A 57671-nucleotide genomic window follows, 5' to 3' on the forward strand; every position below is an offset into this window, starting at 1 on the left:
AAGAAGCAGCAGAGATAACAGTGTCAGCCGGAGTCAGCGTCTTGTGGTTGGTGTTGTAAACGATGGTCGGAAGGTCGTTGCCTGCGGGAGCAGAGATGACCACCTTCTTGGCACCAGCTGCAAGGTGGGCCGAAGCCTTCTCCTTAGAAGTATAGAAACCGGTGCATTCGAGAACAACGTCTACATTGAGTTCGCCCCAAGGAAGTTCAGCTGCGTTTGGCTTAGCGTAGATGGTAATCTCCTTACCGTCAACGATAATAGAGTTCTCCGTTGCCTCAACAGTGTGCTTGCCTTCGCCGAACTTGCCTGCGAAACCACCCTGGGCAGTGTCATACTTCAAGAGGTGAGCCAGCATTTTGGGACTTGTCAAGTCGTTGATGGCAACAACTTCATAACCATCAGCCTCAAACATCTGACGGAATGCGAGACGACCAATACGGCCAAAGCCGTTAATAGCTACATTTGTCATTTTAATTTGTTATTTAATAAAGTTTATATAAGAATATAAATAATCTCCGTAAAGTCTACATTGATAAAACTACAAGCCGAAAACAGATTAAAATCCACGTATTTATCGAAAACCTGTACTTTTTCTTTTTTACAAGCGCAAAGTTACGAATTTATTTCTATATTTGCACTCGCAAAGTGTATTAAATTAAGTAAAAAGCAGAGGAAACAAATACTTTTAGAAGCGAAAACAAACCGTTTGTCAACAGAGTGTAATCTCCAGGTTGCAAACGCCGTTTTTCATTTAACACCAAACATATTTATGAGCAAGTTTATCAATGAGTTCAAAGAATTTGCAGTAAAAGGAAATGCGGTCGACATGGCTGTCGGCGTAATCATCGGAGGTGCTTTCGGCAAGATAGTAAGTTCCATCGTAGACGACATCATCATGCCTCCCATCGGGTGGCTCATCGGCGGCGTCAAGTTCACGGACCTGAAGTTCACGCTCCCAACGATGGAAATTCCCGGTGTCGAGAAGATGGAAGCCGCGACAATCAACTACGGCAATTTCCTCCAGACGGCTTTCGACTTCGTCATCATCGCCTTCTGCGTGTTCCTTCTCGTGAAGGGAATCAACAAACTGACCAAAAAGAAAGCCGAAGAGACGGCTGCCCCCGCGCCGGAACCGGCCCCGACGACAGAAGAAAAGCTGCTGACGGAAATCCGAGACTTGCTGAAAAAGCAGTAGCCACACCTCTTTCATTCCCATACAAACGCAAGCCCGAACCTTTTTTCATGCAGGTTCGGGCTTTTATCGATGGTCTTCGCATTGACCACCGCTGTGCTTTTGCATCGTCACCGCTGTGCTTTCACCCCGTCACCGCTGTGCTTTCACTCGGCCATCGCTGTGCTTTCACCCCGCCACCGCTGTGCTTTCACCCCGTCACCGCTGTGCTTTCACTCGGCCATCGCTGTGCTTTCACTCGGCCACCGCTGTGCTTTTGCATCGCCATCGCTGTGCTTTCATGAGATGGAAAGGCAACAAATTGATCGGGAAAGCCATGCTTTGGCCTATCATCATCGCAAAAATAAAGGCCAAAACCTTTGCCATCACTCGATGACAAGGCAAAGGGCAGGAAACCGCGCTGAATCTCTTGTCCGCAACCAATGTGCCATCAGCTTGAAACGGCACCCCCTTTTCAGCCTTTGCAAGGCCGTCTCCAGGCCAACCGAAAGTCCAAAGGAGCGTGTCGGAAGCCCCATGAGACTGGTAAAAACCGACAAAAAAACTTGCAAAAGTCATAAATCATGCTTACATTTGCGAGCAGATGACCATTCGGGCGGGACTTTACGAGAGGCGCAACTCCATCCGTTCGGTGCCGTTGAAGAGGAAGTTGCGCCCTCACCGTCCGACAGCCATTTCCACAAAGACAATGGAGGAACGGACTACCATCAAGTAACGACAATATAAATCACAACCATCAAACGACTATGATAAAGAAATATGTAGAAGAGAATAAAGAGAGAATGCTCGACGAGCTGTTCAGTCTGATACGCATACCGAGCGTAAGTGCGCAACCTGCCCACAAGGAGGACATGGCGCGTTGTGCCGAACGCTGGAAGGAACTGCTCTTGCAGGCAGGTGTTGACAGAGCGGAGGTGATGCCATCAAGGGGCAATCCGATGGTCTACGCCGAAAGAACGGTCGACCCCGACGCCAAGACCGTCCTGGTGTACGGCCACTATGACGTGATGCCGGCAGAACCGTTCGAGCTTTGGAAGACCGAACCTTTCGAACCGGTGATCAAGGACGGGCACATCTGGGCACGCGGCGCCGACGACGACAAGGGACAGTCGTTCATGCAGGCCAAGGCGTTTGAGTATCTCAACAGGCAGAACTTGCTGAAACACAACATGAAATTCATCTTGGAAGGCGAGGAAGAGATTGGCTCCGGCAGTCTTACGCCATTCATCGAGGAGCACAAGGAGCTGCTGAAGTGTGACGTCATCCTCGTTTCAGACACGGGAATCATCGCGCCGGACGTACCATCCATCACAACCGGCCTGCGCGGCCTGGCTTACTGGCAGATAGAGGTTACCGGTCCGAACCGCGACCTCCACTCAGGGAGCTTCGGTGGCGCCGTCGCCAACCCGATCAACGTGCTCTGCAAGCTCATCGCGGACGTAACGGGGTCCGACGGAAAGATTCGCATTCCGGGCTTCTACGACGACGTGGCCGAGACATCGGCCGAGGAACGCAAGCTCGTCGCGTCCATCCCTTTCGACGAGGAGGAGTACAAGAAGTCTATCGGCGTGAAGGCGCTCTTCGGCGAGGAAGGCTACAGCACGATCGAGCGCACCGGCTATCGCCCTTCATTCGACGTATGCGGCATTTGGGGCGGCTACACAGGTGACGGCGCCAAGACCGTCATCCCATCCAAGGCCTACGCAAAGCTGTCGTCACGTCTCGTACCCAACCAGGACTACCAGAAAATCGGCCGGCTGGTCGCAGACTATTTCAACCGCGTTGCGCCCGCCACGGTCAGCGTGAAAGTGGAGATGCACCACGGCGGCTACGGCTACGTTTGCCCCATCGACTTCCCCGCCTACAAGGCAGCCGAGCGCGGCTTCGAGACCGTTTTCGGAAAGCGTCCGCTGCCGGTGCGCATCGGCGGCAGCATTCCCATCATCTCCACCTTCGAGAAACTCCTTGGTGCGAAGAGCGTCCTCATGGGATTCGGCTTGGAGTCCAACGCCATCCACTCGCCGAACGAGAACATGCCCGTAGACCTCTGGCTGAAGGGCATTGAGACCATCATCAACTTCCATCTGGAGTACGACAAGGAAGCATAAGTCGCAAAAGAACAATTGCAATTCAGACCAGTCGGACAGGTTCATCCTCCCCCGACTGGTCTGTCTTCGTTTGCACCAGGCATCTATTTTCTCTCCTTCCCTGCTTGCCCCCAACGCTCCATGACGATATCCGCATCGTCATCGGCGCAGGGAGTCAGGGGCGGCTACAAGCCTTCAAGGACAAGCACACACCTTCCTGTCATTCTTCTATCACCTTCAGCACCCGCTTCAGCAGGTAGGTGGCGTTCTGGTTGCGGGCCACTCCCGGCGTGATGCGGTAGGAATAGGTGACATTCTCGCCCAATTCTATTTCAAAACAATAATTGCGGAACCTGTCGGGACGCTCTTCCGAAAGCCTGGAAAGCTCCAGGTCGTGCGTCGCAATGACACCCGACACAGGCAACTTGCATATCCGTTCCAGGAAAAGACGCGATCCGTTGAGCTTGTCCAACGAGTTGGTCCCCTTCAATATCTCGTCCAGAATAATCAATGTGTGCTGCTCTTCCGAGGGCAGCCCCTCACAATAGGAAGGATGTTTGCAGAAATGAACCAACTGTTCCAGCCGCAACAGTTCCGCATTGAAATAGGAAATGCCTTCCGCCAGGTCGTCCGTTGTGCGCATGCTGCTGAAGAGATTGAAGCGCGAAACCTTCATCCTGCGCGCAAAAACGGGAATGCCATTGCGCGCCAGGACATAATTGATACCAAGCGTGCGCAGGAACGTGCTCTTGCCCGCCATGTTTGCACCGGTCACAATCGTATAACTCCCGTCGGGAATGGCAAAGTCATTCGTCACAGCCTCTGCTCCAAGAAATGGGTGGAAGAGGCCTTCGGCTTCATAAACCATCGTCTCGCTTTCCACCACTTCGGCCTGCACGGCCGCCGGATGGTTGTAGACAAAGCGCCCCAAGGACACCAAGGCGTCGACATGGCTCAGCGCATTCACCCAGCGTTCGGCATGCAAGACAAAATCATCACGCCACTTCAGATAATCGCGAATCAAGAAGAAATCATTCAAAAGAAAGGTGTCCAACAGGAAGAGGCCCAGGATGTTGCCCCGCCGGTCGAGTCGACGGATGAAATCTTCCAACAGTCGTGCCGACTTCATGGCCTTTCGCAACTCCTCCACTTCCGACTCCATCGACTCCGGCCATGCTTGCTGGCGCTCACAAAGGCGCAGCAATCGCACAAAGCCTTCGCTTTCACGATGCAACAAATCGGTTTGACGGCCGATGGAACGTGCGTTTGCGTTGCAAAGCAGGAAGACGAGAAAGAACTGGAGCGTCGCGTAGAACAGGGGGAAGGTGGCTTCCAGCACGCCAAAAACGGCCAAAACGACAGATGAAAGGACAAGTCCTATCATGCAACAGGCCAGCAACTTTGCCCACATCCGCCCCATCCAAGCGGGCAACGGCAGCCCTTCCATCATGTTCCGCAACGCCAGTATTCCCAGCGTGTCGGTCTTCCGCTCCTGCCCCAACGCCTGAAACTCGTCCATGAAAGCCAACTGTCGGCTGAAGAACGCCACTTCCCGCGGCTGAAAACATATCTTTTCAAAAGACAGATAGCTTGCCAGCAAACGCCTTCCACCGCTTGTCACACTGCGATTCATGCGTGCATAGAGCGACCGCGGGCCGAAGACATCAAGGTCGAACGTGAACGGATGGTGATAGTCCACGAAATCCCGCCCGTCGTCGAAGTGGCTGTAATCGCCTTGCAACGCCTCCAACTCATGCTGATAGACGTGCTGCAGGTTCTCGCTGTCGGCTATCCGCCTGGCATTCCGCCCATCGAGCAACCGAGCGATTACGTAACAAGCCAATGACAAGCCCGACAGGAGCAAGGCCGTCCACCCCAGCGGCGTGCCGACATAGGCTGCCAGCCCACCGATAAAGAGGCAGAAAAACAAGATTTCCGTCAGGATGAAAACGCGGTTTCGCCGTTTGAGACGGGCCACTATACCCGCCAACGCTTCATGACGGGATGTATAATATTGGTGATTGTCCATTTATTTCACGTGATCTTTCGTCACCATATCATAATAGAGCGCCTCCAACTCTGCCAGTGAAAGCCGCTCTATGCTGTGTTCCAGCTTGCGTATGAGTTCCTCCCGACGATAGTCGCCGGTCTGCTGACCAAAATTCATAGGCTTACTCCCACTCTATTGTCGAAGGTGGCTTGGAAGAGATGTCGTAGCAAACACGGTTTACACCTTTCACCTTATTTATTATTTCATTGCTCACCTTGGCCATGAAATCGTAAGGAAGGTGCGCCCAGTCGGCAGTCATCGCGTCCTGACTTGTCACCGCGCGCAATGCCACCGGGTGTTCGTAGGTGCGCTCGTCGCCCATCACCCCTACCGAACGAATCGTGGAGAGCAACACGGTGCCAGCCTGCCACACGTGGTCGTAGAGACTGGTGCCGTCGGGCATGGTGTAATTGTGCATGTTCTCGATATAGATGTCATCGGCGTCTTGCAGAATGCGCACCTTCTCACGGGTGATGTCGCCCAAGATTCTGACTGCCAGGCCCGGGCCGGGGAACGGGTGGCGCTTAATCAGCCGCTCGGGCATGCCGAGTTGGTTGCCCACCCGGCGCACCTCGTCTTTGAAAAGCCACTGCAACGGCTCGCACAACTGCAGCTTCATCTCCTTGGGAAGCCCGCCGACGTTGTGATGACTCTTGATGGTCATGCCGGTAATGCTGAGACTTTCGATGCGGTCCGGATAGATGGTACCCTGCGCCAGCCACTTGGCGTCGGTGATCTTCTTGGCCTCTGCATTGAACACTTCCACAAAGTCACGGCCGATAATCTTGCGTTTCTTCTCGGGATCGGTCACGCCTTCCAAGTCCTTGAAGAACTTCTCGCTGGCGTCAACACCTATCACGTTGAGCCCCAAGCCCTCATATGCCGCCATCACTTTCTTGAATTCATTCTTGCGAAGCATGCCGTGATCGACGAAAATGCAGGTGAGGTTCTTGCCGATGGCACGGTTCAGCAAGGTTGCGCAGACCGAAGAGTCGACGCCACCGGACAGCCCCAAGATGACACGGTCGTCGCCCAGCTGAGCCTTGAGGTCTACCACCGTGCTGTCAACGAACGACGCCGCGCTCCACTCCCGCCTACTCTTGCAGATGTCCACCACGAAATTCTTCAGCAACAGGGTGCCTTGTGTGGAATGAAACACCTCCGGATGGAACTGCACGGCCCACAAGGGATACTTGGTACTGGCATAGGCTGCGAAGCGAACGTCGGCCGTGCTGGCTATCACATGGCAGTCGCTGGGAATGGCCGTTATCGTATCGCCATGGCTCATCCATACTTGCGAGTCGTCTTCGAAGCCTTTAAACAGAGGATTCTCCTTGTCAAACTGCCGTAAATTGGCACGGCCATACTCCCGTGTGCCTGTTTGCTCCACCTTGCCGCCGTTCGCGTATGAAATGAACTGGGCGCCATAGCAGATTCCGAGCACGGGATATTTGCCCACAAACTGCGACAAGTCCACCTTGAAAGCCTCCGGATCATGGACGGAATAAGGCGAACCGCTCAGAATCACGCCGATGACGGCAGGGTCGTCCTTGGGAAACTTGTTGTAAGGAAGGATTTCGCAGAAGGTGTCCAGTTCGCGGACACGACGCCCGATGAGCTGCGTCGTCTGGGAACCGAAGTCAAGAATTATAATCTTCTGTTGCATGTTGTTAAGAATTTATATGATTGCAAAATTATGAAATTCAATTGGTTGGAAAGGCTTCGTCTGAAAGAAACAAGCTGGAAGTTCCCCCGTCACAGTGTTGTCAGGAAACTTTCAGCTTCTTTCAGTGTATCGAGTTTTCCCACATCCATCAGTCGCAGATCTTCTTTCAGATAGCCGCGTATGGGTTGTTTGTGGCAGTTTTGCAGGTAGAAATCTATGATGGGGAACTTTTCGGGACAGTCGGCCATCAGCGGAAACAGTGTCGGGGAGAAACTGTGAATGCCCGAGAAGGCGTAGAATCTCAGGATGGGCTGTTCCGAAAGCGCGGCTGCCGGCTGCCGATTCATCCGCATGCACTCTTCTGCCGTTCGGGGCATTCGCGCCGCCCGCACCCAGCCATGTGGACTCTTCACCTCTCCTGTTCCCAAATGAAGCCAGCCTACCAGCAGCATATCCCGGTCGAATATGAGATAACGCTGCGTCTCCCGCCAACTCACGAGCAAGGTTGCTCCGACTTGTCGTGGGGATTCGCCGAAGCCTCGGCTTGCCACCAATGGGTCCAGCGTATAGAACTTGTGCAAATCCACATTGCTCAGAATGTCGACATTGTGTATCAGGATGGGGGCGTCCGACCGAAACAAGGGACAGGCTTTCTTGATTCCGCCACCCGTTTCCAGCAATCCTGTGGTTTCGTCACTGACCTTGATGTCAAGTCCGAAATTGTCATGGGCTTGCAGAAAGTCTATGATCTGGCCGGCAAAGTGATGCACGTTCACGACCAAATGACTGAATCCTGCCTCTTTCAGCTTCAGGATGACCCGCTGAATGAGCGGCTGTCCCCCCACCTCTACCAGTGCCTTGGGCATTGTATCGGTCAGCGGCTTCAGCCTTGTGCCCTTTCCGGCTGCAAAAATCATCGCCTGCATCATTGTCGTAAATATCTTTTTATGGTCGCTTGTATCCTTGTTGAAAGTGTCAAAGGCTTATTTTGCCTCCAAAGTCTTGCTTATCTTCTGCTCACGATGGCAGATTTTCACCTCCACACCAAACTTTTCGTGTATATGTTCGGCCAAATGCTGGGCACTGTAGACGCTGCGGTGCTGACCGCCGGTACATCCGAAAGAGAACATCAGGCTGGTAAAGCCACGCTGGATGTAGCGGGCGACATGGTGGTCGGCCAGCTGATAGACGCTGTCCAGAAACTTCAATATCTCTCCATCGTCCTCCAGAAATCGAATGACAGGCTCGTCCAGTCCTGTAAGTTGCTTATATGGCTCGTAACGGCCAGGGTTGTGGGTACTTCGACAGTCGAAGACATAGCCTCCGCCATTGCCCGATTCATCTTCCGGAATGCCCTTGCGATAAGAGAAACTGAACACTTTCACGACCAAGGGGCCCTTTCCGTCATACTTGGAGAAGGTTGCCGGACCGTCTTGGGGGTGGGCCGCGTAGACGTTGGAGCTGGTGGTCTTGAAGCCGTCGGCACGTGGATTCACGTGTGGCGCCTGCACGGCAAACTGCGGCAGGTCGCACAGACGCTTCAACATCTCCATCATATAAGGATAGGGGAAAACTTCGGGATTCATCCGCAGCAGCTCCCGCAGATTCTGCATGGCCGGCGGAATGGAATCAAGGAAGTGGTTCTTGCGCTCAAAATAGCCCCGAAAGCCGTATGCGCCAAGCACCTGCAACGTTCGGAAAAGCACAAAGAGGCTCAGTCGTTCGACAAAGTGGCGTTCCGACGGAACCTCTGTATAATTCTTCAAAGAGTTGTAATATTCGAAAATCAGCTCCCTACGAAGCTTGAACGGATACTTGGCGGAAGCTTGCCACAGGAATGAGGCCAAGTCATAATAGTACGGTCCTTTGCGGCCACCCTGAAAGTCTATGAAATAAGGATTGTCGTTCTCGTCCAGCATGATGTTGCGCGCCTGGAAGTCACGATAGAGGAAGCTTTCATTGCTTTCCGAAGTCAAATCCTTGGCAAACATTCTGAAGTTGGCTTCCAACTTCAACTCGTGGAAATCCAGCCCCGTGGCCTTGAGAAAGCAATATTTGAAATAGTTTAAATCGAACAAGACACTATCGTTATCGAACTCGGGTTGCGGATAACAGTTAGACCAGTCCAAGCCGCGTGCGCCACGAATCTGTATTTCGGGCAAGGCGACAATCGTGCGCCTCAGCAGTTCTTTCTCCTTCTGGTTGTAGCGGCCGCCGGCATCGCGCCCCCCCTTGATGGCGTCGAACAAGGAACGACGTCCCAAATCGGTCTGCAGATAGCACAATTCGTCATCGGAAACCGCCAACACCTGTGGAACCGGCAACTTTCGGGCTGCAAAATGACGGTCCAGATAGATGAAAGCATGATCCTCATCCCTGCTCGTCCCTTTCACACCAATAAGCGAAGAACCGTCGGCAGCCGTGAAACGGAAATACTCGCGATTGCTACCCGCACCCGGAAGTTTCTCCACTTGAGCCGGCTCCTGCCCCGTCCAGCTCTTATATAAATCCAAAAGTTTCTGCATACCAAGATTCTTTACCTCTGTTCCTTTCCATCAACCGATTCTATCCAACAGCCAGATATGGAAAGAAACAGGAACATGCCGTTCCATAGTGCAAAAGTAATATAATCACACGGAAAATCAAAACGAATATATAAAAAAATCGGATGTCATCCCGACAACCGATTTTCATAAACAAACTACTTAAAAACTAATCTACTAAAACAAATCAAAAAAATATCTTTTATCTGGATTCACTATGTAAAATCCAACTATTTTCCAATTCTTCTGTGCAAATATAATAACTTTCAGAATACCCTCAAAGTATTGAAAGCATTTTTTTATTTATTTTACCGAAGTTTCGCACGTCCCATCGCTTTAGGAATGAAAGAACTTACAAATGAAGAAGAGTAGTGACAAACCGTAAATTACAGGCATAACCCTATGATACTATTCTATATAATTAAATATGTGAAAGACGAGTTAAAAACTGCATGAGGCGTTTTTTATAGTTAAATAATAAATATTTTTCATAAACAGAATGCCGTTTTTTTGTATCATATTTCCTTTTTACATACATTTATCCGCAAAATACAACATTTAGGGTTCTAAGTATAGGTATCTCATATATCAAACCATGATAACTGCTAATTTAGACATTTCATATACCCAACCATGAAAAAGAGAATGTATCTCTTTTCTTTCTATGCAAATTACATTAACTTAAAATTATATTATAAGAGTATGATTAAGAAATCTTTCGAATTGGTATTAGCACTTTTGTTGCTATCTTCCATGTGTGCTTTTGCACAAAAAACAGTGACCATTAAAGGCCATGTAAAGTTCATCAACGATGATTTTAAAGTCAGCGTTTACCAATATTATGGTACGGGGAAGAAGGTTTTGGCAGAGACAAAGGTCGATCCTACTACACAAAACTACAAGCTGACAGTACCTGTAGAGGAGCCGGGCGAAGCTTTTGTAAACTGTGGTGAATGGCAAGATGTCAATATCTGGCTGGAAGATGAAAATCTCGACATTGACTTCAGAGGTGAAGACACGGCCAAAATCAAGGTGAAAAATCCACCATTTGTCTATATCAGGGGTGGAAAGAATAATGAACTGATGAATCTTATCAACTTCATGGCATATCGCAATTATCAGGCGATGATTGCCTATTCACAAAAGACATACGCCGCAAAGTTTGCCGACGAAGAGAACAGAAAGGAACTGACGATGTCATTATACGATTTCATGGGTGACGATTTCAGAGCCTATTGCCGCTTTTTCGCAGAATCCTATGCAGACCGAAACAGCGTGATGGCAGCCATCTCAAGGTTGGACTACGATGAAAATAAGGAACTGATAGAAAACACGTTAACCCGATTGGCAGCCGTTTCTCCTGTTGCCAAGCAATTGTCAGACAACTATCGCAAGGAAATCGCTGAACAAAAAATGCGAACAGAGCGTGTAAAGGTCGGTGCTACAGCTCCTGAATTTGAGGTTAAAGACATTAAAAACCAAACCATAAAACCGGCTAACTTCAAGGGCAAAGTGCTCGTTATTGACTTCTGGGCCAGCTGGTGCGGTCCGTGCCGACAGGAAATACCCAACTTGAAGAAGTATTATGAAGAATTCAAGGGCAAGGGAGTTGAGTTTTTAAGTGTCTCCATCGATGCAAAGAAAGAAGCATGGTTGAAAGCCATGAAAGAAGAAAATATGGCATGGAAACAAGGTTGGACAACAGATGCAGGCAAAGAAGTGATGGATTTATACCAGTTCTCAGGCATTCCTTTCATCTTGATTATCGACAAGGGAGGCAAAATTTATAGAAAAAACGTCCGTGGGGAAGAAATTCACCAAGGCATTGTCGACGTTTTGGCCGGGAAACCTGCCCAGGAGGAAGAAACCACCAGTATCAGTATGGGGGCCATGAGCATGTAATCTTTATCTTTTACCTAATATTATTCACCATTCAACACAAGTTATTATGAGCGTTAAGAATTTATTTATCGTGGCACTTGCTTGTGCAGGAATAGTCTTTTCCTCCTGCTCCAAAGAGGAGGAAGAACCCGTTGTCGGTATTGTCTCGGGTAGCATCACCCCACTTGGCAGTTCTATTACCTATAAATTGGAACCGAGAGGTGCCGGTGTTTTGGAAAACACGAATGACAGCGTGGCATGGGATGTAACGGATGTTGCCCTATCTGAAGCAACAGTCAAGCTCGATCCTACGCTTGACGCAACTGTTTTTTACAACAATCAGCCTGTAGGAGCACAAGGCGTTGTTGTCAATGCGACAGCCGGCGTCAGCTTTACTGCAAAAGGTTCGAGCGGTAAAACCATGACTTATACATTGAATATCGTTCGGGCAAAGGGTGCCGAGATGGGCTTTAAGAAAAAAGCGTCGGTATTCAACGGACTACCTTCCAAGATATCATGGATGGATGTAACAGTGTTCAAAGGTAAGTTTTATGCACTTGTCATTTCTACAAAAGCTGCAACGGGCAAATCACCTGATGACATGGAAGAGTTGTACCAACTGTTCAATTCTGTCGACGGATTGGCTTGGAGTGAAGTTCCCTACACCGTGTCAGGGGCCAAAGATGTAATCGGTGGTGAAGGCGCACGCTTGGTAACATTTAAGGACAAGCTCTACGTTTTGGGCGGTATGCGCACTTTGGGTAAGGACAAGTTCGGCAATCCGGCTGAATTGGAAGACGGATGGACTGGTCCTTCGCCCGTCATCAAACAGTGGCGCTCGTATGTTTCGACAGATGGCACGAGTTTTGAAGCGCTTCTTTCCAAGACAAAAATCAAGAAAAACGGTAAGGAAGTAGCTGAAGAAGCGATGTACGCGTATAACAATCCCTATCCTACAGTAACGCCCTTTGGCGACAAACTATACGTCCATGGCGGATATACCATAGGATTCGGAATGATGCAAGGCTCCAGCAATACGCTTTCTACATCCGATGGAATAAACTGGGAAGTACTGACAACAACCGTAGCCGACGATGCGAAGTTGACAATACCCACCATTGGCACCAATATGTTCGCGTTTAAAGACAAGCTATATATGATAGGTGGCTTTTCCAGCTATATCAGTCCGAAAAACATGAAGAATGGAGTTTTCTCGTCAACAGATGGCACCACCTGGAAAGTCGTGGCCGAAGATGTCGATGGTTTCAAGAATCTGTATCAGTCGAAGGCTGTTGTCAACAACAACATCATCTATTTGTTCGGAGGCGAAACTTTAGGCGAAGATGGTGAAACACGTATTCCCAGCAACTTCGTTTACCGCTCTACCGACGCCATCCATTGGACTCCACTTGTCGTTCCAAAGTCGTTTACCGGAACCCGTTGTGCTTCTTCGGCCCTCATGGGGCAAGCCGTCTGGTTCTTCGGAGGCTATAACACAGTGTCGCAAGGCTACTATGTCAACCCGACAGTGAATGATACTTATGGCTCCGACACGTGGAACGCTATTTTTAAGTAACCGTTTTCTCACATAAGGTCTTCCTCTTTCCATCATTATTTTGGAAAGGGGACCCCTTTGATTTATCTAAACATGAAAAGAGGAACCTTTATAATTTTATTTGTTTTGACACAGTCTGTAATGCTTTTTGCACAAAAAAAGACTGTCAGTGGTAATGTTGTAGACAAGAACGGGAATCCCATTGAATTGGCAACCATCAGACTGAAAAACAACACTGCTTATACCTCTACCAACGCTTCTGGCGCCTATTCGATAACCGTATCGAAAGGCGATACGCTGTATTACAGTATGCTGGGATACCAGGCTCAGCGTAAAATAGTAGGCAAGTCAGACCGAATAGATGTGGTAATGTACGAAAGCCAAGACGTCACCTTGGCCGATCTTGTGGTAACAGGCTATAGTAAACAAGAGCGGCGAGACCTTACAGGAGCGGTGTCTTCCGTCAAACTCGCTGACGATATCGCTTTTCAATCTATTGACCAAATGCTACAAGGAAAAGCTCCCGGTGTCTTCATGTCCACATCTTCGGGTGCATTGGGATCGGCCAACGTTCTGACGATTCGTGGAATAAGTTCTATCATGGGTGACAATAATCCATTGTATGTTATCGATGGGGTACCAATCTATGGCACAGACCGATCGTCCAACTCGGCCGATGTCTCAGGTGGAGCCATCTCTGCCACATCTATGACGGGCATGCAGACTGGCGGCGGGTCATTACAATATAACACGGAATTGAAATATTCCTTTGAGAAAAATCCGTTGGCGACCCTCAATCCCGACGACATCGAATCCATCGAAATCCTGAAAGACGCGTTTGCCACGGCCATCTATGGGTCGAGAGGGGCCTCGGGCGTCATCCTCATCACGACAAAAAAAGGCAGCAAAGAGCGGCCGCGCATCAATATCAACTATACATTGGGAATAGACCAACCGCTGGGAAAACTGAAATTATTGAACGGCAAACAATATTCACAGATTTATTCCAATTATTTTAGTGGATTGAATTTCCCATTGGGACACGATACAGACTGGCTCAATGCCGTCACACGGACAGCTGTCAGCCACAATGTATCGGCTTCTTTTTCAGGAGGCTCACAGAAAACAACTTATTTCTTGAGTTTAGCTGCATCCAATAATCAGTCGTATGTCATCAACAACGATATGCAACGCTATTCAGCACGGCTTAATCTAAACACGAAACTCACGCCTAAACTCGATCTTGCCGTCAATGTTTCCATCTCACGCTTAAACAACAATGCTCTACAGGCTCCTGAGATTTATGCCGCAGCCATCAAGAAAGCGCCTAACCTTCCCATCTATGATGAAGATGGAAAATATCACTATGGCTTCGCTCCGAACAGTAAAGGTGATCCTGAAACCTACAACCCTGTTGCGCAAGCCTACATCAATGATGAAGGAAGCGAGGATACGAGAGTGATCGGCAACACCTATCTGGAATGGCATCCACTGAGCTGGCTCACCTGGCGCACAGAATTGGGAACAGACATGTATAACGTTTTCTCCTCTATTCGGAAAGGCGATTTACCAGAACATGTGAAAGGAGTGGCAGGCAATCAAGCGCAAGAGACGACCAAGTTAAACCTCAAATATGTCATTACCAATACGCTGAACATCAACAAGATTATAGGCAATCATTTCATACAAGGCGTTTTTGGACAAAGCTATGAATATGTTCGTGACCGTATCAACTCTGTAGCAGGAACCAATTTCTTCAGCCCTGATCTGATTGGTGTAGGCGCAGCACAAAGCAAACGTGTCATAAGCGCATACTCCGTGAAGTCTGCCTTGTTATCTGCTTTTGCCCGCCTTAATTATCAATGGAAAATGAAATACATGCTGGGATTGACCTATCGCGTGGACGGCTCTTCGCGTTTCAATCGCAACCACCGCTATTTAGGAACACCATCGGCCAGCATTGGTTGGCGCTTGTCCAACGAACAATTCTTCAGAGAAGCATTTCCTTTTATCAATCAAGCCAAGTTAAGAAGTTCTTTCGGCTTATCCAGCAAAGACGGAAACAATAGTTACTACGGAGCACAGGCCACTTATAAGTTGAACACACTGACTACTTATGGAGGCCTCAACTATCTACAGATGTCACAACCTGGTAACGAAAACCTGAACTGGGAGCACACATTCACGTGGAATGCGGGCTTAGATGTTGAGGCTTTGAAAAGCAGGCTCAAGCTGACATTGGACTACTATTACAAGAAAACGACCAATATGCTCTTTTCGTCCAACCTCCCTCTTTATACCGGTTATACCAAAGAGAATCAGAATATCGCAGATATGATGAACACGGGATTCGACTTGCAAATCATCAGTGACAACATTATCTCCAAGAATTTCCAATGGCAGACCATCTTCAACATATCCTCGGCGACGAACAAAATACTGAAATTGAATTTTGAAGGCAACCAACTCGACGAGTTGAACAGTTCATTCAAGTATTACCAAGAGGGAAAAGCAGCTGCACAATGGTATCTTCATCGTTGGGGCGGAGTAGATCCCGAATCGGGAAACCCGCTATGGGTTTATGCAGACGGCACCGTATCCACCGTACCTCCCGCATCGCAGAACGCCACTTCGCAACTCAACAAATTTGTCTATGGCACGGCAATGCCTACTGTCTACGGCTCGATCACCAACTCATTCAGTTACCGCAACTTCGAACTTGATATATTTTTCAACTATGCTTTAGGCAGTCACATGATGAACAGCACACGCGCCACCTTGCTCACCTATACGCAGGAGGCTAACAATCTGTCATCTGAAATCATGAAACTGTGGCAGCTTCCCGGCCAAAAGACGGATATTCCCAAGCTGAAAAACACGTCAATCATCGGAGCATACGATTACACTACATCGATTACGTCAAGCCGTTTTCTGGAAAACAATTCATACTTACGCCTCAAAACGCTTACCTTGGCCTACCGTTTCCCACAAACATGGCTCAAACGTTCCAAGCTATGTCGGCAACTACGGCTATACATTACGGCTACAAACCTTTTTACTTTGACCAAGTATAGCGGTTTAGACCCGGAAGTAAGTGCCTTCGGTTCGTCCGCCACTTTATCAGGCTACGACAACAGCACCATGCCCTCATCGCGCAGTATGCAATTCGGTTTAAGCGCAACTTTCTGACAAGTGTGACTTAAACCCTTACAAGAAAAGAGTTTTCAATCACTAACGACAAAACGATATGAATATCAAATATATACAAAACGGTATGATTCTGGGGCTGACAATTTTCATAACAGCTTGCGGATTGGATCTGGAACCCGAGAATACATACGTAGACGAAAAGGTATACCGCAATGAGAAAACGGCTTTGGCTGCCTTGACCGGCAGTTATGTCAGGCTGAATGTCTTTCTGAGCGGTGCCCCCCAAGACCAAAACAATTATTCAAACTCGGGCTATACCTTCGAATTAGGCGACTTGACAACCGACAATCTGAAGGTAAGAGCCACCTCCCCCACCTTTGTTGCTGTAGAAGAAAGTAAGTATACATCCAATGAACACGATAATTTCTTATACCAAATCTGGCATTGGGGGTATAATGCAATTGATTATTCCAACAATATTATTCGGGGAATCGAGCAATACGGGCAATATGCAGAACCCATCAAACGGCAACATATAGCAGAGGCTAAATTCATCAGGGCTTACGTTTATTTCCAACTGTTGGCCATGTTCGGTGACCAGGCTCTATTGGGCAACGATGCGGGCGATGGAGTCGTGCTCACTCTTGAACCTTACAGTGGTTACAATCCCAAAGATTCAAAAGGCAGAAGTACGAACAGCGAATGTTGGCAGCAAATCATCAAAGACCTCACGGAAGCGCTTCCCGACTTGCCTGACGCCGTTCCCGCAACCTCATCACGCATCAGGGCGACAAAGAGCGTAGCCCAAAGCCTGCTCAGCAGGGTATATCTATACAAGGCTTCTTACAAAGACAATCAGGAAGAACTGAAGCTAGCGGCCGATTATGCCCATGCCGTTCTCCAAAACACAGCCTACCTGTTCTCTTCTTTATCAAGCGAATATTCTAACAATCTCTTCCCTTCCAATGAATTTTCGCAGGCCGGCAGCTATCCCGATCCGACGACATACAGCACGGAACTGATCTTTTTTGAACCAAGCAGAATATACGCCAAGAACTATCCCAACGGCATGGCATACTATCGCAAGGTCAGTTTTTATATCCCAAAGGCAGCCATTAATTATTATGAAGCTAACGATGTACGCCGCACCAACCTAATCAAACACGGCTCGACGGCCGATAATCCCAACGATTACACGACGGCCAAATACTATGGAGGCAAGTACGACGACGTTATTTATCTTCGTTTGGCCGAAATCAAACTTACCTACGCCGAGGCTCTGGTACGGTCTTCCAATAGCATTTCCCAAGCGGCAATCGACCAACTCAATGAAGTTCACCAGCGCGCATTCCCAAACGACAAGAAGCCTGCACTATATACAGCTGCCGATTTCCCGACAGCAGAAGCATTGCTCCGTGCCATATTGAAAGAACGTCGCATGGAATTGGCCTATGAAGGTCAATATCGATGGGATCTTATGCGCACCAACAATTTGCTTGGAGACACCACGCTCGGCTCTATTGCCCCCAATCGTTGGAATCTTCCTATTCCCGAATACGAGATACGTATCACAGAAGGATTAATTAAACAGAACAGCGGATACCTTCAATAAGTGCCTATATAGATATAAACAAAGAAGTGATTTTCTATGATTCCCCCAAAAATTGTGCAGGCTTCGTCATACAAACCTGCACAATCCAGGGGGATTAAGCCATTAATCAGAACAATTACGATAAGTGACACTCTTTACTTTCAGGCTGGTTTTCCAAGGATAACTTCCTGTCTTGTATTGCTTTTCCGCAAATGACACCTCATTAGGATCGTCTTTCATCTCATACTTGTATACGAAGCCCTTCTCTGTTGGAGAATAAGTAGCGACAATCACGTCGTCAGGATTGTCATCCGAATCAAAGTCCATGGCGAGATATGTGATTTTCCCCTTGAAACTGTTCAGCTTCTTTGCTTTGTTGGTGTTGTAATTGTATGCCCACAAATCCTTGTTCACTGCGTAGAGTATTATCGGCTGGCTGGAATAAAACGTATAGTGCGAAGCCTTGGCGAAGTCCTTGGCCACCGACAGGTCTACCTGCCGAGCGGAAGAACGTTGCATGCCTGTAGCTGTGTATCTCACGATACGGAATACATAAACGAAGAAATTGCCGTCGGCATCATTCATCAAAGCATAGGAATAACCAGTATTGGCATTCTCTCCATAGACCAAGTCTCTCGCCGGCGTATATTTGGTCTGGTCTGCACTAAAGGGCAAATCGGAAGAGAAACTGTAATCGGCAAGATTGGTAACGCCATAGGAAGCTCCGTTGACACGCACGAACTTATGATTTGTCTTGTCGTAAAAAGCCAACGTGCTCACATAACCTCCTGTTGCCGGATAAAATACGTAGGGCGACAACTGCACCAAGTCGTTTGAGCCGGCCGAATAGCAGTTGAAAGGATTGCCATAGGATTCCCCCATGGGCATCTGCGAACACCAGAAGGCATCCTTGTCGGTCAGCAGGCATCTGAAACTTCCGGACATGCAATCGTTCGCCTTTCCATAAGGTTTTGGAAACAAGCCTCTCACCACATACGGTTTCGTCGTCCCCTCGATGGATGGGAAAATCATATTTTCAAGACTCTTGCCGGTATTGAAAGTAATCCTCGTTTCATTGGCAGAACTGTTCAACGCGTAAGAGTTGTCTTTGGTAACCGCCCAGAGTGCTTCAAAATCCATAGAGTAACTATGTCCCATGAATACAAGTTTCTCCGCGCTTCTGATACCTTGCGTATTGTCGAGCAAACCAGCTATGACGGTTGTATCCCGTCCTTCCATCATACTGATGAAGTCTATTCCACAAGTTCCATCGTCCTTGTCGCCAAAAACATAGAAGCCCCGCACATACGGACTCAACACATTCAAAGCACTACGTTTCTCGAACACCATCTTGCTGTCTTTGTCCTTCACCCGAAAGAAGAGACGATACTCTCCTGGAACGACATTGACAGGAAAAGAAAGGTCTTTCTCTCTGCTGATGGTCTGATGCCGGTGATAACTCTCATTCAGCGCATTGTTGCACAAGAACCATTCGTATGTAAACTGATCGGATTTGTCGCCTGACAACGTCCCCGTCACTTTCACCGGAATTTCCAACGTTTCAAGGTTCGTCACCTTGTAGTATTGGCCTTCAATTCCTTCTATCCGCGCCTCGTTGATGGCATTCATGGTGTTGTTGCCCTCATCTTCCACACACGACGAGAGTGTAAGAACGCCAAGCAGATATATCATATAATATTTCTTCATAGCTTCACTTATTTATTATAATACTCCTCTGGTTTGGTAAATTGGCTCCACCCACGTGTTCCACCAAGAATATTGACGTATGAAACCCACATCATACTCCCATCTTCGTCAAGTACTGGCGTTTCTTTCATGGCTGCGTCGAGCAGCTGCTTCGCCACTTTTTGGCTGACGGCTTGCGCACGGGCAAAGCTCATTGTATTGCCATCCTTGAAAGCCGTGATGTCTGTGCCGGTAACTTCCATGATATAACGATACTTCTTGGCAGAGAACTGCCCGAAAAGGCCTCCTGTAGCAGAACCATACCATCCGGCAGGCTTCGTGAGCACATCATTGACAAACACGTTATGAACAGCAGCATTGTGGTTGCCGTCAAACTTCTTGTTGACAATGGGAGCGTAATGGCCGGGAGAATCTCCGAAATCATCAAACATCAAGTCAAAATACTGGTTCGGCTGGATGGTCAGCTGTATTTTGACCGTATCGCCATTCATGCGATCGGTCTTCTTGACCTTTATTTTAACATCCGCACTTGTTTCCCCTGCCTTGATGACGTATTCCGACAGCAAACCTTCATATTCAACATTTGCTTCGGCCGTGGTGCTGTCGGGGTTGACGACAACAGCGAATGGTCTGTCGTAATCCTTGATGTCACCAGTAGCTCCCACTTTCAGCGTCAATGTCGTGTCATTGGTCGTCATGTTGCCAAAAGCCACTTCCGTGAAATTGTAATGCGCCCAACTCTTTTCCGCAATCCACGCCTGCCCTCTCCGCACATCAAAGTAAAGACAGTCTTTGCCTTCATAACTCATCAGTTCTTTCTCACAGCCTATCAGCGATGCGAGAACGACGGCAAGCAGCAAAATCGAAAATATTTTCTTTTTCATACGTTGATCCCTCCTTTTCATTTGTTTACTCTCTTATTGACCTCAACTTCCGGCAAGGGCCAGACATAGTTTGAGAGCTCCATCTTATAGGAACCTTCCATAGCGGTCACCGTTCCCGTCCAATAATTCGGCTTGCCGAACTCCGTACCGGACATCATCTGCTCTGCCGCGTGCCGCTTGTAATAATAGAACATCTGTCCCTCTCCTATCTCCTCGCGCATGAACTCGCGATAAACATAGTTCTCTATCTCCTTGTCCCCACCTGTGGCGGACAACTCCAAGTTCACGCAGTTTCTTGCCTTGCGAATTTCATTGATATAACCTATGGCCTCTTCCGGTGTCTTGGCACATTCTGCCGCAATCAAATAAATCTCACTCAGCCGGATTAGCGGCTGCATGTAGCGATAGTTGGTATCTTCGCTGAGGTCTGCAAACTTCTTGAAGCATAGCGCATTCTGTTTGTTCAACATTCCTCCTTCATCATTGGAAGACAATTCCTCCACAATCCACATGCTGCTGCGACGCAAGTCGCCCATATCGTCATAGAAATAAGAAAGTTTTGATTCCAAATCACCCTCTGCCAACGACGCTCCCTTGAAATAGAGCGTATTTTTCATGTCGGCTTGAGGACTGAAAAGTGCATCATAACCTTTTACCCTCGACCTGTTGTAGAGCGCGAACATCACCTCTGTCGAGAAAATACAATCAGGATTCCTGCTGTCGGTCACGGCTTTTTTGGCTATCCAGGGAAAGGTGTTGTTCTTCTTGTTCTCCTCGATAATCGACAAGGCAGTGGCATAGGCATTATCCTTGTCGCCCATCCAAAGATAGAGTCTGGCCTTCAATGCCAGAACTGCGTAATAGTTCAGACGGTATTGGCGATAGCGCAGCAAAGTCGTCTCATTGGGGTCTTCTCCATCACCATTCACCACCCCATCCTTGCGGATACGGTCTTCCTTGAGCAATTCAGAAGCTTCATCGAGGTCGCGCATGACTTTTTCAGCCACCTGCTTTGCCGTCAAGATGGGCTGGACATCCTTCGACGACGTCTCTTGGTAAGGGATGGCTTTGTCATTCTCCGTCTCCTTCGAATAGATGGGGCCATAGAGGCGGAGCAAGTCGAAATGGAAGAAAGCCCGCAAGGCCAATGCCTCACCCTTGACGTATGGCTTATAGATGGCGGAAAGCTTGCTGTCACTTACGTCGCAATGCTCTATCAACGTGTTAAGGTTGGCTATGTAGAAGTAGAGCGAAGTCCAGATGGCATTCGACCGGCTCTTGAAGCTCTCCTCGGAATACTTGTAGTTGGCAGCGATGTAATAGGCATGGTTGCTGTTTTTTGCCACATTATAATATTGTGCCATCACGTCTATCATCCCCATGCTGAGCGTTGTGGCATAGGTCTCGTTCATTTTTGAGTAAATCCCATTGAGAGCCGCAAAATATCCATCGTTGTTCTCGTAGAGTTTACCTTCCAAAATGGAGTCTTCCAAGTCGACCTTCAGCCATTCCGAACAAGATGTCATGGTCGCCATGGTAGCTACGGACAGGAATCCGAGCTTTATTATCTTTGATATATTCATCATTGTCTGTATTTTAATGTTAGAAACGAAGTCCGATAGAAGCAGATACACTTCTTGAGAAAGGATAGTCAAGGCCACGCTCTTCCTTGATCGTTGAAATGCGGAACAGGTTGTTGGTGTACATCCTACAGTAGATGGACGACAATCCAGCCACGTTCAGCCATCGAGCGGTGGTGTTTTCATATCCCAAAGTAAGGCTGGTACACTCGATCGTATTCTCGTCAGCCACAAACCTTGAGGAAATGTTGGTCGTCGACGTATCATCAATGCGCTTGAACTTGGCGCGGTCGCCGGGCTTCTGCCATCGGTCGTGCAGGGCGCGGCGATCCTGATTATACTTGATGGACGTCTGGCTGATGTTCTCCACCTTGGTCAAGAGCGTGTTGAGCTTTGCCTGGCCGCCAAAACGATAGGCGAAATTCACGCCCAAGGAGAATCCTTTCCACCGGAGTGTGGTTCCAAAGTTGCCTTGCGCTTTCGGCGTGGCGTCTCCACACACCACCTCTTCGTTGGAATCCCACTTGTAAGTATAGGTTCCGTCTCTCTTGAGGAAGAGTTCGTTACCGCTCATCGGGTCTATGCCGAGCGACCTGACCGCCCACAGGGCCGTTGTACTTGCCCCGTCATAATAGCGGGTGAGGGTTTGCGAAGCCCTGCCTTGCTCGTTGAGTTTTTCCAAGATGTCACCTATATTATAATAGGTGGTCTTGGTGTGCAGCAAGTTGCCAGTGAGGTGCCACACCAAGTCTTTACGCTTGATGACATCATAACCGAGCGTAAGTGCGAAGCTATGGTTGTCCGTTGCTCCGATATTCATAGGAATGCTCGAAACACCCGTGGAAGTAGGCTGCTCTACGGGAATGAGTTCCGGGTCGGACTTGCGAATCGTATAGTCGAGAACCACTGACAAGCGATTCTTGAAAAGCAACGCGTTCAAACCGAAGTTGTGGGTCTGGGTGCGTTTCCACTTCAAGTTTTTGTTGCCCCATTGCGACACGATGGCGGCGAGGCCAAACGGATTGGCATTGGCCGTGTAATAGCCGTACACGTTGTTGGCGAGCCTGGCGTTTATGTTGTCGGTGCCCGGTTTGCCATAGGTGTATCTCAACTTCAGATTGTTGACGACATCGTTCTTCTTGAAGAAGTGTTCGTTGTGGATGTTCCAGGCCACACCGATGGAATAAGTGGTTGAGAACGGATTGTTCACACCGAACACCGAAGCGCCATCGCTACGCAGATTGAAGTCGAACAGGTAGCGCATGTCGTAGGCATAGTTGCCGTTCATGTAGAAACTGGCAGAGCGGGTCTTGGTGATGGACGAAACAGGTTTCTCGCCATCTGGATAGCCATTGGAAAAGTTGGGATTGGAGAATTGGTCGCTTATATAGCCCCGCACGGAATAGGTGTCGCCGCTGTTCTTGCGCCCGGACGCCTGCGCCCCTCCAAGCAGATTGTAGGTATGCCCGCCGACCGTGCCGCCATAGCTCACCATCAGGCTGCCGTCAAAAGAAGTGTTATTGCCGATGCGGTTGGAATAACTGCCCCGCTTCAGTTCCGTACTGCTGGTGAATGTGGAGGCAAATGGAGACTTGAAGGTCTCGCCGGTGCCCCGCGAGGTTGTAAAACCAAAACGTCCCGTGACACGAAGCCCCTGAAGGGGGCGATACTCTACGTTGAAATTGTTGTTCAACGTGACGTTGTCGCTCTTGCTGAAGCTCTTCTGGCTGAAGTCCCACAATGGATTGTAAACATATTGGGAGCCTCCCAAGGTGCTGTAGGATTCCAAGACCTTATACACCTCGCCGTTCTCGTCACGCTTGGCATAATAAGGGTTGGCCGAAGAAAACTGACGGAACGACACCACATTGTCATCGGTCGTGGTGTAATAGATGTTGGTTTGATTGGTGAAGTTGAATTTGTCTATGCGATAGGACAAGACCACCGACCCGTCGATGTTCTGTCGGTCGGAATTTTTCATCACGCCCTTGGTGTCCTTGTATCGAAACGTGAGTCCGTAGCGGAAAGCCGAATCGCCTCCTTCGGCGTTGAAGCTGTGGTCCTGGGTGAAGCCGAGCCGCAGCGGTTCGTTCATCCAATAGGAATCCAGGCCTGCAACCACCTTTTTATATCTTGAGTAATAGGTGGCGCGATTCAAGTCGTTCAGTATCTCTCCTTCGCCGTCGAGAGTGCCATAGTAGCCCGACATCTTTTCAAATTCGAGTTTCTCACGGGAGTTCATGAGGTTGTAGTCAGTCAAGTCGGCCCAGCTCAGCTGGAAGTTTCCATTGTAGGTGAAGCGCAACTTGCCGGCTTCGGGCTTCTTGGTCTCCACCACGATTACGCCGTTGGCGGCCTTCGAGCCGTAGATGGCTGTCGAGGCTGCATCTTTCAGTATCGTTATGCTCTCCACCCGGTCCATGCTGAGGTCTGAGATGCGCTCAAGGGTGGTCTCGAAACCATCGAGGATGAAGAGCGGACGGTCGGGGTCGGTGCCGTAAGCATCGGACAGCCCGTTGATGCTGGTGGCCCCGTTGATCGACACTTTCATCGTCGCGTTGGGATTCGAACCCATCAGATTGTTCTCAGCAATCACAAACGACGGATCCAACGCAGAGAGGCTTTGCAGAACGTTCTGGTTGCCGACGGCTTTCAAGTCCTCCTGTCTGAAGGACGAAGCTGAACCGGTGAAGCTCTCTTTCTTGCGCGTGTAGATACCCGTGACCACCGTCTCGCCGAGTTGGTGGGCGTCGGACTGCATCCTGACGGTGTATTTCCTGCCAGGTTCCACGCGAACCACCTGCTTGCGCATGCCCACATACGAAAACGTGAGCGTGGAACGGCCTGTGGACAACATGGCCTTGTATTCGCCATTGACGTCTGTCACGGCGACAGTCCTGCCACTCTTGTCCGTCACGGTGACGCCGACGAGCGGTTGGTCATCATCGTCGACGACGACTCCGCGGTACAACTGTCCCTTGGATGTGTTGCTCACTTGTTGGGGAACGTCCTTGCCTTCCTGGGCAAACACCGCTTGTGGCAAGAACAGAAAGCCGACAATCGCCCCCACAATGATTCGGCTGACGTTCGCCTTGCCGCACAAGAGGGGCAAGACTTCCATCTCTTTCTTAAACAATTCAACCATACATTCTTGGTATTAAATAAATGAATCTCTCTTTGGTGTCAAATGAAAAATCTCTCTTCGAACATACGATACGACCATCATGTGCTGAAACCGACCTCGCGGTCACAGCCAAAACACATCAATCACTGATTGTGCAACTTCCAAAATGGGAACGTTTCTAACAAACAAGGGGGTGAAACCGCCGCAATCCGCCATCCCACGTGCCGTGGGAAAGCCGTGACGGCGCCGACGCGTCCTGCGCGCTCCTGTCGTTGTTGTTTTGCATAGCGATTATCGTTGTTTTACGCTTTACTCCTCGCGGAGACATTTTACAGCTGCGAATATAATTCTTTTTTTACAAAACGCAACCGTTTCAGTTAAAAAAGTTCGTGAATTTGTAAATTTTGTGCAATTTCGATTAAATGGTTTGGCCCAAATGAGCAAACGGGAACTTGACGAAAGAAGCGGAACGGCACCACGACCATGAGCCAACAATTGGTCGGCTTTCAATCGAAAGCCCTCCCCTCGGGAGCAAGTGTCGGACAGTCATTTTCCAAAAGCTATCCTTTCTGCCGCTCAAAGCAGCCCTTTCAGCGCGCCAAAGCTATCCTTTTGCAACGCCAAAAGGCAGCTTTTACAAAGCAACGGCAGCCTTTTGAGAAACGTCCCGTAAAGCTTCAGTCCACGACATCGACACAAGCCTCGGCCGGATTCAGCACCATCCAACCTTTGCGGCGCGTCCTTGCATGAAGCTGAATGGCGACATGACCCATCGTCCGGCGCAGGTTCAATTCCACCAAAGGATTGATTCGTCCGTCCTCCAGCAACATCATGTCTATGCCGAAAGGGCCTGTATAGTTGCCGACAATCAATCCGTCCAGTTCCCGCAGGATGGCTTTCGTCAGCTTGTCCAGCAGTTTCATGTCCACATGGGCGGCCAGAAGTAGGCGCTTGTTCTCTTCCGTGTCCAGCAGATTGCCCAGATAAGCGCCATTCTTCGCTTTGAAAATGCTCAATCCTTGATAGCGTATGCCGGTGGAATCGGCTTCAAATTCCATGCCAAAATCCATCACTTTGCCGGCCCAATAAGGCTCCAGCATGACACATCCCTGTGCTCTGATGACATTCTTGATCCAGTTTTCTTGGTGGGAATCGACGTGTACGTTCCGCCCCATGCCGGCAGACCGGGCGTCAAAAGACGGTTCCAAAAGGCGCACCCCTCGCCCGCTGCTGCTCCACGGAGCCTTCACGACATAGCGTCTCCCCGCCTGAAGTGTATTATATAATAAGGTGTAATCGGAAAACCGGCGGGCTTCGACAACCACGTGAGGCAGGGTTTGAAATTTAGGGACAAGCTTCTCCGCCGCCCAAAAGCGCGCGCTCATGTTGCGTACATTCGCCAAATACGATTCTCCGGGCAGCATCGGAGCCAGCCGGGGTTGAATCGTGCATATGTCGGTCAGCAGCTTTTTGTCCATCCCCCAGCCCTCTATCGCAGTGATGCGATTGGCCCACTCGGCGGAACCCAGCATGTCGGGAGTTACAAAAAGGACGTCACCCCACCCTTTCCTGCCACTTGCCGAGCGGCCCATCCCCAACTTGGAACAGCCCGCCACGGCCCTTTCCACGTCGTCGACGAGTATCAAATCGCCGTCATCCGCCCAAATGACCGGAAGGAAATCAAACACCCGCTTCAAATGCGCAACGGCCTTGGGAAGCGTAAAACGGCAGCTGTCGAGGCCAAGGGAGATGTCGTGCTCCGGATTGAATACATGTAGTTTCACCGTACAAAGGTACAAAAACATCGTCGCAGCATAGCGGTCACCTATAAAGAATCATAAAATTAAATCGTTTTTTGTAATCCAGAGTTTGCAATTTAACAAAATAGTTACTACCTTTGCAAGGATAAAACAAAAACGGAAGCGTGACATGGAAGCTTTTTTTCGAACTCACTCCTACTTGGTCGAACATACTGACGCCACAGTCCGTCGTACCCTCATGGACGAAATAGACTGGAACGAACGCATGATAGGCATAAAGGGGACTCGTGGCGTTGGGAAAACGACCTTCCTGCTTCAATACGCAAAGGAGAAGTACGGCCCCCATGACAGGCGATGCTTGTACGTCAACATGAACAATTTCTACTTCCAAGGCAAAGGAATAGCCGACTTTGCGGCCGACTTTGTCGCTCACAACGGAAAGGTTTTGTTGATCGACCAAGTCTTCAAGCAGCCCGATTGGAGCCTGGAGCTGCGAAAATGCTACGATCTTTTCCCACAACTCCAGATCGTCTTCACAGGCTCCAGCGTGATGCGGCTGAAAGATGAGAATCCGGAACTTAACGGAATTGTAAGAAGTTACAACTTGCGCGGCTTCTCTTTCAGAGAGTTTCTGAACCTACAGACCGGCAACACATTCCGCCCTTACACGCTGGACGAGATTTTAAAGTCGCACGAGCAAATCATCAAAGACATTCTACCCAAGGCAAGTCCCTCTTCTTATTTCGCCGAATACATCCACCACGGCTTCTATCCGTTCTTCCTGGAACACCGGAACTTCTCGGAGAATCTTCTGAAAACCATGAACATGATGACCGAAGTGGACATCCTGCTCATCAAACAGATAGAGCTGAAATACCTGACAAAGATCAAGAAGCTGTTTTATCTGCTGGCCGTCGACGGTCCGAAAGTCCCCAACATCAGCAATCTGGCGCACGAAATAGAAACCAGCCGTGCAACGGTGATGAATTACATCAAGTATTTGGCGGACGCCCGGCTCATCAACATCATTTATCCCGTCGGCGAAGAGTTTCCGAAGAAGCCGAGCAAAATCATGATGCACAACTCCAACCTGATGTATGCCATCTACCCGATTCAAGCCAGCCAGCAAGACTTGATGGAGACTTTTTTCGTCAATTCCCTTTGGAAGGACCATCTGGTAAACCAAGGAAACAAAGAACATTTCTTCATGGTGGACGGAAAGTTGAAGTTCAGGGTGTGCGACGCGCAAAGCGACCACAAGATCAGGTACAGCACCGACACGTTCTATGCCCGCTACAACACAGAAATAGGAAAGGGAAACCAGATTCCGCTTTGGCTCTTGGGCTTCCTCTATTGACATTTGAATTGACTATCAACGAACAAAGACATATATATTCATTTTAATCTAAATAAAAAATGGCTAAAGAAAAAAAGTTTATGACATGTGATGGTAATACCGCTGCTGCACATGTGAGCTATATGTTCACCGAAGTAGCTGCCATCTACCCTATTACTCCGTCATCTCCCATGGCTGAGCATGTTGACGAATGGGCTGCCAAAGGTCGTAAGAATCTCTTCGGTCAAACCGTTTCCATACAGGAAATGGAATCCGAAGGAGGTGCGGCGGGTGCTGTTCACGGCTCACTTCAGGCCGGTGCGCTCACATCCACCTACACTGCTTCTCAAGGTTTGCTGTTGATGATTCCCAATATGTACAAGATTGCCGGCGAATTGCTGCCCTGCGTTTTCAACGTATCGGCCCGTACATTGGCTTCTCATTCGCTTTGTATCTTTGGAGACCACCAGGATGTGATGGCATGCCGCCAGACCGGCTTCGGCATGTTCTGCTCCGGTTCCGTACAGGAGGTGATGGACCTTTCCGCCGTTCCTCATCTTTCGACACTGAAGACCAGCGTTCCCTTCATCAACTTCTTCGACGGTTTCCGCACGTCGCATGAGTATCACAAAATCGAGGCCATGGACATGGAGGACATACGTCCATTGGTTGACATGGATGCCGTGAAGCGTTTCCGCGACCGCGCCCTCTCTCCTGAGCGCCCGGTTACACGCGGTACCGCCGAAAACCCCGAGACTTTCTTTACACATCGTGAGGCTTCCAACCAGTACTACGACGCCATTCCCGAAGTAGTGGAGAGCTATCTTGGCGAGATTTCCAAGATTACCGGACGCGAATACCACCTGTTCAACTACTATGGAGCTGAAGACGCAGAGAATGTTATCATCCTGATGGGCTCCGCCACAGAGCCTGCCCGCGAGGCAATCGACTATCTCAACAAGCAAGGAAAGAAGGTAGGTATGGTTGCAGTTCACCTCTATCGCCCGTTCTCCGTCGACTTCCTGAAGAAGACGCTTCCTGCCACTGTCAAGCGCATCGCCGTTCTCGACCGCACGAAAGAACCGGGGGCAGAGGGAGAACCGCTGTATCTTGACGTGAAGTCGGCACTCTACAACGACGAGCGCAAGCCGTTGATTGTCGGTGGTCGCTATGGTCTCGGTTCCGCCGACACGACTCCGGCCAAGATTGTCGCCGTGTTCAAGAACCTTGAATTGCCAACGCCCAAGGATCATTTCACGGTAGGTATCGTCGACGACGTCACCTTCACTTCACTTCCCGAAGAAGAAGAAATCCCAATGGGGGGCGACGGCATGTTCGAAGCCAAGTTCTTCGGACTCGGTTCCGACGGAACGGTTGGCGCCAACAAGAACTCTGTGCAGATTATCGGCAACAACACCAACAAGTATTGCCAGGCCTACTTCTCATACGACTCAAAGAAGTCCGGTGGCTTCACTTGCTCGCATCTCCGCTTCGGCGACGACCCCATCCACTCTTCGTATTTGGTAAATACGCCCAACTTCGTGGCTTGCCACGTTCAAGCTTACCTGCACATGTACGACGTGACACGCGGTTTGCGCAAGAACGGCACCTTCCTTCTGAATACAATCTTCGACGGTGAGGAACTGATCAACTTCATTCCCAACAAGGTAAAACGCTGCTTTGCCAAGAACAACGTCAAGGTTTACTACATCAACGCTTCCAAGATTGGCCAGGAAATCGGTCTGGGCAACCGCACCAACACCATTCTCCAGTCGGCTTTCTTCCGCATTACAGGCGTCATCCCTGTAGAGTTGGCCGTAGAACAGATGAAAGCTTTCATCGTGAAGTCTTATGGCAAGAAAGGTGAAGACGTTGTCAACATGAACTACGCGGCCGTGGATCGTGGCGGCGAATATAAGGAATTGGCTGTCGACCCCGCATGGGCGGAACTGGCCGACGACAACGGCAACATCGACGACGCACCCGATTTCATCAAGGAGATTGTCCGTCCTATGAACGCACAGGCCGGCGACCTTCTGAAGGTTTCCGACTTTGTCAAATACGACACCGTTGACGGAACTTGGCAGAATGGAACTTCTGCATACGAGAAGCGTGGTGTGGAAGCGTTCGTTCCCATTTGGAATTCGGACAACTGCATCCAGTGCAACAAGTGCGCCTACGTTTGTCCCCACGCTTGCATCCGTCCGTTCGTTTTGGACGAGCAGGAAGCAGCCGCTTTCGACGGCAACACCATCGACGTGCTTGCTCCGAAGACGCTGAAAGGCATGAACTTCCGCATCCAGGTTTCCGTACTTGACTGTCTCGGCTGCGGCAACTGTGCCGACGTCTGCCCCGGCAAGAAGGGTGAAAAGGCCTTGAAGATGGCTCCATTCAATGTCGACGCACCGGATATGATCAAGGAAAATCAGACTTGGAACTATCTCATCAAGAACGTAACCTCGAAGCAACATCTCGTAGACATCAAGCAGAGTCCGAAGAACTCGCAGTTCGCACAACCCTTGTTCGAGTTCTCCGGCGCATGTGCCGGTTGTGGAGAGACACCTTATGTCAAGCTGATTTCCCAACTCTATGGCGACCGCGAGATGATTGCCAACGCCACAGGTTGCTCTTCGATCTACTCGGCTTCCGTACCATCCACGCCCTATACGACGAACGCCAATGGCCAGGGACCGGCATTCGACAACTCTCTATTCGAGGATTTCTGCGAATTTGGTTTGGGCATGGCTCTGGGAAACAAGAAGATGAAAGAACGTATCGTGAAGTTGCTGAACGACGCGACTGCCCACGAAGACTGTCCGGCAGAGTTCAAGGAAGCCGCAGAGAAATGGATTGCAGGCAAGGATGACGCCGACGCGTCCAAGGAAGCTGCCGCAGAACTCAAGCCGCTCATTGCCGCCGGTGCCGAAGCAGGCTGCCCAATCTGTGCAGAACTCAAGACCCTCGACCACTATCTCGTGAAGCGCAGCCAGTGGATCATCGGTGGAGACGGTGCTTCTTATGACATCGGTTACGGCGGTCTCGACCATGTTCTTGCTTCGGGTGAAGACGTAAACATCCTCGTTCTCGACACCGAAGTTTACTCGAATACCGGTGGACAGAGCTCCAAGTCCACTCCACTTGGCGCCATCGCGCAGTTTGCGGCTCAAGGAAAACGCATCCGTAAGAAAGACCTCGGCCTGATGCAGACGACCTACGGCTATGTCTACGTTGCACAGATAGCCATGGGAGCTGACAATGCACAGACATTGAAAGCCATCCGCGAAGCCGAAGCCTACCCAGGCCCATCTCTGATCATTGCGTATGCTCCCTGTATCAACCATGGTATCAAGGGCACCAAGAAGATGAAGAGAAGCATGGGCACCAGCCAACGTGAGGAAGAACTGGCCGTAGCATGCGGCTACTGGCACCTCTGGCGCTACGACCCGCGCCTTGCCGACGAAGGCAAGAATCCGTTCCAGCTTGACTCCAAGGCCCCGAAGTGGGAGGAATTCCAAGACTTCCTCATGGGCGAAGTCCGCTACTCATCAGTGGCAAAGGCCTACCCCGTAGAAGCCGCAGAGCTGTTCTCACAGGCAGAGAAGATGGCGAAACTCCGTTATCAGACTTATGTTCGCAAGAGCCAGGAAGACTGGTCGGAGCAAATCTAACGTGAGTTTGCATCTTTTCAAACGAAGAAAAGCAAACTGAAAACAAATGAAAAAAAGGCAATCTGTCAAGGTTGCCTTTTTTCATGCCCACCTCTTTCCGCTCCCAATGCGTTCCGACAAACAGCGCAAGTGCCGCCGCTATCCCGTTGCCATAGGCTCATCCGAACTGCGAAACATTTTTCCGACACATGCTCCATGCCGTTTTGCAGATTAATATTATTTAGGGAATCAACTGCCACGCCATGCCGGTATTTGTATTAACTTTGTAACATCAAACAAGAAACGGCCCACTGCGCGTTTGCAATCTGCCTTTCAAAAGCTCCCAATGATGATAAGCAAAGCTAAGATCAAGTATATCAAATCACTCGAACAAAAGAAGTTCAGACGTCAATTTGGCTGCTTTGTCGCTGAAGGGCCCAAAATCGTAGGCGAGTTGCTGCATACGATGCTTCCCCGGCTCATCGTTGCAGAATCCTCATGGATGGAATCCTACTATGAAAAAAGCCTGAAAGCGGTTGCACCCACCACCGTTTCTTCGCCAGAGCTACTGGAAGTCTCCCACGAAGAATTGCGCAAACTCAGTTTTCTCCAACATCCCCAGGAAGTGCTGGCGGTCTTTTCCATCCCCACACGCTCAGAACAAGAAGCCATCGGACAAGCACGCCAAGGCCTGACGCTGGCTCTCGATGGCGTCCAAGACCCCGGAAACCTCGGAACCATTCTAAGGATTGCCGACTGGTTCGGCATACAAACCATTTTTTGCAGCCCCTCGACCGCCGACATCTACAGTCCCAAAGCCGTACAGGCGACCATGGGCAGTATCGCCAGAGTGCAGACCTTCTACATGGATTTGCCCGCCTTGTTCGAGAATCTGCCGTCCTCCATCCCGATATACGGCACCTTTCTGGATGGCCATGACATATATGAAACAACGCTTTCGGACAACGGAATCATCATCATGGGCAATGAGGGCAACGGCATTTCGGACGAAGTCGCCGGCTTTGTGAGCCACCGTCTGCTGATACCAAACTATCCGCCAGGGAACATCACCGCAGAGAGCTTGAATGTAGCGGTCGCCACGGCACTCACCTGCGCGGAGTTCCGCCGGCGTCGCAAGTAATCATCTCCAATCGTTTATCACGCTTCTTTCAGACATAACTATGGACATAGAATTTAAAAACAAGGGAGTCAGAGGATGTATCGGCTCCGCATGCTCCCTGCTGTCTAACAACAAGCGGCTCATCTTCCGCAAAACCTACCCTGCCGCATTGCTTGGCGCATTCTTCGCGGCAGTCCTGACCTACCTGCTGTTGCCCAATCCCGACGCCATCCGGCAGGCGGCAGCCCACCCGTTGCTCCTCCCCGTGCTCACGCTTGCTTGTCTGGCAGCCTTCGCCATGGCCGAAACAGGATTCATAGGAAGGCTATCCGGCTGCATCACAGGCGACTACAAACAAGCCTGCAAGCGAAGCTTCATCTTTCCGGTCATCGTCTTTGGGCTTTTCCTCGCAGTCTATGGCGGCAACCAACTGCTCACGCCCGCCTTCTCACCGCTGGCCAAAAGCCATCCCATTCTCACGCTTTCGCTCTTGGAACTCTTCAAGACGTTGCTGCTCATCCTGCTCATCGTCTTCCTACTCCCCCTGGTTTACTCCACCACAAAATACCTGTTTGTCCCTGAAGCCCGGGCCTCGCAAGTCTTTACTGCATACTACAAGGAAGGCTTTCATCACAAGGGATTCATCCTGCTGACGCTCTTTGTGCTGCTCCTCATCATGATACCCACATGGATTGTCCTGCTCATGCCGGGCTTCATCCTGGCTTTGGAACAGGTCACGAATGTCCAAGGACAGCTCATCGGCGACCCCGACGGCCTGCCGTCGTGCTTCGGTTGTCTGCTGGTGGCAGTGCTGACCGTTTTGTTTTTCCTCGCGCAATACGTCTTGTCGCTCTTTTTCTATTCCACCTATTTCATATATCTGTCCATCAAAAGCAGAATCGATGAAAAAGCAAAGAATACTATTTATAGACCGTGACGGCACGCTCGTCGCCGAACCGGAAGACGAACAGGTCGACTCGTTCGGCAAACTGAAATTCGTCGACGGCGTTTTCAAGAATCTCAGGTTCATCTGCGAACGGCTTGACTTCCGACTTGTCATGGTCACAAACCAAGACGGACTTGGAACACCGGCCTTTCCTGAAGAGACTTTTCGGCCCATACACAACTTCATCCTCCAAACACTGAAGGGAGAGGGTATCGTGTTTGACGACCAACTCATCGACAACCATTTCCCCGAAGACGGCTCCCCCTGTCGCAAGCCCGGCATCGGCATGGTCCGCAAGTATATCGACGACCCGGCATTCGACATCGGCGGCAGCGTCGTCATCGGCGACCGAGACTCCGACGCGCAGTTTGCACGCAACATCGGCTGCCGCTCCTACATCCTGGGGGACGGACTCACGTGGGACAAGATTGCAGAACTGCTGTTTGCCGGTGAGCGGATTGTGGAGAAGACACGCACTACACGGGAAACAGACATCCATGTCAAGGTGAATCTCGACGGCACCGGCCGCTGCGACATAGCTACCGGAGTGGGATTCTTCGACCACATGCTCGAACAAATTGGCAGGCACGGCATGATGGATCTCACCATCCGCGCCCAAGGCGACCTGCATGTGGACGAGCACCACACCATCGAAGACACGGCCATCCTGCTGGGGGAATGCCTCGCCGAGGCCTTGGGCGACAAGCGCGGAATCGAACGCTATGGCTATTGCCTGCCCATGGACGACAGCCTGTGCCAAGTGGCGCTCGACTTCGGAGGCCGTCCATGGCTCGTCTGGAACGCCGACTTCCGACGCGAGAAGATCGGAGATATGCCCACGGAGATGTTTCAACACTTCTTCAAGAGCCTCAGCGACGCTGCCAGGATGAACCTGAACATCAAGGCCGAGGGCGCAAACGAGCACCACAAGATAGAAAGCATATTCAAGGCGCTGGCCCGTGCCCTCAAGATGGCCGTCCGACGAGACATCTGGAACTACACCCTGCCGACGACCAAGGGCACACTCTGAAGCACAAGCGCACATAAGTTAAAATTACGGCGACAAGCGGCTCCGTTTCGTTAATTATCCATAATTCCACATCCACGCAGCTTATACGGCAAAGGAATAACTATTTAATTTTTGTAATTTTGCACCCGATTTAGTCCGCAAAGGCTCGATGAAGTGTTGGCCGAATGCCAAACGCCTTACGGAAAACCGTTTATATCAATTAAAATGTACGCAATCGTAGAAATTAACGGTCAGCAGTTCAAGGTCGAAGAGGGCAAGAAGCTCTTCGTCAACCGCCTCAAAGATGTAGAGGAAGGCAAGACTGTTGAATTTGACAAGGTTCTTCTCGTAGACAAGGAAGGCACTGTCACAGTGGGCGCACCTACTGTAAGTGGCGCGAAAGTAGTAGTTGAAGTTGTGAACCCGCTTGTCAAGGGCGAAAAAGTCATCGTTTTCAAGATGAAACGCCGCAAGGACTATCGCAAGAAGAACGGCCATCGCCAGCAGTTCACAGAGGTAACAGTAAAATCAGTAATCGCTTAAAACGTAGGAGGAACAAAGAATGGCACATAAAAAAGGTGTAGGTAGTTCTAAGAACGGCCGTGAATCAGCTTCACAAAGATTAGGCGTCAAGATTTGGGGTGGCCAGAAAATCGTTGCAGGCAACATCATTGTCCGCCAGCGCGGCAACAAGCATTTCCCCGGTGAGAATGTAGCTCAGGGTAAAGACGACACGTTGTATGCCTTGACGGACGGTATCGTTTACTTCCACAAGGGTAAATTCAACAAGAGCACCGTTTCCGTTCTGTCACCAGAAGCGTATGCCGCCAAGACCAACGTCGAGGCTTAAACCGAAACAACTTATTCCAAACAAACATAGAAGCCCGCTCTTTCAGAGTGGGCTTCTGCTCTTTCCACACCCCTGCAAGCCTCCACACCCCATTTCGACCGCCCTTCGTGCGGGAACGCACGGAAGGTGTCACACGCCTGGCGGCCGCCGGCAGACGAAGATGAAGCCGTTGCCGCACCATCTCTCCTCGCCCACTTTCCAACAAGCCTGCTTTCAACCGCCAAAAGCACTGCTTTCAGCGGCCAACCGCTATGCTTTCGCAATGCAAAAGGACTGCCGTTGCAACGCCGAAGGACTGCTTTCGCGAAATCAAAGGACTGCGGTTGCAAACAACGGCACATTAAGGCTCGTAGCATTCGCCATCAACAAACGGACTGTCCAGGTCTTTCAGCAACGGATGGTGCCTGTCTTTCTCTGAAAGAACGACCTTGTCGGCAGGTATCCGCCAATCAATGGCCAGCTGCGGGTCGTCAAAGGCCAAGGCCCCTTCGGCTTCGGGATGATAGAAATTGTCACACTTATACTGGAAAACGGCCGTCTCGCTCAACACGGAAAAGCCGTGGGCAAAGCCGCGGGGGATGAAAAACTGCCGATGGTTGGCTTCCGTCATCTCGCAACCTACCCACTGTCCGTAGGTGGGCGAGCCTCTGCGAATGTCCACCGCCACGTCGAGCACCGCGCCACGAATCACCCTGACCAACTTGCTTTGCGCGTAAGGAGGCCGTTGGAAGTGCAGGCCTCGCACGACACCATAGCTCGACCGGCTCTCATTGTCCTGACAAAACGTGATTGTCCGTACCTGCTTGTCGAAATCCCGTTGCGAGTATGACTCGAAAAAGTAGCCTCTGGCGTCCTGGAACAGGCGCGGTTCCAAGACAAAGACTCCCTTGATTCTTGTTTCTATTACGTTCATGATTCCATCTTGTTGCCCGACAAAGGTAGCACATATATGCGACAGAGACGACAAAGTGGCCCGGAAATACGGATTTAGGCCGCATGATATAATCGATGAATGGAAATTAATCGCTAATTTTGCAATATATATAATGTACAAACATATTTAGAGGGGACGCTATGGAGCCGCTACGCTATGATCTATTCTTGACAGATGTTCGCCGATTCGTGGACGAACAGCAAATCTACACCGATGAACTAAGGACGCTTGCCTGGGGAACCGACGCCGGTTTCTACCGCTTGGTTCCGAAAATCGTCATCCGGTCGGACGGCGAACGACAAGTGTCACGAATCCTGCAAGCCTGCGACAAACACAACATTCCTTATACTTTTCGCGCGGCCGGCACATCCCTTTCCGGACAGAGCATAAGCGATTCGGTCCTCATCGTGGCGGGCAAGCATTGGGAACGACACGAGCTGCTGGATGACGGTCAAGCCATCAGGTTGCAACCGGGCGTCGTCGGTGGCAAGGTCAACCAGATTCTGAAGCCGCTCGGCAGAGTCTTCCCGCCCGACCCGGCGTCGGTCGGCAGTGCCATGGTCGGCGGAATCGTGAGCAACAACGCCTCGGGCATGAACTGTGGCGTGCATGCCAACAGCGACCGCATGCTTGTCAGCGCCCGACTCATCCTGGCCGACGGCACAATCGTCGACACCGGCAGCGAGGAAAGCAAAGAGGCTTTCAGAAAATCGCACCCCCGATTCATTCAACAAATCGAACAGCTGCGCGACAAGGTCAGGGCCAACAAGCCCCTCGCCGACCGCATTCGCTACAAATACAGTATCAAGAACGTCACGGGACTCAACCTGCGCCCGCTCATCGCCTACGACGACCCGTTCGACATCATGGCGCACAGCATGGTTGGCTCAGAAGGTACGCTGGCATTCCTGGCCGAAGTGACGATGAAGACGCTCAAGGACTATCCCTTCAAGGCGTCGGCCATGGTCTATTTCAAGTCGATGAAGGAAAGCTGCGAGGCCATTGTCAAACTGAAAGAACTCATTTCAGGCGACCAAGACTTGGCCATGAGCGCGGAAAACCTCATGGTGAAGAGTGCCGAAACGCTCGACTACAAGTCGCTCAGTGCCGTGAACGACCCTGTTTCCCTGCAATATCGGGAGGATGTAGACGCCGGCAGGATCGCCGGCGTCATGCCCGGCAACCATCAAGGGCTAACCGCCGTGCTCACCGAGACGAAAGCCGTCTCGCACGAAGCGCTGCAGAAAAATGTCGATACGATACTCGACGTGTTGCAATCGTTCGACCTCTACCGTCCGGCCACATTCACGGAAGACCCCGAAGTCTACAACCGATATTGGGCCATTCGGTCGGGCATCTTCCCTTCGGTCGGCGGAACCCGCCCCATAGGCACCTCCTGCCTGATAGAGGATGTGGCTTTCCACATAGAAGACTTGCCCGAGGCGACCGTCAAGTTGCAGAAACTCATCGCCAACCATGGCTATGACGACGCCTGCATCTATGGCCACGCCTTTGCGGGAAACTACCATTTCATCCTGAACCAAAGCTTCAAGAGCGACATGGAGGTCAAACGCTACGAGAAAATGATGCACGACGTGACCGAACTTGTCGTCAAGGAGTTTGACGGTTCGCTGAAAGCCGAGCATGGAACGGGGCGCAACATGGCGCCTTTCGTGCGCTATGAGTGGGGTGCGGAAGCCTTCGAGGTGATGAAGGAGCTGAAAGCCATCTTCGATCCGAAGGGCTTGCTCAACCCGGGCGTCATCTTCAACGACGACCCCGGTTGCTTCACGCAGAACCTGAAAGACCTGCCCGAGCTGCGTTTCCCCTACGAGAAGATTCCCGATGGCGAACGCTATCTGACATTGGAGCAGGGCAAATCGTCGACACAGGCCATGATCCAAGGCGTGAAGGACGCCAACAAATGTATCGAATGCGGCTTCTGCGAAGTGAACTGCGTGTCTTGCGGACTCACGTTGTCCTCTCGCATGCGCATCGCTATCCAGCGGGAAATCAGCCATTTGGAGCAAACGGGAGAGAATCCCATGCTCCTGCGAAAGCTGCGGGAGCAATATCGCTACCAAGGCGACCAGACCTGCGCTTCCGACGGGCTGTGCGCCACCAGCTGTCCCATGAAGATCAACACGGGAAACCTCACCCATCTCATCCGCCAAATCAACATGCTCGACAATCGCGTGGGCTACAAGGTGGGGGAATTGGGTGCCAACCATATGGCCGGAATCAAGCGCGGGCTGCGCGGCGTGCTCGACTTGGCCCACCTGGGCCACAGCATTCTGGGCGACAAGCTGATGACGGTTCTGACGGAACAGTTCCACAAAGCCGGCATGCCCCTATGGACGGTGGCCATGCCCCGCCCAACGCGTCAGCCACAACGCCCCAAGAATCAACTGAAAGCCGGCGGCGAGCGGCTGAAAGTGGTCTACTTCCCCAGCTGCATCAACCAAACGATGGGACTGAGCAAAGGTGCGCCTGTGAAGAAGACGGTCGTCGACGAGATGACAAGCCTCATGAACAAGGCCGGTTATGAAGTCGTCTTCCCCGAAGGGATGCACCACATGTGCTGCGGACAGATTTGGGAGAGCAAAGGAATGATGGACATTGCCGACCGAAAGAGTGCCGAATTGGAGGCAGCCTTGTGGAAAGCGAGCGAAGAAGGACGCTATCCTGTGGTGTGCGACCAAAGCCCTTGCCTGCACCGCATGCGCAAGGTCTTCACGAAAATGAAGCTCTACGAGCCTGTCGAGTTCATCATGACCTATCTGAAAGACCGCCTCGTCTTCCATCCCACCCACAAGCGGATTGCCATCCACGTCACTTGCTCCACGCGAGAGATGGGCTTGACCGACCGGATGATCGAGCTGGCAAGCCTCTGTTCCGACCATGTGTTGGTCCCCGAAGGCGTCGGCTGCTGCGCCTTTGCGGGCGACAAAGGTTTCACGCACCCTGAGCTGAACCGATACGCGCTCCGCAAACTGCGCCCGCAGATAGAGAACGCCGACATAGAAGTGGGCTATTCCAACAGCCGCACCTGCGAGATTGGCCTGCAAAGCAACGCGGGCATACCCTATTTGAACATTGCCTACCTGGTCAATGAAACAACTGAAGCCAAATGATTTACCCAGATAATTTTGAAACAAAGGTCGGATTTGACGAAATCCGCAGGACTATCAAAGGACGTTGCCTGTCGACTCTCGGCAAAGAGATGGTGGACAACATGTCCTTCTCGACCGACGCCGACGCCATCAACACCCAAATGGCGGAAATCAGAGAGTTCAGACGCATCATCGAGAAGCAGGAAGACTTCCCGTTGGACAACTTCCACGACGTTCGGGAGGCGCTCAAGCGGGTCAGAATCGTCAATACACACTTGGAAGAGAGTGAGCTTTTCGACTTGCGGCGGTCACTCGACACGCTCCATCGCATCAAGAGATTTCTCATTCCGCCGACTGCGGATGAGCAACCCGCCTATCCCACGCTGGCTCTGCTGGCCGAAGAGGTGACGACTTACCCGACCGTCATCCAGCGCATCGACCAGATTCTCGACAAGTTCGGCCACATCCGCGACACGGCTTCGCCCGCCCTGCACGACATCCGCAGGGAACTGGCGCGCATGGAGGGCAGCATTTCGCGCACGCTCAACAGCATTCTGCGCGCCGCGCAGAGCGAAGGACTGGTGGACAAGGACGTGACGCCAACGCTGCGAGACGGCCGTCTCGTCATTCCGGTTGCGCCCGCACTGAAAAGAAGGATACAGGGTATCGTCCACGATGAGAGCGCAACGGGCCGAACGGTCTACATCGAGCCGACGGAAGTGGTCGAAGCCAACAACAAAATCAGGGAGTTGGAGAGCGACGAACGGCAGGAAATCATCAGAATCCTGACCGACATCAGCAACAAGATTCGGCCGGAAGCTCCCGAAATGCTGCGTTCCTACGTGCTGATGGCCCACATCGACTTCATACAGGCCAAGGCTCATATGGCCATCGGCATGCAGGCTTTCGAGCCGAAGGCCGAGGACGTGCCGCACATCGACTGGATTCGCGCCCGCCATCCCATCCTGGCAAGGACCAAGGAAGTCGTACCGCTCGACATAACGCTGACCGCCGACAAGCACATCCTCATCATTTCCGGGCCCAACGCCGGGGGCAAGTCCGTGTGTCTGAAGACCGTCGGTCTGCTGCAATACATGCTTCAGATGGGGGTCAGCATACCCTTGGGCGACCGTTCGACGGTGGGCGTCTTCCAAAACATCATGATCGACATCGGCGATGAGCAGAGTCTGGAGAACGACTTGAGCACTTACTCCAGCCACTTGCTCAACATGAAAAACATGATGAAGGCCGCCAACGACCGAACCCTCATCCTTATCGACGAGTTCGGTACGGGAACGGAGCCGCAGATAGGCGGCGCCATCGCCGAGAGTGTGCTGGGACAATTCTGCAAAAGACAGGCTTTCGGCGTCATTACGACCCACTATCAGAACCTGAAACACTTCGCCGACAGCCATGAAGGCGTAGCCAATGGCGCCATGCTCTACGACCGCCACGAAATGCGGCCGCTCTTCCAGCTGGCCATCGGCCGCCCCGGCAGCAGTTTCGCCATCGAGATCGCACGGAAAATAGGGCTTCCCGAAGAGGTGATCGACGAGGCTTCGGAAATCGTGGGCAGCGACTACATCCAAAGCGACAAGTATCTGCAAGACATCGTGCGCGACAAACGCTACTGGGAAAACAAGCGACAGAGCATTCACCAGCGTGAAAAGGACATGGAAAAGACCATCGCACGCTATGAAGAAGAAATCGAAGCACTGGAGAAAAGTCGAAAGGAGGTCATGCAGAAAGCCCGCCAGCAGGCTGAGGAATTGTTGAAAGAAAGCAACAAGCGCATTGAAAACACGATACGCGAAATCAGGGAACACCAGGCCGAAAAGGAGGAAACGCGCAAGATTCGACAAGAGTTGAAGGCGTTTGAGGAGAACATTCGCAGCGAAGAAGCGCAGAAGGAAAACGACGAAGCCATCGCACGGAAGATCGAACAAATCAAGCAACGGCGGGAACGGAGTGCCAATCGCAAGAAAAACAAGGCCAACTTGGAAGCACAAGCAGCCGAAGCCATCAGGAAAAACGCCAATCTGCGCCATGGAAGCCTACAGGACAGACCGCTGCAAGCTGGCGACATGGTCAGAATCAAGGGGCTGCAGACCGTCGGAACCATTGAGAGCATTGACGGAAAGATGGCCAGCGTCATTTTCGGAGACATGCGCACGAAGATGAAAACAGAGCGGTTGGAGCCAGCCGACACACCCAAGGCGGAAGAATCGACGACGGGACGACTGCCGAACCTGGCTTCTTATCAGATAAGCCGCACCACCCGCGACACGATCGACGCCCACAAGAACAACTTCCATCAAGACTTGGACGTCAGAGGCATGCGTGGTGACGAGGCGTTGAATGCCGTACAATATTTCATCGACGACGCCATCCTCGTGGGAATGCAGCAAGTCAGAATCCTACATGGCAAAGGCAACGGCATTCTTCGCCAGCTCATCCGGCAGTATCTGTCCACAGTTCCCAACGTGACGCACTTCCGCGACGAGCATGTACAATTCGGCGGAGCCGGAATTACAGTCGTCGAACTGTAACTCCGGCTCTCCATCGGCTCGCCAAACAGGGCTAAGCCAAGATTTCTTTCAGCAGGCGAACGGCCTCCTCGACCGACGGCACATCCTTGATGTGCATCAGGCGACGTCCCTTCACTTCCTTCAAGTCGCAGCGACGGGGGTTGCTTGCGATGAAATCCAGTATCTTGTCAAAGCTCTTGCTCTTGTAATAGGCACTCAAGGGATTGCTGACGAACTGCAAGTTGAGCATTCCATTGCGGAACATTATCTTCTCGCAACCCAGTCGTTTGCCCAGCCGTCGCAAGAGAACCACCTGCATCAGTTCCTCTCCCGCATGGGGAATGGGGCCGAAACGGTCGAGCAACCGCTGCCGATAGGCCTGCAACTCCGTGTCGTCCGTTATATTGTCCAGCTCGCGATAGAGCAGCATGCGCTCACTGCTTCCCGGCACATAAGTGTCGGGAAAGTACATTTCCAAGTCGCTTTCGATGGCGCAGTCCTCCACAAACTCATCGCCGCTGACGTCATTTCCGGCAGCCATCTCCTCGGCATAGATGTCCTGGAACTCATCGTTCTTCAGTTCGGTGACGGCCTGGTTGAGTATCTTCTGATAGGTCTCGTAGCCCAAATCCTCCATGAAACCGCTCTGTTCGGCACCCAACAGATTGCCTGCGCCACGGATATCCAGGTCTTGCATGGCCAGGTTGAAGCCACTTCCCAACTCAGAAAAGTTCTCCAAAGCCTCCAGACGACGGCGCGCCTCGGGCGTGAGCACGCTCTTGGGCGGCGACAGCAGATAGCAGAAAGCCTTCCGGTTGCTGCGCCCCACCCGACCACGCATCTGATGCAGGTCGGACAATCCGAAGCGGTGGGCGTCGTTGATGATGATGGTGTTGGCATTGCTGATGTCTATTCCGTTTTCAACGATGGACGTTGACAGAAGTACGTCGTAGTCGTAGTTCATGAAACCGACCACGATTTTCTCCAAATCGTCGGGCTTCATCTGCCCATGTCCGATGGCAATGCGGCAGTCGGGCACATGTTTCTTGATGAGTGAAGCAATCTCTGGCAGGTTGCTGATGCGGTCGTTGATGAAGTAAACCTGACCGTTGCGACTCATCTCGAAGTTGATGGCGTCGGCAATCACCTCGTGTCCATAGGTCGCCAGCTCCGTATGGATGGGATGACGGTTGGGCGGCGGCGTGCGGATGATACTCATGTCGCGCGCCCCCATCAGCGAGAATTGCAGTGTTCGTGGAATCGGCGTGGCCGACATGGTGAGCGTATCGACATTGGTCTTGAGCTTTCGCAGCCTTTCCTTGGTGCTCACGCCGAACTTCTGTTCCTCGTCAATGACGAGCAAGCCCAGGTCGTGCCACTTCACCGACTTGCCAATCAGCTTGTGTGTGCCGATGATGATGTCGATGCGACCGGCCTCCAAATCGGCCAGGACATTCTTCGTATCCTTGGCCGAACGCGCTCTCGACAGATAATCGACCCGCACCGGGAGATTCTTCAATCGGTCGCGGAAGGTCTGAAAATGCTGGAAAGCCAACACCGTCGTGGGCACCAGCACGGCCACCTGTTTGCTGTCGGCCGCCGCCTTGAAGGCCGCCCGTATCGCCACTTCGGTCTTGCCGAAGCCCACATCGCCACAAACCAGGCGGTCCATGGGCCGCTTGCTCTCCATATCGGCCTTCACTTCCTGCGTAGCTTTGTTCTGGTCGGGCGTGTCCTCATAGAGGAAACTGGCCTCCAACTCGTGCTGCATGTAGGAATCGGCACCGAAAGCGAAGCCCGTCTGATGGCGTCGCTGCGCGTACAACCTTATCAAATCGCGGGCAATATCCTTGATTCGCTTCTTCGTTTTCTCCTTCAGACGATCCCAGGCACCCGTTCCCAAGGTCGAAAGTCGGGGCGGTTCACCCGTATCTTGACGGCGATACTTGCTGATCTTGTAAAGCGAATGAATCGAAACATCCACCTTGTCATTGTTCTGATAGATGATTCGAATCATTTCCTGATAGCCCTGTTCACCGTCAGCCGACGGCTTGGGCAGCGGCACTCGCACGAGTCCTCCAAACTTGCCGATACCAAAATCGACGTGAACAAGGTAGTCGCCCGGCTCCATCTCCTGCAACTCCTTCAACGTGACGGCCATCTTGCCGGCCCGCGCTCCGTCCGATTTGAGGTTGTATTTGTGGAACCGGTCGAAGATTTGATGGTCGGTGAAATAGCATATCTTGGCCTCGTTGTCGACGAATCCCTCGTGCAATGTCTTGTCGACAGGCTCGAAGTGAATGCCATAATGCCGCAGGGCTTCGCTTTCAAAGATGTCCTTCAAGCGTTGCTGCTGCTTCGCGCTGTCGGCCAACACATAGAGTTGATAGCCCCGCAGCTGGTAGTCGCCAAGCGTCTGTGCGAGCAAATCAAAATTCTTATGGAACAGAGGCTGCGGCGACAGGTCGAAAGAAATGGACGCCGAAGCCTCTTCGCCAGGCATGCCAAGCGTTATCCGGCGGAACGCGGCCACGTCGTGGACAAAGCGCGAAGCCGTGCACAGCACGTTTTCCTTCTGCATGGAACGCATGATTTCCTGCCGTTCCATCTCCGTGGCGTCGGCCATCCGGTCGGCAAGAGCCTGCGAAGAGAAACCGTCGGCATAGACCTGCCCGATGACATCATGCACAAAGGCAAAGTCCTTCATCACCAGGATGGCCGCAGCGGGCAGGAAACTCAAGAATGAAACCCGCTCACTGCCCAGCGACGCCAGTTCGGGAACGATTTCCACAGTGTCCTTTGCGCCCTTCGACAACTGGTCCTGCACCTCGAAAGTACGGATTGTGTCAATCTCATCGCCAAAGAAGTCGATGCGGAAAGGGTATTCGCAGGAGTAGGAAAAGACATCGAGAATGCTGCCACGGATGGCAAACTGGCCAGGCTCATACACGTAATCCGTCTCATGAAAACCATAATCGCGCAGCGTATGGGCCACCTCCGTGATGTCGATTTGCATGCCGCGACGCAACGACAACCTGCGTTCGTCCATGAGTTTCTTCGACACCACCAGCTCTGCCAAGGCCTCCGGATGGGTCACAATAAACCGGGCAGAGGCAGCCATGGGCGTCGCGTCGTCCGCCAAGCGGCTCAACACCTCGGTACGCAGTATCTCGTTGGCCGCATCCCGCTGCCCGTATTTCACGGCACGGCGGTAGGATGAAGGGAAGAAAAACACCTGGTCGCCGCCCAAAAGCTGCGTCAGGTCGTGATAGAAATAGCCCGCCTCGTCGGCATCGTTCAAGATAAAGACAAACGGGCGTGCAACGCGCTGGGCCAACGAAGCGAAAAACATGGACGCCGCCGAGCCCAACAGGCCCTGTAGAAATATGTTTCCGGAATCCTTCTTGTCCAACAAATGCAAAAGGGCCCCACTCTGTGGAGCCGCTGCGCAATGCTTCAGAACGTCGTCAATCTTCATGACCGGCGAGGCATTTCAGGGTATTTCCGAAACCAACCGTCCAACCGCAGACGCATGACACCGAAGAAAGCTTCGCTGAAAATGCCGCCACTCATCTTGCTGGTGCCCTCCCGTCGGTTGACAAAAACCACGGGAACCTCCTTTATCTTGAAGCCTATCTTGTGGGCGGTGAACTTCATCTCTATCTGGAAGCCATAGCCCTTGAAGCGCACTTCGTCGAGGGGAATGGTCTCCAACACGCGCCGGCGATAGCAAACGAAGCCCGCCGTGGTGTCGTTCACCCTGAAACCGGTTACAGTCTGCACATACTTGGAGGCGAAATAGCTCATCAACACGCGGCCCATCGGCCAGTTGACGACATTCACGCCGCTGACATAACGCGAGCCGATGGCCACATCGTAGCCCTCATCATGGGTGGCGGCATACAGGCGGGGCAGGTCGGCGGGATCGTGACTGAAGTCGGCATCCATCTCAAAGACATACTCATACGCACGCTGCAACGCCCACTTGAAGCCGGTGATGTAGGCCGTTCCCAAACCCAGTTTGCCCGAACGCTCGACAATGAACAGCCGATCGGAAAACTCCGTATCAATCAAATGATGAACAATCTTGGCCGTCCCGTCCGGACTTCCATCATCAATCACAAGGATATGAAACACCTTTTGCAAATTAAATACGGCACGGATGATATTCTCTATGTTTTCCTTCTCGTTGTAAGTAGGAATAATTACAATACTATCACTTTGATTCATATTGTTCATTTTAGTCGTTTAAAAATGTCGATAGCGGTTCGTGCAGCCTATCTTATGCAAAGATAGTGCAAGCGAGCGCAATGAAAGCTTGCTTTCAAATTGCCGAGTGCAGCCTATCTTATGCAAAGATAGTCTTTTTTTGATGCACTCGGGATGCGGCAAGCTACTTTTTTATGAAACAATCGATTATTTTTCATGTTTCCAACTAAAAGCCACCGTCCTGCAACAAGCCTGCTTTGAGCCGCCAACCACTATGCTTTGACAAACCAAAAGGCCCCCTTTCGGCGAGCAAAAGCACAGCCATTACGCGCCAAAAGGGCCACGATGGGAACCTCACTCCTTAGCTTCGCAGACGCAAAGAAACCGTTAAATCCCATTACTATAGCTTAAAAAAAGCATACTCGTCGTGCGGGATATCTCCAAACGCATTACTTTTGTAAAGATTAAAGACAATGAGGATTCACACAAAAAGCCATCGATTATGAACAAGCGAACATTTCTCACGGCAGCGTCGCTGCTCGCATCCGTCTTGACAAGTTCGGCCCAGTCCGTCACTTGCCGCGTCACGGGAGAGGTGGCGGATAAAGCCGAAAGGCAAATCCTACTCTATGAACATGGAACCGACCCGCGGACGGGCGGCTACATTTCAATAGACATAAAAGATGGACGGTTCTCCTACTTGTTGGAAACCGACATGCTTAAATGCTACGAAGTTGTACTTCGGAACGAATACGAAAGAGGGGCCATGCGTGTGGCCGACTTCATTGCAGAGAACGCAGACGTCCATATCACGATTCCCCATGCAAACGATGGGAAGAAGGATGGCTTCCGGTTCGATTCGGATGGAAAGGAGAATCGCATGAAAGCCAAATATACCGCTTATAAAGATTCGATTTATGCGCTTTACAGTCCAGCGTTCAAGAAGCTGGAGAGCAGAAGGGACAGCCTGCAAAAGGAGAAACTGTATTTCAAGCCCATCGTCTATGAGATTTACGAGAAGCTGAAATCCGTTCAAGGGGCCAGGAAAGACAGCTTGCTGAAACAACTACCCAAAGACGTCTTTTCTGAATTGGGAAGCAAAACAGAGGCTGAATACAAGGACTTGGTCGACAGCTCCCATGCAGAAAGGGCCAAATGGCTTGAAAGCAACCCATGCTTTTACGGCCTCGTGGAAATAAACAAAAACGTCGTTTACAGCAGACTGCCAAGGACACAAGGCAGGTTTACCGCCATCTTCCTTGACCACTATCTCGACTTCATGCCCAAGCATCCCTATCACCGGATGGTTGTCGACGGAATTGCCGCCGCGAGATTACAAGTGGGAAAGCCCTATATCGACTATGAAGTGCAAGGCCCGACAGGCAAAGCCGTCAAACTGTCATCCTTATATCAAGGGAAAATCATCTTCATCAACATGTGGGCCAGCTGGTGCGGGCCTTGCAGGCGACATGCCAAGGAGCTCCTTCCTGTTTATGAAAAATACAAGGACAAGGGATTACAGGTGATCGGCATTGCCCGAGAGAACGCCGCCGAGGCGATGGAAAAAGCCATCAGGCAAGACGGCTATCCATGGCTGAACCTCCTGGAACTCAACGACCGGCACCATGTTTGGCAAAAGAATGGAATCAACAACGCCGCCGGCGGCGGTTTCCTCATCGACGATAAAGGGACGATATTGTCCATTTATCCTGAAGCTGACGAATTGGAGAAGATTCTAAAAGAGCGATTATAGACTTCGCGCAAGACGAAAGCGCAACGAATGTCGACCGCAAGCGCCCATCATCCAAATGAATCGGCATAAACAGCCATGGCAAAGAACAACGATGGCGCACGGCACCCGATTCCCGGAACGCCGATGCGCCTTCGCCATGCGGGAGATGCTATATAAATAAGGTGACGTTTCCACATGGGGAACCCTTGACAGACGGCAACACATTGACAGTAAAAGCCCATTAAAGCCCCACTATTTTTGCCGCAATCAAAAAATATCGTATCTTTGCATATAGTATAACCCGTGGACTCCTTGTGGAAATGCCGCCAAAGACAAGGATTCCACCCATTATCACGTCACAAGAAAATATAATTAACAAACACAACATTTGTCATGCTTACACTGAAACTCATTCATGAGGAGACCGAACACGTGATCAAAGGTCTTGAAAAGAAGCATTTTAAAGGTGCCCGCGAAGCTATAGAGAAAGTTCTGGAATATGACAAGATCCGTCGTGAAACCCAACAGAAGCTCGACTCCGGCAAACAACAGGCCAATCAGATTTCAAAGCAAATCGGCGCGCTCATGGCACAGGGCAAACACGACGAAGCCAACGCCGGCAAAGAGCAGGTCGCCGAATTGAAAGCCTTGGGCAAGGCCCTGGAGGACATCCTGTCCCAAACCGAAAAAGACCTCACGGAGCAGCTCTGCCAAATACCGAACATCCCATACGACGAGGTTCCCGAAGGAACCGACGCTTCGGGCAACGTGGTTGTGAAAGAAGGAGGCGAAAAGCCCGAGCTGCCCGCCGACGCCTTGTGCCACTGGGACTTGTTGAAGAAATACAATCTCGTAGACTTTGACCTCGGCGTCAAGGTCACCGGCGCGGGCTTCCCCATCTATATCGGCAAGATGGCCCGTTTCCAACGCGCCCTGGAAGCATTCTTCCTTGAAGAGGCACGCAAGTCGGGCTATCTGGAAATCCAACCGCCCTACGTGGTCAACGAAGCATCGGGCTATGGCACGGGCCAGCTGCCCGACAAGGAAGGCCAGATGTATCATGCCAACATGGACAATCTGTTCCTCATTCCCACGGCCGAAGTGCCCGTTACCAACATCTTCCGCGACGTCATCCTCGACGAGAAGGAACTGCCCATCAAGCGTTGCGCCTATTCGGCATGCTTCCGCAGAGAGGCCGGCAGCTATGGCAAGGACGTGCGTGGCCTGAACCGACTGCACCAGTTCGACAAGGTTGAGATTGTGAGAATCGACACGCCGCAGCATTCTCGGGAAAGTTTGAAGGAAATGCTGAACCACGTGGAGGGCTTGCTCCAGAAACTGGAACTCCCCTACCACATTCTGCAACTCTGCGGAGGAGACATGAGCTTCACGTCGGCCATCTGCTACGACTTTGAAACATGGAGCGCGGCCCAGGGACGCTGGCTGGAAGTTTCTTCCGTATCCAACTTCGACAGCTACCAGGCCAACCGCCTGAAATGCCGCTATCGTCATGCGGAAGGCAAAAAGATTGAGCTGTGCCACACCTTGAACGGCTCGGCACTGGCATTGCCGCGCATCGTCGCCACCATCATCGAGAACAACCAGACAGAAGACGGAATCAGAGTTCCGAAGGTCTTGGTTCCCTATTGTGGCTTTGAAATGCTCGACGACAAGAACTTTTAATCCATGCCATGATGCGGAAATATCTATTTGCAATCATCCTGTCAGGCATTTCGCTTTATTCTATGGCCCAGCATGCGGTTGGCGTCACCACCGTCAAACCGTATGTGGGGCTAAGCTACGCGGCAATGTTCAATGGCGACCTTGATTTCAGAAAAGGGCTGGCGGTAGGCATTGATTTGGAAAAGCGTCTCGCCAAATGGTTTGCGGTCAGTGGCGGATTGGCTTACGCTCCATTGGGAGGCAGATATAATGACACCTATTCCACCAGCTTTATCTGGAAGCATGACTACATCACCATGCCCATCACGGCAAATTTCTATCCTGTAAGGGGATTGGCATTCAAGGTGGGCCTGCAGCCGGGACTGAGTATCGCCAATCGACAGGAAGGCACCGGCAACAGCATGATTGTCATGAGAAATATGGACGGCGATATGAAATCGTATGATTTGGCCGCCCCTGTCGCCGTGTCATACGAGCTATACAATATTGTATTGGATGTCCGATGGAATATCGGCCTCATAAGCGTTGGCTCCAGCAATCCATGGAGAGGAAGCAGCTCCATGCACGACTCCCATCTCGGCGGAGCCAACTTCGCCTATCAGTTCACCATAGGCTATCAGTTTGAAATGTAAGGCAGACTGGCCTTTCGCTTCCAACGCTTTCCCATCCTACCATTAATACCAGATATATGATGTATAAAATCGTCCACAAACACCAGTTCTCCGAGAATGTCTTCCGCTTCGACATAGAAGCTCCCCTGATAGCCAAAAGCAGGAAAGCAGGCAACTTCGTAATCGTCCGCGTAGACAAGAACAGCGAGCGCATGCCACTGACCATTGCCGACGCCAACCTGCATGAAGGCACCATCACGCTGGTGGTGCAACGCGTGGGGCTTTCGTCAACCAAGTTGTGTGACAAACAGGAAGGCGATACGGTTGCCGACATTGTGGGACCGCTGGGCAATCCAACCCACATAGAGAATTTCGGAACGGTGGTTTGCGCGGGCGGTGGCGTCGGCGTCGCACCCATGTTGCCGATTATCCGTGCGCTGAAGGCGGCGGGCAATCGTGTCCTGTCCGTCCTTGCGGGCCGCAACAAGGATCTCATCATCATGGAAGACGAGGTGCGGGGGAGTTCCGACGAGACCATCATCATGACAGACGACGGCTCGTATGGCGATAAGGGTGTCGTAACGGTCGGCATTGAGAAATTCATCAATCAGGAACATGTCGACAAGGTGTTCGCCATCGGCCCTCCCATCATGATGAAGTTCTGCTGTCTGCTCACGCAAAAATACAACATTCCCACCGACGTGTCGCTCAACACAATCATGGTCGACGGCACGGGAATGTGCGGCGCATGCCGACTGACGATAGGCGGAAAGACCAAATTTGTGTGCATCGACGGGCCGGAATTCGACGGAGCATTGGTCGACTGGGATGAGATGTTCAAGCGAATGGGGACTTTCAAGGCTGCCGAAAGGGAGGAAATGGAGCACTATCAGGAACATCTTGAGCAGTCTGAACAACAGAAATACAAGTCCGAAACCGACATAACGATGGACGTCTCCCCCACCGAGGCCACGATAGAAGAGCTGACCAATCGAGACGCAGAGTGGCGAGTGGAACTTAGAAGAACGCTCAAGGGCAAAGAACGCGCAGCCATCAAACGGGTGGTCATGCCGGAACTGGATCCGGAATATCGTGCAACGACCCGGTTGGAAGAAGTCAACCGCGGACTGACCAAGGAGATGGCACTCACTGAAGCCAAGCGGTGTCTCGACTGTGCGAAGCCTACCTGCGTGGAAGGTTGCCCAGTCAACATCAACATTCCGTCATTCATCAAGAATATTGAGCGAGGCCAATTCCTTGCAGCGGCTAAGGTGTTGAAAGACACGTCGGCCCTTCCTGCGGTCTGCGGTCGTGTTTGTCCACAGGAAAAGCAGTGCGAAAGCCGCTGCATCCATCACAAAATGAATGGGGAACCGGTCGCCATCGGTTATCTGGAACGATTCGCCGCCGACTATGAAAGGGAGAGTGGACAGATGGCCCTGCCGGAGATGAGTCCGTCGAATGGCACCAAGGTGGCCGTGGTCGGCTCAGGCCCGGCAGGACTTAGCTTTGCGGGCGACATGGTCAAGCGGGGCTTCGACGTCTATGTGTTCGAAGCGCTCCACGAGATTGGCGGTGTGCTGAAGTATGGCATTCCGGAGTTTCGTCTGCCCAACCGCATCGTCGACGTAGAAATAGAGAATCTACACAAAATGGGTGTCCACTTCCAGACCGACGTAATTATTGGCAAGACGATTTCAATCGACGAACTTGAAGAAAGAGCTTTCAAAGGCATATTCATCGGCTCAGGTGCCGGATTGCCCAATTTCATGGACATTCCGGGTGAGAACGCCCTCAACGTCATGTCATCGAACGAATATCTGACAAGGGTCAACTTGATGGACGCAGCCAACCCCAAGACAGACACGCCCATCAATCTGGGCAAGAAAGTGGTGGTGGTCGGTGGTGGCAATACGGCGATGGACTCCTGCCGCACAGCCAAACGGCTGGGAGCCGACGTCACATTGGTCTACCGTCGCTCCGAAGCCGAAATGCCGGCGCGACTTGAAGAGGTGAAACACGCAAAGGAGGAAGGCATTCATTTCCTGACTTTGCACAATCCACAAGCATATCTGGCCGATGAAAACGGAGCGGTCAAGGCTGCCGTTCTCGACGTGATGAAACTCGGCGAACCCGACGCATCGGGCAGACGCCGCCCCGAAACCACGGGGAAGACGATTACGATAGACTGCGACCAGGTCATCGTTGCCGTGGGCGTCAGCCCCAACCCACTGGTGCCCAAGAGCATTGCAGGGCTGGAACTTGGCAGGAAGAATACGATTGTCGTAGACGAAACCATGCAAAGTTCCAGAACAAACATCTACGCTGGAGGCGACATCGTAAGAGGTGGTGCCACCGTCATCCTCGCAATGGGCGACGGGCGGCGGGCGGCGGCCAACATGGCGAAGGCCCTTGCCTGCCTCCAGGCGTAGCCAACAGCATGGGGCCGCTGGGCTGTTGTCGTCCATTTCATATCTGCAAAACAGCATTATATCGTCTATGAAGAAAGTGATTGTCATTCTACTGGCTTGCTTCCTCGCCGTGCCGGGAAGCGCTCAACGCAAAACGGCAAAAGGCCGCGTCACAGAAGTTGCCCCCAAAAAAGGGAAAGCGACGACAACTGCCAGAGACTCCCGCAAAAACGAGCACGTGTTGCCAAAGGAGTTGCTTGCTTCGACGGCAAAACTCATGTTTGTTGACAGTATTGTTGTCGAGAAAGACGAGTTCTACAAATATATTCCATTGCCATCGGAAATCGGCAAATTCATCCCGACAATCCCTTCTGCGCCTGCAAGTCTGGTCGGCAACGCATTCGTAAACGGCCTGGACAAGCAATGTTTCTACGCTGCGGGCGACACGACTTCGGCTTCCCTCTTCAGCATGGACCGCCTCACCGATGGTTGGACCCGGCCCCAAAAGGTGGAGGATGTCGACAATGGCTTTGACTTGGTTGGATTTCCCTACCAACTCTCTGACGGCATGACGCTGTTCTTCAGCGCAAAAGACAAAAGTACGTTAGGTGGATATGACATCTTCATGACACGCTACGACCCGGAGAAAGGTTCCTATCTGACACCAGAGAACTACGGTTTGCCTTTCAATTCTACAGACAACGACTATCTGCTGGCGATAGATGAACCCGACTCGTTGGGCTGGTTGGTCACCGACCGCCGCCAACCGGAAGGCAAAGTATGTATTTATACCTTCGTCCCGACAAAGGGGCGAAAGACATACGAAGCCGACAACCTGACAGAAGCACAACTCTACAACTTTGCAATCATACACAGAATAGCCGACACCTGGAAACTGGGCGACCGACAAGCTGCCTTGGACAGGCTGAGAAGACTCAAGCAACCCAAGTCTGCCGAGCCACTCAAGCATTCTTTGGCTGCCAACGACCATATCGACCATGTGGAGGGGAAAGGCTTGAAAAGACCTGAGAACGTCAAACGATTGGAGGAATACCGGACGGGCATGCTGCAATTGGCAGAAATGAGGCGGCAATTAGACCGGCTGCGTGATCAATACAAGTCCGACGACGGAACTATGAAAGCCTCTGCCAAAGGAAAAATCACAACGTTGGAAAACGGATATATAAAGTTGAGCGGACGCTTAAAACATATTCGTAAAAGTATCATTAATACCGAAAACAGTCAAATTAACAATTAAGAAACATGAACCATTATCCTGAATCAGAACTGATTATCAATCAAGACGGAAGTATCTTCCACCTGCACCTGAAACCCGAACAGCTGGCAGACAATGTCATCCTCGTAGGAGATCCGGGGCGAGTTCCACTCGTTGCATCCCATTTTTCAGAAATAGAATGCGAAGTGACAAGCAGAGAGTTCCATACTATCACGGGACTTTACAAAGGCAAACGCATCACTGTACAGAGTACGGGAATCGGCTGCGACAACATCGACATCGTACTGAACGAGATGGACGCTTTGGCCAACATCGACTTCACAACACGCACGAACAAAGAACAATTGAAGTCTTTGACCTTTGTACGCATAGGCACTTGCGGTGGCCTGCAGCCCAACACGCCGACCGGCACTTTCATCGCCAGCGAAAAGAGCATAGGCTTTGACGGACTGCTGAATTTCTACGCCGGGCGTAATGAAGCATGTGATTTGGAGTTTGAAAAAGCTTTCAAATCACAAGTAAAATGGAACGACCAGATTGGCAATCCCTATGTAGTGGACAACGATCCGGAACTGCTGAACCGTATTGCAGCGGACGACATGGTTCGCGGCGTGACCATTGCCTGCGGTGGATTCTTCGGACCACAGGGCAGAAGGCTACGTTTGCCATTGGCTGACCCCGAACTGAACCAGAAGATAGAGCGATTCGCCTACGGAAATCTCAAGATCACAAACTTTGAGATGGAGAGTTCGGCACTTGCCGGCCTCAGCAAACTGATGGGCCACAAGGCGTTGACATGTTGCATGGTGATAGCCAACAGGAGGGCTAAGGAAGCGAACACCGGATATAAGAACACGATTGACAGACTCATCGAAAAAGTCTTGGAACGTATTTAATGAGAAACGACACGATTTGTGCATTGGCAACACCTGCGGGAGGGGCCATCGGTATCATTCGAATCAGCGGTGACTGTGCCATCAGCATTGCTGATTCGATATTTATGGCAAAGAACAGGAAAAGTCTTCGAGAAGCCAAAGGCAACACGCTGCATTATGGTGAGATACATGATGGACAAGCAACGCTCTTGGACGAGGTTGTCGTCAGCGTCTATCGTGCGCCCCACAGTTATACAGGCGAAGACTGCATTGAAATCTCCTGCCATGGTTCGCAGTATATTTTGCAGATGGTATTGCAGGCACTCATCGACGCAGGATGCAAGCAAGCGCAACCGGGTGAATTTACCAAACGGGCCTATTTAAATGGCAAAATGGACTTGAGCCAAGCTGAAGCTGTTGCCGATTTGATCAGCTCGTCCAACAAAGCCTCGCATAAATTGGCACTAAGTCAACTGAAAGGCCATTTCAGTAGTGAGCTGACTATCTTGCGTGAGCAGCTTCTCAAGCTAACATCCCTGCTGGAGTTGGAACTCGATTTTTCAGACCATGAGGAACTGGAGTTTGCCGACAGAGGCACATTGACAACGCTGGCACAAAAAATAAAGAATCGCATCTCAACGCTTGCCCACTCATTTGAGACCGGCAACGCCTTGAAAAACGGCATACCCGTTGCCATCGTCGGCAAGACGAATGTAGGGAAAAGCACATTGCTCAACCGACTGCTCCATGAAGAGAAGGCCATCGTGAGCGACATCCATGGCACCACACGAGATGTCATAGAAGACACAACCACTATAAGAGGCATCACCTTTCGCTTCATAGATACGGCAGGGATTCGCAAGACACAGGACACCATCGAGCAATTGGGGATAGAGCGGGCCTATAAAAAGATGGAGGCTGCGGCCATCGTTTTGTGGGTTGTGGACATACCACCCTCAAATGAAGACATCAAGGAGATGAAGGAGAGGACACTTGGAAAACAGGTGATTCTTGTACACAACAAGATAGACAAAACACCCCATGACGACAACGCCGCCATCTCCTCATCCATAGCCAACGAGGCATTTGCTACAGAAGCATTCATCTCGGCCAAATCAGGCCAAGGCATTCGAGCCTTAGAGGATGCAATCTATGCCAACGCGCATGTTCCGGAAATTGACGAAGACAGCGTCATCGTAACGAATGTCCGCCATTACGAAGCTCTTACGCATGCGAACGAAAGTATCTCCCGCGTCCTCCAATCCATGGAAATAGGTCTCAGCGGAGATTTAATCAGCGAAGACCTCCGCATTTGCCTTGAACAGCTTGCAGACATAACAGGCGGCCAAATAACAACCAACGAAGTCTTGGGAAATATTTTCCAGCACTTTTGCGTGGGAAAGTGACACCTGCATGCCACTGTCGCATCTTCATTGTCGCCGTCCCGCCAAACCGTTGGGAAAGAATCAGGGCTGAACTCCGTGCTTGGGAGCCAGCCCTTTTTGATTGCCCCCCATCTTGCCAAAGGCATTGGGGCATGTTATGAAGTACGGAGCAGGGACTGCTGCGGCCTGCGCCTTGCCGAAAATCAGGCAGCTTCAATCAAGGCACGCCCGCCGGCTTCAACCAGTCAGGCCCCGCACGCCTCAATCCCGATATGCGCCCTTTGTCGCTTCACTGACCGACAGGCTCTGGAACACGATGTCGTAGCCGCCGTTCCGCCCGTCGCGCTCATAGAGGAAGGCGAGGCGGCCGTCGTCCATCCTGACCATCGTGGAATAGCACGACGAACGGTCGGTCAGACGAAGGCCCTTCCGCCATCCGTGCTTCCAGTTTTGCGTGTCGGACATGCTTTTCCCGACAGGTACTTCCTTGTAGAAGAAACCCACGCTGTCGCGTCTGGCACTGAGCGGCACCGACTGCAAGGCCAGCCACACACGCTTGCCGGTAGCTGCCTTCCTGGCCCGAAGGATGAGAATGCCTCCGTTGCAAGCGTTCACCTGCCGTGCCGTCATATTGTCGGGCATGACCTCCTGGCCCCACTGTCCAGTCGCCTCGCGCGCGTTCCTATATTTATATATATTATATTTGCGACCACCCATAAGCTCCCTACAGCTGAGCAGTACGTCGCCATTGGGCAGTTCCTCCACCTTCGACTCGTCCTGCGCCGTCGACGGCACCTGGGCTGCACCACCCAAGACCTGCCATGAGCGGCCGAAATCGTCGGAATAGAGAACGTATGTGCCAATGCGGTCGCGCCCGTTCTGCCGCAGCGGGTGGGCTATGTAGAGACGATAGTATTTCCCCACCTTGACATAGCGGCTCTGCATGATGCGCCCCGACGTCAGGAATATGCCGTCGGCTTCTCCGCTTCCAGGCAGTTTTCCGTCATACAGTCCATGAATCATCTCCGTCAGGTCGGTGCCGTCGTCCCACGTCTTGCCGCCATCCATGCTGCGGAAGAATACGGCATGCTGCGGATCACGGCGCGTGGCCCGCTGATAACCCACATTGCCAGCCACGCAATGCAGCAACACCTCATCCGACGTGCGGTCGGCCACCAGACTGGGGTCGCCATAGGCGATGCGGCGCCGTTCGGTGGCATGTTCGTCGCCTCGGGCCACACACACCGAATCCGACCATGTGCGTCCGTGGTCATT

The 57671-nt window shown here is 51.4% G+C and carries 38 protein-coding genes (2 of these 38 only partly in view); 22 read left to right on the forward strand and 16 right to left on the reverse strand.

Features of this window, described 5'->3' with window-relative positions; all coding sequences use genetic code 11:
* Positions 1 to 469, reverse strand: partial view of a type I glyceraldehyde-3-phosphate dehydrogenase gene (gene gap, locus K334_RS0101055; RefSeq protein WP_021590489.1) — the 5' end (the start) only. The gene continues 560 nt to the left of window position 1, outside the view; only the first 469 of its 1029 coding nucleotides appear in the window; it begins with the start codon at positions 467 to 469; its stop codon lies off the left edge, out of view.
* 300 nt (positions 470 to 769) lie between these two features.
* Here gap and mscL point away from each other — a divergent pair, with 300 nt between their 5' ends.
* Entirely contained in the window at positions 770 to 1195 is a 426-nt protein-coding gene (gene mscL / locus K334_RS0101060) for a large-conductance mechanosensitive channel protein MscL (protein WP_025882148.1), read from the forward strand.
* A gap of 231 nt (positions 1196 to 1426) precedes the next feature.
* Here the strand turns inward: mscL and K334_RS0101065 are convergent, their stop codons facing one another.
* Complete coding sequence (locus tag K334_RS0101065; protein WP_025881321.1) at positions 1427 to 1750, reverse strand: hypothetical protein; 324 nt, start codon at positions 1748 to 1750, stop codon at positions 1427 to 1429.
* Between the two features lie 188 nt (positions 1751 to 1938).
* Between K334_RS0101065 and K334_RS0101070 the strand changes: the two genes are divergently transcribed.
* Complete coding sequence (locus tag K334_RS0101070; protein ID WP_027444377.1) at positions 1939 to 3300, forward strand: dipeptidase; 1362 nt, start codon at positions 1939 to 1941, stop codon at positions 3298 to 3300.
* A 199-nt stretch (positions 3301 to 3499) separates the two neighbouring features.
* Here K334_RS0101070 and K334_RS0101075 read toward each other — a convergent pair whose 3' ends face one another.
* The 5 genes from K334_RS0101075 to K334_RS0101095 form a co-directional block, all read right to left on the reverse strand.
* Positions 3500 to 5308: a MutS-related protein gene (locus K334_RS0101075; RefSeq protein WP_027444378.1), complete on the reverse strand. Its 1809-nt coding sequence runs from the start codon at positions 5306 to 5308 to the stop codon at positions 3500 to 3502.
* Complete coding sequence (locus K334_RS15055) at positions 5309 to 5446, reverse strand: hypothetical protein (protein WP_169712449.1); 138 nt, start codon at positions 5444 to 5446, stop codon at positions 5309 to 5311. It abuts the gene before it with no gap.
* A gap of 4 nt (positions 5447 to 5450) precedes the next feature.
* A complete protein-coding gene (gene guaA / locus K334_RS0101085; RefSeq protein WP_027444379.1) occupies positions 5451 to 6995 on the reverse strand; it encodes a glutamine-hydrolyzing GMP synthase in 1545 nt (514 codons plus the stop codon).
* Between the two features lie 89 nt (positions 6996 to 7084).
* Entirely contained in the window at positions 7085 to 7924 is an 840-nt protein-coding gene (locus K334_RS0101090; protein ID WP_025881319.1) for a sugar phosphate nucleotidyltransferase, read from the reverse strand.
* A gap of 54 nt (positions 7925 to 7978) precedes the next feature.
* On the reverse strand, positions 7979 to 9520 hold the full coding sequence (locus K334_RS0101095; RefSeq protein WP_025881317.1) for a RapZ C-terminal domain-containing protein: 1542 nt from the start codon (positions 9518 to 9520) through the stop codon (positions 7979 to 7981).
* A 720-nt stretch (positions 9521 to 10240) separates the two neighbouring features.
* Here K334_RS0101095 and K334_RS13195 point away from each other — a divergent pair.
* The 4 genes from K334_RS13195 to K334_RS0101115 all read left to right on the forward strand — a co-directional run bounded on the left by K334_RS13195 (position 10241) and on the right by K334_RS0101115 (position 17736).
* Positions 10241 to 11440 (forward strand): TlpA family protein disulfide reductase, encoded by a 1200-nt coding sequence (locus K334_RS13195; protein WP_161625367.1) that lies wholly within the window; start codon positions 10241 to 10243, stop codon positions 11438 to 11440.
* 46 nt (positions 11441 to 11486) lie between these two features.
* A complete protein-coding gene (locus K334_RS0101105) occupies positions 11487 to 12995 on the forward strand; it encodes a sialidase family protein (protein ID WP_025881313.1) in 1509 nt (502 codons plus the stop codon).
* 72 nt (positions 12996 to 13067) lie between these two features.
* Entirely contained in the window at positions 13068 to 16163 is a 3096-nt protein-coding gene (locus tag K334_RS0101110) for a SusC/RagA family TonB-linked outer membrane protein (protein ID WP_027444380.1), read from the forward strand.
* 58 nt (positions 16164 to 16221) lie between these two features.
* Positions 16222 to 17736: a RagB/SusD family nutrient uptake outer membrane protein gene (locus tag K334_RS0101115; protein WP_025881309.1), complete on the forward strand. Its 1515-nt coding sequence runs from the start codon at positions 16222 to 16224 to the stop codon at positions 17734 to 17736.
* A 102-nt stretch (positions 17737 to 17838) separates the two neighbouring features.
* Here the strand turns inward: K334_RS0101115 and K334_RS0101120 are convergent, their stop codons facing one another.
* From K334_RS0101120 to K334_RS13205, 5 genes are all read right to left on the reverse strand, one after another.
* Positions 17839 to 19422, reverse strand: a complete 1584-nt coding sequence (locus K334_RS0101120; protein ID WP_025881307.1) for a PKD-like family lipoprotein — start codon at positions 19420 to 19422, stop codon at positions 17839 to 17841.
* A gap of 8 nt (positions 19423 to 19430) precedes the next feature.
* Entirely contained in the window at positions 19431 to 20306 is an 876-nt protein-coding gene (locus tag K334_RS0101125) for a DUF4843 domain-containing protein (protein ID WP_021590512.1), read from the reverse strand.
* A gap of 17 nt (positions 20307 to 20323) precedes the next feature.
* Positions 20324 to 21892 (reverse strand): RagB/SusD family nutrient uptake outer membrane protein, encoded by a 1569-nt coding sequence (locus K334_RS0101130; protein WP_025881303.1) that lies wholly within the window; start codon positions 21890 to 21892, stop codon positions 20324 to 20326.
* 16 nt (positions 21893 to 21908) lie between these two features.
* Positions 21909 to 25031: a SusC/RagA family TonB-linked outer membrane protein gene (locus tag K334_RS13200; protein ID WP_051218610.1), complete on the reverse strand. Its 3123-nt coding sequence runs from the start codon at positions 25029 to 25031 to the stop codon at positions 21909 to 21911.
* A gap of 656 nt (positions 25032 to 25687) precedes the next feature.
* Positions 25688 to 26794 (reverse strand): hypothetical protein, encoded by a 1107-nt coding sequence (locus K334_RS13205; protein WP_051540607.1) that lies wholly within the window; start codon positions 26792 to 26794, stop codon positions 25688 to 25690.
* Between the two features lie 145 nt (positions 26795 to 26939).
* Here K334_RS13205 and K334_RS0101145 point away from each other — a divergent pair, with 145 nt between their 5' ends.
* The 7 genes from K334_RS0101145 to rpmA all read left to right on the forward strand — a co-directional run bounded on the left by K334_RS0101145 (position 26940) and on the right by rpmA (position 35678).
* Complete coding sequence (locus K334_RS0101145) at positions 26940 to 28127, forward strand: ATP-binding protein (RefSeq protein WP_025881300.1); 1188 nt, start codon at positions 26940 to 26942, stop codon at positions 28125 to 28127.
* A gap of 59 nt (positions 28128 to 28186) precedes the next feature.
* Complete coding sequence (gene nifJ / locus K334_RS0101150; RefSeq protein ID WP_027444381.1) at positions 28187 to 31774, forward strand: pyruvate:ferredoxin (flavodoxin) oxidoreductase; 3588 nt, start codon at positions 28187 to 28189, stop codon at positions 31772 to 31774.
* A 328-nt stretch (positions 31775 to 32102) separates the two neighbouring features.
* Positions 32103 to 32894, forward strand: a complete 792-nt coding sequence (locus K334_RS0101155; protein ID WP_025881299.1) for an RNA methyltransferase — start codon at positions 32103 to 32105, stop codon at positions 32892 to 32894.
* A 40-nt stretch (positions 32895 to 32934) separates the two neighbouring features.
* Positions 32935 to 33810: a hypothetical protein gene (locus K334_RS0101160; RefSeq protein WP_025881297.1), complete on the forward strand. Its 876-nt coding sequence runs from the start codon at positions 32935 to 32937 to the stop codon at positions 33808 to 33810.
* Positions 33776 to 34849: a bifunctional histidinol-phosphatase/imidazoleglycerol-phosphate dehydratase HisB gene (gene hisB, locus K334_RS0101165; RefSeq protein ID WP_025881296.1), complete on the forward strand. Its 1074-nt coding sequence runs from the start codon at positions 33776 to 33778 to the stop codon at positions 34847 to 34849. Before K334_RS0101160 ends, hisB begins: the two co-directional genes overlap by 35 nt.
* Positions 34850 to 35053: 204 nt before the next feature.
* Positions 35054 to 35371, forward strand: a complete 318-nt coding sequence (gene rplU / locus K334_RS0101170; RefSeq protein WP_021590439.1) for a 50S ribosomal protein L21 — start codon at positions 35054 to 35056, stop codon at positions 35369 to 35371.
* A gap of 19 nt (positions 35372 to 35390) precedes the next feature.
* Entirely contained in the window at positions 35391 to 35678 is a 288-nt protein-coding gene (gene rpmA / locus K334_RS0101175; protein WP_021590446.1) for a 50S ribosomal protein L27, read from the forward strand.
* A 340-nt stretch (positions 35679 to 36018) separates the two neighbouring features.
* Here rpmA and rfbC read toward each other — a convergent pair whose 3' ends face one another.
* Positions 36019 to 36591, reverse strand: coding sequence for a dTDP-4-dehydrorhamnose 3,5-epimerase (gene rfbC / locus K334_RS0101180; RefSeq protein WP_027444382.1), 573 nt, complete (start codon positions 36589 to 36591; stop codon positions 36019 to 36021).
* 161 nt (positions 36592 to 36752) lie between these two features.
* On the opposite strand from rfbC, the gene K334_RS0101185 reads away from it, so the two are divergent.
* Both K334_RS0101185 and K334_RS0101190 read left to right on the forward strand, forming a co-directional pair.
* The gene (locus K334_RS0101185) at positions 36753 to 39746 is read left to right on the forward strand and encodes an FAD-binding and (Fe-S)-binding domain-containing protein (RefSeq protein ID WP_025881293.1); all 2994 of its coding nucleotides are present in this window, start codon (positions 36753 to 36755) and stop codon (positions 39744 to 39746) included.
* The gene (locus tag K334_RS0101190) at positions 39743 to 42274 is read left to right on the forward strand and encodes an endonuclease MutS2 (RefSeq protein ID WP_027444383.1); all 2532 of its coding nucleotides are present in this window, start codon (positions 39743 to 39745) and stop codon (positions 42272 to 42274) included. Before K334_RS0101185 ends, K334_RS0101190 begins: the two co-directional genes overlap by 4 nt.
* Before the next feature lie 31 nt (positions 42275 to 42305).
* Here the strand turns inward: K334_RS0101190 and mfd are convergent, their stop codons facing one another.
* Both mfd and K334_RS0101200 read right to left on the reverse strand, forming a co-directional pair.
* Complete coding sequence (gene mfd / locus K334_RS0101195) at positions 42306 to 45731, reverse strand: transcription-repair coupling factor (RefSeq protein WP_027444384.1); 3426 nt, start codon at positions 45729 to 45731, stop codon at positions 42306 to 42308.
* Positions 45728 to 46483 carry a polyprenol monophosphomannose synthase gene (locus tag K334_RS0101200; protein WP_025881291.1) on the reverse strand — a complete coding sequence of 252 codons (756 nt, stop codon included), beginning with the start codon at positions 46481 to 46483 and terminating at the stop codon, positions 45728 to 45730. The genes mfd and K334_RS0101200 overlap by 4 nt, the downstream gene beginning before the upstream one ends.
* 481 nt (positions 46484 to 46964) lie before the next feature.
* Here K334_RS0101200 and K334_RS0101205 point away from each other — a divergent pair, with 481 nt between their 5' ends.
* The 7 genes from K334_RS0101205 (at position 46965) to mnmE (ending at position 56417) form a co-directional block, all read left to right on the forward strand.
* Positions 46965 to 48215 carry a TlpA disulfide reductase family protein gene (locus K334_RS0101205; protein ID WP_025881289.1) on the forward strand — a complete coding sequence of 417 codons (1251 nt, stop codon included), beginning with the start codon at positions 46965 to 46967 and terminating at the stop codon, positions 48213 to 48215.
* Between the two features lie 372 nt (positions 48216 to 48587).
* Positions 48588 to 49877: a serine--tRNA ligase gene (serS, locus tag K334_RS0101210; protein ID WP_025881287.1), complete on the forward strand. Its 1290-nt coding sequence runs from the start codon at positions 48588 to 48590 to the stop codon at positions 49875 to 49877.
* A gap of 8 nt (positions 49878 to 49885) precedes the next feature.
* Complete coding sequence (locus tag K334_RS13210; RefSeq protein WP_081657995.1) at positions 49886 to 50509, forward strand: outer membrane beta-barrel protein; 624 nt, start codon at positions 49886 to 49888, stop codon at positions 50507 to 50509.
* 59 nt (positions 50510 to 50568) lie between these two features.
* Complete coding sequence (locus K334_RS0101220; RefSeq protein ID WP_027444385.1) at positions 50569 to 52920, forward strand: bifunctional dihydroorotate dehydrogenase B NAD binding subunit/NADPH-dependent glutamate synthase; 2352 nt, start codon at positions 50569 to 50571, stop codon at positions 52918 to 52920.
* A 67-nt stretch (positions 52921 to 52987) separates the two neighbouring features.
* Positions 52988 to 54157, forward strand: coding sequence for a hypothetical protein (locus K334_RS13215; protein WP_051218612.1), 1170 nt, complete (start codon positions 52988 to 52990; stop codon positions 54155 to 54157).
* Positions 54158 to 54162: 5 nt separating this feature from the next.
* On the forward strand, positions 54163 to 55032 hold the full coding sequence (locus K334_RS0101230) for a nucleoside phosphorylase (RefSeq protein WP_025881278.1): 870 nt from the start codon (positions 54163 to 54165) through the stop codon (positions 55030 to 55032).
* Entirely contained in the window at positions 55032 to 56417 is a 1386-nt protein-coding gene (mnmE, locus tag K334_RS0101235; RefSeq protein ID WP_025881276.1) for a tRNA uridine-5-carboxymethylaminomethyl(34) synthesis GTPase MnmE, read from the forward strand. Before K334_RS0101230 ends, mnmE begins: the two co-directional genes overlap by 1 nt.
* Positions 56418 to 56657: 240 nt before the next feature.
* On the opposite strand, the gene K334_RS13220 is transcribed toward mnmE, so the two are convergent.
* Positions 56658 to 57671 carry the 3' portion of a sialidase family protein gene (locus K334_RS13220; RefSeq protein WP_036889718.1) on the reverse strand. It continues 243 nt past the right edge of the window, so 1014 of the gene's 1257 nt are visible here — the last part of the coding sequence; the start codon falls outside the window, past its right edge; the stop codon is at positions 56658 to 56660.

This window comes from Segatella baroniae DSM 16972 = JCM 13447 (genome assembly GCF_000426585.1).
GTDB lineage: Bacteria > Bacteroidota > Bacteroidia > Bacteroidales > Bacteroidaceae > Prevotella > Prevotella baroniae.

Excerpts from the sequence above, each read along its gene's own strand:
- hisB (WP_025881296.1), top strand. The coding sequence starts at position 33,776 with ATGAAAAAGCAAAGAATACTATTTATAGACCGTGACGGCACGCTCGTC.
- rpmA (WP_021590446.1), top strand. The coding sequence starts at position 35,391 with ATGGCACATAAAAAAGGTGTAGGTAGTTCTAAGAACGGCCGTGAATCA.
- K334_RS0101190 (WP_027444383.1), top strand. The coding sequence starts at position 39,743 with ATGATTTACCCAGATAATTTTGAAACAAAGGTCGGATTTGACGAAATC.
- K334_RS0101220 (WP_027444385.1), top strand. The coding sequence starts at position 50,569 with ATGTATAAAATCGTCCACAAACACCAGTTCTCCGAGAATGTCTTCCGC.
- K334_RS13215 (WP_051218612.1), top strand. The coding sequence starts at position 52,988 with ATGAAGAAAGTGATTGTCATTCTACTGGCTTGCTTCCTCGCCGTGCCG.
- K334_RS15055 (WP_169712449.1), bottom strand. The coding sequence starts at position 5,446 with ATGAATTTTGGTCAGCAGACCGGCGACTATCGTCGGGAGGAACTCATA.
- guaA (WP_027444379.1), bottom strand. The coding sequence starts at position 6,995 with ATGCAACAGAAGATTATAATTCTTGACTTCGGTTCCCAGACGACGCAG.
- nifJ (WP_027444381.1), top strand. The coding sequence starts at position 28,187 with ATGGCTAAAGAAAAAAAGTTTATGACATGTGATGGTAATACCGCTGCT.
- K334_RS0101075 (WP_027444378.1), bottom strand. The coding sequence starts at position 5,308 with ATGGACAATCACCAATATTATACATCCCGTCATGAAGCGTTGGCGGGT.
- K334_RS0101185 (WP_025881293.1), top strand. The coding sequence starts at position 36,753 with ATGGAGCCGCTACGCTATGATCTATTCTTGACAGATGTTCGCCGATTC.
- K334_RS0101120 (WP_025881307.1), bottom strand. The coding sequence starts at position 19,422 with ATGAAGAAATATTATATGATATATCTGCTTGGCGTTCTTACACTCTCG.
- K334_RS0101090 (WP_025881319.1), bottom strand. The coding sequence starts at position 7,924 with ATGATGCAGGCGATGATTTTTGCAGCCGGAAAGGGCACAAGGCTGAAG.
- serS (WP_025881287.1), top strand. The coding sequence starts at position 48,588 with ATGCTTACACTGAAACTCATTCATGAGGAGACCGAACACGTGATCAAA.
- mscL (WP_025882148.1), top strand. The coding sequence starts at position 770 with ATGAGCAAGTTTATCAATGAGTTCAAAGAATTTGCAGTAAAAGGAAAT.
- K334_RS0101110 (WP_027444380.1), top strand. The coding sequence starts at position 13,068 with ATGAAAAGAGGAACCTTTATAATTTTATTTGTTTTGACACAGTCTGTA.
- K334_RS0101115 (WP_025881309.1), top strand. The coding sequence starts at position 16,222 with ATGAATATCAAATATATACAAAACGGTATGATTCTGGGGCTGACAATT.
- K334_RS0101155 (WP_025881299.1), top strand. The coding sequence starts at position 32,103 with ATGATAAGCAAAGCTAAGATCAAGTATATCAAATCACTCGAACAAAAG.
- K334_RS0101070 (WP_027444377.1), top strand. The coding sequence starts at position 1,939 with ATGATAAAGAAATATGTAGAAGAGAATAAAGAGAGAATGCTCGACGAG.
- K334_RS13200 (WP_051218610.1), bottom strand. The coding sequence starts at position 25,031 with ATGGTTGAATTGTTTAAGAAAGAGATGGAAGTCTTGCCCCTCTTGTGC.
- K334_RS0101095 (WP_025881317.1), bottom strand. The coding sequence starts at position 9,520 with ATGCAGAAACTTTTGGATTTATATAAGAGCTGGACGGGGCAGGAGCCG.
- rfbC (WP_027444382.1), bottom strand. The coding sequence starts at position 36,591 with ATGAACGTAATAGAAACAAGAATCAAGGGAGTCTTTGTCTTGGAACCG.
- rplU (WP_021590439.1), top strand. The coding sequence starts at position 35,054 with ATGTACGCAATCGTAGAAATTAACGGTCAGCAGTTCAAGGTCGAAGAG.
- K334_RS13195 (WP_161625367.1), top strand. The coding sequence starts at position 10,241 with ATGATTAAGAAATCTTTCGAATTGGTATTAGCACTTTTGTTGCTATCT.
- K334_RS0101105 (WP_025881313.1), top strand. The coding sequence starts at position 11,487 with ATGAGCGTTAAGAATTTATTTATCGTGGCACTTGCTTGTGCAGGAATA.
- K334_RS13210 (WP_081657995.1), top strand. The coding sequence starts at position 49,886 with ATGATGCGGAAATATCTATTTGCAATCATCCTGTCAGGCATTTCGCTT.
- K334_RS0101200 (WP_025881291.1), bottom strand. The coding sequence starts at position 46,483 with ATGAATCAAAGTGATAGTATTGTAATTATTCCTACTTACAACGAGAAG.
- K334_RS0101230 (WP_025881278.1), top strand. The coding sequence starts at position 54,163 with ATGAACCATTATCCTGAATCAGAACTGATTATCAATCAAGACGGAAGT.
- K334_RS0101145 (WP_025881300.1), top strand. The coding sequence starts at position 26,940 with ATGGAAGCTTTTTTTCGAACTCACTCCTACTTGGTCGAACATACTGAC.
- K334_RS0101160 (WP_025881297.1), top strand. The coding sequence starts at position 32,935 with ATGGACATAGAATTTAAAAACAAGGGAGTCAGAGGATGTATCGGCTCC.
- mnmE (WP_025881276.1), top strand. The coding sequence starts at position 55,032 with ATGAGAAACGACACGATTTGTGCATTGGCAACACCTGCGGGAGGGGCC.
- K334_RS0101205 (WP_025881289.1), top strand. The coding sequence starts at position 46,965 with ATGAACAAGCGAACATTTCTCACGGCAGCGTCGCTGCTCGCATCCGTC.
- K334_RS0101065 (WP_025881321.1), bottom strand. The coding sequence starts at position 1,750 with ATGACTTTTGCAAGTTTTTTTGTCGGTTTTTACCAGTCTCATGGGGCT.
- K334_RS0101125 (WP_021590512.1), bottom strand. The coding sequence starts at position 20,306 with ATGAAAAAGAAAATATTTTCGATTTTGCTGCTTGCCGTCGTTCTCGCA.
- K334_RS0101130 (WP_025881303.1), bottom strand. The coding sequence starts at position 21,892 with ATGATGAATATATCAAAGATAATAAAGCTCGGATTCCTGTCCGTAGCT.
- mfd (WP_027444384.1), bottom strand. The coding sequence starts at position 45,731 with ATGAAGATTGACGACGTTCTGAAGCATTGCGCAGCGGCTCCACAGAGT.